General features: G+C 60.2%; 52 protein-coding genes (1 of these 52 running past the window's edge). 21 read left to right on the top strand and 31 right to left on the bottom strand.

Annotated features, from left to right (window positions below; genetic code table 11):
- The 13 genes from urtD to cbiE all read right to left on the bottom strand — a co-directional run.
- Nucleotides 1–201 carry the start of an urea ABC transporter ATP-binding protein UrtD gene (gene urtD, locus CKW19_RS01820; RefSeq protein WP_095056306.1) on the bottom strand. The gene continues 672 nt to the left of window position 1, outside the view, so only the first 201 of its 873 coding nucleotides appear in the window; it begins with the start codon at nt 199–201; its stop codon lies off the left edge, out of view.
- The gene (urtC, locus tag CKW19_RS01815) at nt 198–1277 is read right to left on the bottom strand and encodes an urea ABC transporter permease subunit UrtC (protein WP_095056305.1); all 1080 of its coding nucleotides are present in this window, start codon (nt 1275–1277) and stop codon (nt 198–200) included. The genes urtD and urtC overlap by 4 nt, the downstream gene beginning before the upstream one ends.
- On the bottom strand, nt 1277–2779 hold the full coding sequence (gene urtB, locus CKW19_RS01810) for an urea ABC transporter permease subunit UrtB (RefSeq protein WP_095056304.1): 1503 nt from the start codon (nt 2777–2779) through the stop codon (nt 1277–1279). Before urtB ends, urtC begins: the two co-directional genes overlap by 1 nt.
- A gap of 166 nt (nt 2780–2945) precedes the next feature.
- The gene (urtA, locus tag CKW19_RS01805; protein WP_095056303.1) at nt 2946–4211 is read right to left on the bottom strand and encodes an urea ABC transporter substrate-binding protein; all 1266 of its coding nucleotides are present in this window, start codon (nt 4209–4211) and stop codon (nt 2946–2948) included.
- Between the two features lie 339 nt (nt 4212–4550).
- Nucleotides 4551–5930 carry a PepSY domain-containing protein gene (locus CKW19_RS01800; RefSeq protein ID WP_095056302.1) on the bottom strand — a complete coding sequence of 460 codons (1380 nt, stop codon included), beginning with the start codon at nt 5928–5930 and terminating at the stop codon, nt 4551–4553.
- 109 nt (nt 5931–6039) lie between these two features.
- Complete coding sequence (locus tag CKW19_RS01795) at nt 6040–8157, bottom strand: TonB-dependent copper receptor (RefSeq protein ID WP_095056301.1); 2118 nt, start codon at nt 8155–8157, stop codon at nt 6040–6042.
- Between the two features lie 98 nt (nt 8158–8255).
- Entirely contained in the window at nt 8256–8702 is a 447-nt protein-coding gene (locus tag CKW19_RS01790; protein WP_095056300.1) for a DUF2946 domain-containing protein, read from the bottom strand.
- A 20-nt stretch (nt 8703–8722) separates the two neighbouring features.
- Entirely contained in the window at nt 8723–9202 is a 480-nt protein-coding gene (locus tag CKW19_RS01785) for a copper chaperone PCu(A)C (protein WP_095056299.1), read from the bottom strand.
- A gap of 48 nt (nt 9203–9250) precedes the next feature.
- Entirely contained in the window at nt 9251–9649 is a 399-nt protein-coding gene (locus CKW19_RS01780; RefSeq protein WP_095056298.1) for a DUF2946 domain-containing protein, read from the bottom strand.
- Between the two features lie 97 nt (nt 9650–9746).
- Nucleotides 9747–10037, bottom strand: coding sequence for an addiction module antidote protein (locus CKW19_RS01775; RefSeq protein WP_095056297.1), 291 nt, complete (start codon nt 10035–10037; stop codon nt 9747–9749).
- Nucleotides 10038–10323: 286 nt separating this feature from the next.
- Nucleotides 10324–11052 carry a cobalt-precorrin-6A reductase gene (locus CKW19_RS01770; protein ID WP_095056296.1) on the bottom strand — a complete coding sequence of 243 codons (729 nt, stop codon included), beginning with the start codon at nt 11050–11052 and terminating at the stop codon, nt 10324–10326.
- Nucleotides 11049–12146 carry a cobalt-precorrin-5B (C(1))-methyltransferase gene (locus CKW19_RS01765; RefSeq protein WP_095056295.1) on the bottom strand — a complete coding sequence of 366 codons (1098 nt, stop codon included), beginning with the start codon at nt 12144–12146 and terminating at the stop codon, nt 11049–11051. The genes CKW19_RS01770 and CKW19_RS01765 overlap by 4 nt, the downstream gene beginning before the upstream one ends.
- Nucleotides 12139–13350, bottom strand: coding sequence for a precorrin-6y C5,15-methyltransferase (decarboxylating) subunit CbiE (gene cbiE / locus CKW19_RS01760; protein WP_095056294.1), 1212 nt, complete (start codon nt 13348–13350; stop codon nt 12139–12141). Before cbiE ends, CKW19_RS01765 begins: the two co-directional genes overlap by 8 nt.
- Nucleotides 13351–13610: 260 nt before the next feature.
- Here cbiE and CKW19_RS01755 point away from each other — a divergent pair, with 260 nt between their 5' ends.
- The 7 genes from CKW19_RS01755 (at nt 13611) to CKW19_RS01725 (ending at nt 20479) form a co-directional block, all read left to right on the top strand.
- Nucleotides 13611–14276: a hypothetical protein gene (locus tag CKW19_RS01755; protein ID WP_095056293.1), complete on the top strand. Its 666-nt coding sequence runs from the start codon at nt 13611–13613 to the stop codon at nt 14274–14276.
- A 133-nt stretch (nt 14277–14409) separates the two neighbouring features.
- Complete coding sequence (cobG, locus tag CKW19_RS01750; protein WP_305883113.1) at nt 14410–15708, top strand: precorrin-3B synthase; 1299 nt, start codon at nt 14410–14412, stop codon at nt 15706–15708.
- Nucleotides 15701–16327 carry a precorrin-8X methylmutase gene (locus CKW19_RS01745; RefSeq protein ID WP_095056291.1) on the top strand — a complete coding sequence of 209 codons (627 nt, stop codon included), beginning with the start codon at nt 15701–15703 and terminating at the stop codon, nt 16325–16327. The genes cobG and CKW19_RS01745 overlap by 8 nt, the downstream gene beginning before the upstream one ends.
- Nucleotides 16327–17058 carry a precorrin-2 C(20)-methyltransferase gene (locus tag CKW19_RS01740; protein WP_095056511.1) on the top strand — a complete coding sequence of 244 codons (732 nt, stop codon included), beginning with the start codon at nt 16327–16329 and terminating at the stop codon, nt 17056–17058. Before CKW19_RS01745 ends, CKW19_RS01740 begins: the two co-directional genes overlap by 1 nt.
- On the top strand, nt 17058–18761 hold the full coding sequence (gene cobJ, locus CKW19_RS01735) for a precorrin-3B C(17)-methyltransferase (protein WP_095056290.1): 1704 nt from the start codon (nt 17058–17060) through the stop codon (nt 18759–18761). The genes CKW19_RS01740 and cobJ overlap by 1 nt, the downstream gene beginning before the upstream one ends.
- A 186-nt stretch (nt 18762–18947) precedes the next feature.
- Nucleotides 18948–19763, top strand: coding sequence for a hypothetical protein (locus CKW19_RS01730; RefSeq protein WP_095056289.1), 816 nt, complete (start codon nt 18948–18950; stop codon nt 19761–19763).
- A 53-nt stretch (nt 19764–19816) separates the two neighbouring features.
- Nucleotides 19817–20479: a hypothetical protein gene (locus CKW19_RS01725; RefSeq protein ID WP_095056288.1), complete on the top strand. Its 663-nt coding sequence runs from the start codon at nt 19817–19819 to the stop codon at nt 20477–20479.
- A gap of 25 nt (nt 20480–20504) precedes the next feature.
- On the opposite strand, the gene CKW19_RS01720 is transcribed toward CKW19_RS01725, so the two are convergent.
- From CKW19_RS01720 to prmA, 8 genes are all read right to left on the bottom strand, one after another.
- On the bottom strand, nt 20505–21101 hold the full coding sequence (locus tag CKW19_RS01720; protein WP_095056287.1) for a MarC family protein: 597 nt from the start codon (nt 21099–21101) through the stop codon (nt 20505–20507).
- 64 nt (nt 21102–21165) lie between these two features.
- On the bottom strand, nt 21166–23943 hold the full coding sequence (locus CKW19_RS01715) for a hybrid sensor histidine kinase/response regulator (RefSeq protein ID WP_095056286.1): 2778 nt from the start codon (nt 23941–23943) through the stop codon (nt 21166–21168).
- A 99-nt stretch (nt 23944–24042) separates the two neighbouring features.
- Nucleotides 24043–25338, bottom strand: a complete 1296-nt coding sequence (purD, locus tag CKW19_RS01710) for a phosphoribosylamine--glycine ligase (protein WP_095056285.1) — start codon at nt 25336–25338, stop codon at nt 24043–24045.
- A 144-nt stretch (nt 25339–25482) separates the two neighbouring features.
- Nucleotides 25483–27090, bottom strand: coding sequence for a bifunctional phosphoribosylaminoimidazolecarboxamide formyltransferase/IMP cyclohydrolase (purH, locus tag CKW19_RS01705; RefSeq protein ID WP_095056284.1), 1608 nt, complete (start codon nt 27088–27090; stop codon nt 25483–25485).
- Nucleotides 27091–27171: 81 nt separating this feature from the next.
- Nucleotides 27172–27492 carry a DNA-binding transcriptional regulator Fis gene (fis, locus tag CKW19_RS01700; RefSeq protein WP_015093301.1) on the bottom strand — a complete coding sequence of 107 codons (321 nt, stop codon included), beginning with the start codon at nt 27490–27492 and terminating at the stop codon, nt 27172–27174.
- Nucleotides 27489–28499 carry a tRNA dihydrouridine synthase DusB gene (dusB, locus tag CKW19_RS01695; RefSeq protein ID WP_095056283.1) on the bottom strand — a complete coding sequence of 337 codons (1011 nt, stop codon included), beginning with the start codon at nt 28497–28499 and terminating at the stop codon, nt 27489–27491. Before dusB ends, fis begins: the two co-directional genes overlap by 4 nt.
- A 185-nt stretch (nt 28500–28684) precedes the next feature.
- A complete protein-coding gene (locus tag CKW19_RS01690) occupies nt 28685–29911 on the bottom strand; it encodes a DUF3426 domain-containing protein (RefSeq protein ID WP_095056282.1) in 1227 nt (408 codons plus the stop codon).
- Between the two features lie 30 nt (nt 29912–29941).
- Nucleotides 29942–30820 carry a 50S ribosomal protein L11 methyltransferase gene (prmA, locus tag CKW19_RS01685; protein ID WP_095056281.1) on the bottom strand — a complete coding sequence of 293 codons (879 nt, stop codon included), beginning with the start codon at nt 30818–30820 and terminating at the stop codon, nt 29942–29944.
- An 11-nt stretch (nt 30821–30831) separates the two neighbouring features.
- On the opposite strand from prmA, the gene CKW19_RS28225 reads away from it, so the two are divergent.
- Nucleotides 30832–31029 (top strand): hypothetical protein, encoded by a 198-nt coding sequence (locus CKW19_RS28225; RefSeq protein WP_143498439.1) that lies wholly within the window; start codon nt 30832–30834, stop codon nt 31027–31029.
- On the opposite strand, the gene accC is transcribed toward CKW19_RS28225, so the two are convergent.
- The 6 genes from accC to gcbA all read right to left on the bottom strand — a co-directional run bounded on the left by accC (nt 31026) and on the right by gcbA (nt 39097).
- Nucleotides 31026–32384 carry an acetyl-CoA carboxylase biotin carboxylase subunit gene (gene accC / locus CKW19_RS01680; RefSeq protein WP_095056280.1) on the bottom strand — a complete coding sequence of 453 codons (1359 nt, stop codon included), beginning with the start codon at nt 32382–32384 and terminating at the stop codon, nt 31026–31028. The two genes, CKW19_RS28225 and accC, sit on opposite strands and share 4 nt — an antisense overlap.
- A gap of 17 nt (nt 32385–32401) precedes the next feature.
- The gene (accB, locus tag CKW19_RS01675; RefSeq protein WP_095056279.1) at nt 32402–32863 is read right to left on the bottom strand and encodes an acetyl-CoA carboxylase biotin carboxyl carrier protein; all 462 of its coding nucleotides are present in this window, start codon (nt 32861–32863) and stop codon (nt 32402–32404) included.
- Nucleotides 32864–32887: 24 nt separating this feature from the next.
- Nucleotides 32888–33343: a type II 3-dehydroquinate dehydratase gene (aroQ, locus tag CKW19_RS01670; protein ID WP_007971361.1), complete on the bottom strand. Its 456-nt coding sequence runs from the start codon at nt 33341–33343 to the stop codon at nt 32888–32890.
- 131 nt (nt 33344–33474) lie between these two features.
- Nucleotides 33475–35220, bottom strand: a complete 1746-nt coding sequence (locus CKW19_RS01665) for a protein-disulfide reductase DsbD (RefSeq protein ID WP_095056278.1) — start codon at nt 35218–35220, stop codon at nt 33475–33477.
- 206 nt (nt 35221–35426) lie between these two features.
- Nucleotides 35427–36470 (bottom strand): methyl-accepting chemotaxis protein, encoded by a 1044-nt coding sequence (locus CKW19_RS29395; RefSeq protein ID WP_371856336.1) that lies wholly within the window; start codon nt 36468–36470, stop codon nt 35427–35429.
- Nucleotides 36471–37426: 956 nt separating this feature from the next.
- Nucleotides 37427–39097, bottom strand: a complete 1671-nt coding sequence (gene gcbA / locus CKW19_RS01655; RefSeq protein ID WP_095056276.1) for a diguanylate cyclase GcbA — start codon at nt 39095–39097, stop codon at nt 37427–37429.
- Between the two features lie 472 nt (nt 39098–39569).
- Here gcbA and CKW19_RS01650 point away from each other — a divergent pair, with 472 nt between their 5' ends.
- From CKW19_RS01650 to CKW19_RS01625, 6 genes are all read left to right on the top strand, one after another.
- On the top strand, nt 39570–40637 hold the full coding sequence (locus tag CKW19_RS01650) for a DUF2333 family protein (RefSeq protein ID WP_095056275.1): 1068 nt from the start codon (nt 39570–39572) through the stop codon (nt 40635–40637).
- Between the two features lie 3 nt (nt 40638–40640).
- Nucleotides 40641–41210, top strand: a complete 570-nt coding sequence (locus CKW19_RS01645) for an NUDIX hydrolase (RefSeq protein WP_095056274.1) — start codon at nt 40641–40643, stop codon at nt 41208–41210.
- Between the two features lie 303 nt (nt 41211–41513).
- Nucleotides 41514–41885, top strand: coding sequence for a translation initiation factor Sui1 (locus CKW19_RS01640; RefSeq protein WP_095056273.1), 372 nt, complete (start codon nt 41514–41516; stop codon nt 41883–41885).
- 219 nt (nt 41886–42104) lie between these two features.
- Entirely contained in the window at nt 42105–44018 is a 1914-nt protein-coding gene (gene speA, locus CKW19_RS01635) for an arginine decarboxylase (protein ID WP_095056272.1), read from the top strand.
- 231 nt (nt 44019–44249) lie between these two features.
- On the top strand, nt 44250–45569 hold the full coding sequence (locus tag CKW19_RS01630) for a type VI secretion system Vgr family protein (RefSeq protein WP_095056271.1): 1320 nt from the start codon (nt 44250–44252) through the stop codon (nt 45567–45569).
- Nucleotides 45569–46360, top strand: coding sequence for a DUF4123 domain-containing protein (locus CKW19_RS01625; protein WP_371856335.1), 792 nt, complete (start codon nt 45569–45571; stop codon nt 46358–46360). Before CKW19_RS01630 ends, CKW19_RS01625 begins: the two co-directional genes overlap by 1 nt.
- Here CKW19_RS01625 and CKW19_RS01620 read toward each other — a convergent pair.
- On the bottom strand, nt 46354–47703 hold the full coding sequence (locus CKW19_RS01620; RefSeq protein WP_095056269.1) for an MATE family efflux transporter: 1350 nt from the start codon (nt 47701–47703) through the stop codon (nt 46354–46356). The genes CKW19_RS01625 and CKW19_RS01620 overlap by 7 nt on opposite strands.
- Before the next feature lie 179 nt (nt 47704–47882).
- Nucleotides 47883–48176 carry a hypothetical protein gene (locus tag CKW19_RS01615; RefSeq protein ID WP_095056268.1) on the bottom strand — a complete coding sequence of 98 codons (294 nt, stop codon included), beginning with the start codon at nt 48174–48176 and terminating at the stop codon, nt 47883–47885.
- 195 nt (nt 48177–48371) lie between these two features.
- On the opposite strand from CKW19_RS01615, the gene CKW19_RS01610 reads away from it, so the two are divergent.
- The 5 genes from CKW19_RS01610 (at nt 48372) to CKW19_RS01590 (ending at nt 52814) form a co-directional block, all read left to right on the top strand.
- Complete coding sequence (locus tag CKW19_RS01610) at nt 48372–48674, top strand: MazG-like family protein (protein WP_095056267.1); 303 nt, start codon at nt 48372–48374, stop codon at nt 48672–48674.
- On the top strand, nt 48674–49423 hold the full coding sequence (locus CKW19_RS01605) for a methyltransferase domain-containing protein (protein WP_095056266.1): 750 nt from the start codon (nt 48674–48676) through the stop codon (nt 49421–49423). Before CKW19_RS01610 ends, CKW19_RS01605 begins: the two co-directional genes overlap by 1 nt.
- Before the next feature lie 12 nt (nt 49424–49435).
- Nucleotides 49436–50056 (top strand): DUF4136 domain-containing protein, encoded by a 621-nt coding sequence (locus CKW19_RS01600; RefSeq protein WP_095056265.1) that lies wholly within the window; start codon nt 49436–49438, stop codon nt 50054–50056.
- Between the two features lie 54 nt (nt 50057–50110).
- Nucleotides 50111–50674: a DUF4136 domain-containing protein gene (locus CKW19_RS01595; protein WP_095056264.1), complete on the top strand. Its 564-nt coding sequence runs from the start codon at nt 50111–50113 to the stop codon at nt 50672–50674.
- Nucleotides 50675–50822: 148 nt separating this feature from the next.
- The gene (locus tag CKW19_RS01590) at nt 50823–52814 is read left to right on the top strand and encodes a pilus assembly protein TadG-related protein (protein WP_095056263.1); all 1992 of its coding nucleotides are present in this window, start codon (nt 50823–50825) and stop codon (nt 52812–52814) included.
- On the opposite strand, the gene CKW19_RS01585 is transcribed toward CKW19_RS01590, so the two are convergent.
- Entirely contained in the window at nt 52811–55552 is a 2742-nt protein-coding gene (locus CKW19_RS01585; RefSeq protein ID WP_095056262.1) for an ATP-binding protein, read from the bottom strand. The genes CKW19_RS01590 and CKW19_RS01585 overlap by 4 nt on opposite strands.
- On the bottom strand, nt 55549–55989 hold the full coding sequence (locus CKW19_RS01580) for a TadE/TadG family type IV pilus assembly protein (RefSeq protein WP_095056261.1): 441 nt from the start codon (nt 55987–55989) through the stop codon (nt 55549–55551). Before CKW19_RS01580 ends, CKW19_RS01585 begins: the two co-directional genes overlap by 4 nt.
- Nucleotides 55990–56064: 75 nt before the next feature.
- Between CKW19_RS01580 and CKW19_RS01575 the strand changes: the two genes are divergently transcribed.
- Both CKW19_RS01575 and CKW19_RS01570 read left to right on the top strand, forming a co-directional pair.
- Nucleotides 56065–56535: a prepilin peptidase gene (locus CKW19_RS01575; RefSeq protein ID WP_095056260.1), complete on the top strand. Its 471-nt coding sequence runs from the start codon at nt 56065–56067 to the stop codon at nt 56533–56535.
- 113 nt (nt 56536–56648) lie between these two features.
- Complete coding sequence (locus CKW19_RS01570; RefSeq protein ID WP_095056259.1) at nt 56649–57431, top strand: response regulator transcription factor; 783 nt, start codon at nt 56649–56651, stop codon at nt 57429–57431.
- Nucleotides 57432–57671: the final 240 nt, after the last annotated feature.

Below are 57671 nucleotides of genomic sequence, written 5' to 3'. Positions count from 1 at the left end.
ATTGTTCAGCGCACGAAAACCGTCGAAGCTGACGCTGATGTCTTCCAGGGTCAGGATCGTGCCGTGACGGGTGTTCAGTCCGGGGCCGACACGTTGACCGAGCCCGAGGGCGTCGCGGCTGGTGCCGGCATCGCGGTTGGGTTCCAGTGGTGGAAAGAACGCCGGTTCGAGCATGAATTCAGCCGTTGCCGTGACTCTCATTGTTCACCTCTTTTCTTCAGCAAACCGATCACGCCTTTGGGCAGGTACAGGGTCACGACGATGAACAGCGCACCGAGAAAGAACAGCCAGTACTCGGGAAATGCCACGGTGAACCAGCTCTTCATGCCGTTGACCACACCGGCGCCGAGCAAAGGGCCGATCAAGGTGCCGCGTCCGCCGAGTGCGACCCACACCGCCGCTTCAATCGAGTTGGTCGGCGACATTTCGCTCGGGTTGATGATGCCGACCTGAGGCACGTACAACGCCCCCGCCAGACCGCACAACACCGCGCTCAACACCCAGACAAACAGCTTGAAACCGCGCGGGTCATAGCCGCAGAACATCAGGCGGTTTTCCGCATCGCGCAGCGCGGTCAGGACCCGGCCGAACTTGCTTTGCGCCAGACGCCAACCGATGTACAGGCTCGCCACCAACAGCAGTACCGTGCAAAAAAACAGCACGGCACGAGTGCCCGGTTCAGTGATGCCGAAGCCGAGAATCGTGCGGAAATTGGTGAAGCCGTTGTTGCCGCCGAAACCGGTCTCGTTGCGGAAAAACAACAGCATGCCGGCGAAGGTCAGGGCCTGGGTCATGATCGAGAAGTACACGCCCTTGATTCGCGAACGGAAGGCGAAGAAACCGAACACCAGCGCCAGCAATCCCGGCGCCAATACCACCAGACACAGGGTCCAGAGAAAACTGCTGGTGCCGGTCCAGAACCACGGCAATTCGGTCCACGACAGGAACGTCATGAACGCCGGCAAGCCGTCGCCCGAGGCCTGGCGCATCAGGTACATGCCCATCGCATAACCGCCGAGGGCGAAGAACAGACCGTGACCGAGGGACAGCAATCCGGCGTAACCCCAGACCAGATCCAGTGCCAGGGCGACGATGGCGTAGCAAAGGATTTTGCCCACCAGGGTCAGGGTGTAAGCCGAGACGTGCAGCGGGTTGTCGGGTGACAGCAACGACAGCAGCGGCAATGCCAACAGCAGAACGAGGATCACCACACCGACGGCAATCGAGACTTTGGGGCCGGCTTTTTGTGTCGCGGTAACGAGCAGGGGCTGGTTCATCAGTCGATCACCCGTCCTTTCAATGCGAAGAGGCCTTGCGGACGTTTCTGGATGAACAGAATGATCAGCGCGAGGATGAGGATCTTGCCGAGCACGGCACCGATCTGCGGTTCGAGAATCTTGTTGGCAATCCCGAGACCGAACGCGGCGAACACGCTACCGGCCAACTGCCCGACACCGCCGAGCACCACCACCAGGAACGAGTCGATGATGTAGCTCTGGCCGAGGTCCGGGCCGACGTTGCCGATCTGGCTCAGCGCCACACCGCCGAGGCCGGCGATGCCCGAGCCGAGGCCGAAGGCGAGCATGTCCACGCGCCCGGTGGGCACGCCGCAGCAGGCGGCCATGTTGCGATTCTGGGTGACGGCACGCACGTTCAGGCCCAGGCGCGTCCTGTTCAGCAGCAGCCAGGTCAGCACCACCACGGACAAGGCGAAGGCGATGATGACGATGCGGTTGTACGGCAGCACCAGGTTCGGCAGCACCTGAATCCCGCCCGACAACCATGCCGGGTTGGCCACTTCGACGTTCTGCGCGCCGAACACCAGCCGCACCAGCTGAATCAGCATCAGGCTGATGCCCCAGGTGGCAAGCAGGGTTTCCAGCGGACGGCCGTAGAGGTGGCGAATCACCGTGCGTTCCAGCGCCATGCCGATGGCGGCGGTGACGAAAAACGCCACCGGCAACGCAATCAATGGATAGAACTCGATGGCCTGCGGTGCATAGCGCTGGAACATCAACTGCACGACATAGGTCGAGTAGGCGCCGAGCATCAGCATCTCGCCGTGGGCCATGTTGATCACGCCGAGCAGGCCGAAGGTGATCGCCAGTCCCAATGCGGCGAGCAGCAAAATCGAGCCCAGCGACATACCACTGAAGGCCTGACCCAAGAGTTCGCCGATCAGCAGTTTGCGTTTGACTTGAGCGAGGCTGGTTTCGGCGGCGGTATGCACGGTGGCGTCGGTTTCGACGCCGGGTTCCAGCAGGTTTTCAAGACGAGTGCGGGCCAGTGGATCACCGGTTTCACCGAGCAAACGCACAGCGGCGAGGCGCACGGCGGGATCGCTGTCGACCAATTGCAGATTGGCCAGGGCAAGGCTCAGGGCGCTGTGAACGCCTTCGTCCTGTTCGCCCGCCAGTTGCCGGTCGAGGAATTTCAGTTGCGTCGGTTTGGCGCTTTTCTGCAATTGTTGCGCGGCGCCCAGGCGGATTTTGGCGTCGGCGGCGAGCAACTGGTGACTGGCCAGGGCGGTGTCGATCAGACCGCGCAGGCGGTTGTTCAGGCGCAAGGTTTTTGGCTGGCCGTCGACGGTCAATTCGCCTTGTTGCAGGGCGTTGATCAGTTCGATGCGGGCTGGATCTGGCTGCGCGGCCCAGGCTTCCAGCAGCTTGGCTTGCTGTACGGGATTGGCGGCGATGAAGTCTTCGGCGTCGCCGGCGTGAGTGGCCATTGGCAACAAGAGCGCAATGGCGAGGATCAAGCGATAAAGGGCGGTGGGCATGTCGAACGTCCTGGTCATGCACGGACCCTGTAGGAGCTGGCTTGCCAGCGATGGCATCACCTCGGAGCATCAAATACGACCGAGTCGTCTGCATCGCTGGCAAGCCCGCTCCTACAGGTGTTGTGTCAGACCCGAGCTCAAAGCTCGGGCCCGGCATCCAGTGGCTTTAGTTGCTCTTCATCGCATAGTCCGGCTTCTTGTCGTTGCCCTGAATGAACGGGCTCCACGGCTGGGCGCGGATTGGCCCATCGGTCTGCCACACCACGTTGAACTGACCGTCGGCCTGGATCTCGCCGATCATCACCGGCTTGTGCAGGTGGTGGTTGGTCTTGTCCATGGTCAGGGTGTAGCCGGACGGTGCGGCAAAGGTCTGGCCGGCGAGGGCTTCGCGGACTTTGTCGACGTCGGTGGACTTGGCTTTTTCAGCAGCCTGCGCCCACATATGGATGCCGACATAAGTGGCCTCCATCGGGTCGTTGGTCACCGCTTTGTCAGCGCCCGGCAGATTGTGTTTCTTGGCGTAGGCTTTCCAGTCGGCGACGAATTTCTTGTTCGCCGGGTTCTCCACCGACTCGAAGTAGTTCCACGCTGCGAGGTTGCCCACCAACGGTTTGGTGTCGATGCCGCGCAGTTCTTCTTCACCGACCGAGAACGCCACGACCGGAACGTCGGTGGCTTTCAGGCCCTGGTTGGCCAGCTCTTTGTAGAACGGCACGTTGGAGTCGCCGTTGACGGTGGAGATGACCGCCGTCTTGCCGCCGGCCGAGAATTTCTTGATGTTGGCGACGATGGTTTGATAGTCGCTGTGGCCGAACGGGGTGTAGACCTCTTCGATGTCCTTGTCGGCCACGCCTTTGGAATGCAGGAACGAACGCAAAATCTTATTGGTGGTGCGCGGGTAGACGTAGTCGGTGCCGAGCAGGAAGTAGCGCTTGGCGCTGCCGCCTTCTTCGCTCATCAGGTATTCAACGGCGGGAATCGCTTGCTGGTTCGGCGCGGCACCGGTGTAGAACACGTTTGGCGACATCTCTTCGCCTTCGTATTGCACCGGGTAGAACAGCAGGCCATTGAGCTCTTCGAACACCGGCAATACCGATTTGCGCGACACGGAGGTCCAGCAGCCGAACACCACGGCGACCTTGTCCTGGGTCAGCAGCTGACGACCCTTCTCGGCGAACAGTGGCCAGTTCGATGCAGGGTCCACCACCACCGGTTCCAGCATCTTGCCGTTCACGCCGCCCTTGGCGTTGATCTCGTCGATGGTCATCAGCGCCATGTCCTTGAGCGATGTCTCGGAGATCGCCATGGTCCCGGACAGGGAGTGCAGAATGCCGACCTTGATGGTCTCTGCGGCCTGGACGGTCCAGGTCATACCCATCGCGGCAATGGATGCCGTGAGTGTGAAAGCCTTGATCAAGCTGCGACGCTTCATTGTGCGATCTCCATGAACTTATGAATTTTCTGGGTGGCAGATGCGGACTACTGAAGGGTCTATAGCAAGGGTTGTGCCCGGTCGGAGAAAGGCATGAAAATGTCGTGCTAGAGGGGTTGCGCGATTTTGCATCGCACCATGAAGGATCGGGTCTGGCGCATTGGTGCGTTGTGCTGCGCCAGATTGGCGCACGGACAAGTTCGCAATGGGTAGGAGCTGTCGAGCGAAGCGAGGCTGTGATCTTTTGACCTTGATCTGCAAAAAGATCGCAGCCTCGCTTCGCTCGACAGCTCCTACAGGGAATGTGGCGGTCGGGTGCCTACAGGCAGCGCACCAGACTTATGAGGATGATGAGGCACTCTCTGACTGCCGGGTGAAGCGTGACAGCAGCACACGATCAAGCACCCAGACGACCACCAGCGAAGCACCCACCAACGGGAAGGCCACCGCCAACGCGAACATGATGACCATCGCGGTTTTCCATTTCGGCAGGTCGTGGCGCAGCGGCGGTACGCCCAATTTGCCTTGCGGGCGACGCTTCCACCAGATCACCACGCCGCTGACGGCGCTGAGCAGGATCATCAGGCAGATGATCAGCACGATGATCTGGTTGACCACCCCGAACATCTTGCCTTCGTGCAGCATCACGCCGATTTCCGTGGCGCGGGCGACAGTGCCGTATTGCTCGAAACGCACATCGGCGAGGACGTCGCCGGTGTACTGGTCGACGTGCAGCGTGGCGTCGTTGCGAGGGTCGTCGGCGAACACGGCGATGGTGAAGACACCCGTGGCGGTGGTCGGGAAGGTGATGCTGTAACCGGGTTCGACCTTGCGCTGCACGGCGATGTTCTGCACATCTTGCAAACTGATGGTCGGCGCGGCCGGACTGGCCTGTGCACCACCGTGGGCCATGTGTTCGGCATGGTCACCGGACATTGGCATCGGCGTGTTTTCCATGGCCCACGGCACGGTCTGGCGGGTGGCGCTGTTGAGGCTGCGCGCTTCGACGTCGGACTTCGGCACGTCATCCCACATCGCTGCGGGGAACACGTTCCACACCGCCGCGTATTGCTTTCCCCAGAACCCGGTCCAGGTCATGCCGCTGAGCAGCATCACCAGCAGCAAGGACGCGCCCCAGAACCCGGTGACTGCGTGCAGATCGCGCCACAAAACGCGGCCTCGACTGTTCAAGCGTGGCCACAGAATGCCCGCCGCCTGACCGCGTGGCCACCACAGAAACACCCCGGAAACCACCAGCACCACGCCCCAGCCAGCGGCCAGTTCGATCAGACGGTCGCCGACGGTGCCGATCATCAGCTCACCGTGTATCGCCCGGGCGATGGCTTGCAGGTTCTGCTTGGCATCCTGTTCACCGAGGATGTCGCCGTGGTACGGATCGACGAACACATTCAGCTCGTTGCCGCCATTGAGCACCACAAACTGCGCGCTGCGCTCGGCGCTGACCGGTGGCAGGTATTGCTTGATGGTCGCCTGTGGATAGGCGTCTTTCACGCGCTTGAGCAAGTCGTCGGCCGAGACCGTGTGATGGCCGGCCGGGACGTTGAGCAGGCTGCTGTACATCAACGAATCGAGTTGCGGTTTGAACAGGTAGATCGTGCCGGTCAGGGCCAGCATCACCATGAAGGGCGCAACGAATAATCCGGCATAGAAATGCCAACGCCAGGCCAGGTTGTAGAAATTCACTTTGGGCTGTTTCATCGCGTGTGCTCCGCGTGGCTGGATCTTTTAGTTGTTTGTTTTGCGGTTGCTGCGCAACCGATCGCGAGCAAGCTCGCTCCTACAAAAGAGCGGCTTGCCTGCGCTGTTGTCAGAAGCTCATGTCCACCTTGGTCCAGAGCGTTCGCCCCGGTTCCTTGATGGCTTGCGGGTCGTTGGCGGGGTAGCCGAACCCGGCGTTGCCGGCCAGGTTCAGGTGTTCGGCGTAAGCCTTGCCGAACAGGTTGTCGACGCCGCTGCTGACCTTCCAGTGCTTGTTGATCCGATAGGCGCCGTTGAGGGAGAACACGCCGAAGCCCGGTGTCTTGTCGTAGTCCTTGCCGACCACGTTGCCCTTGTTCTGGTCGATACGGTTTTGCGCGGCGACCACTCGCCACAGTGCGCCGGCGCTCCAGTTGTCTTCGCTGTAGGTCAGACCGAAACGCGCATCCAGCGGCGGCATTTGCGGCAACGCATTGCCATCGCTGCTGTTCTTGCCCCAGGCGTAAGCCAGGGTCGCGTCGGCTTTCCAGTTTTCGGTCAGCTTGTAGGCCGCGCCCAATTCGCCGCCCATGATCCGTGCGTCGATGTTCTCGGCTTGCGAGGTTGTGCCCATCATTGTCGGGGTGTAGTTGAACAAAATGTAATCGCGCACCTGGCCGACGTAACCCGAAGCCCAGGCTTCGAGGTCTTCGGTTTTGTATTGCAGGCCGAAGTCGAGCTGAGTGGTTTTTTCAGGCTTGATCGAATCGAACGCGTTCACCGATCCGGCGGGCCCGGATTTTGGCGAAAACAACTCCCAGTAATCCGGGAAACGCTGGGTGTGACCGAGACCGGCATACAAGGTGGTCGGGCTGTCGGCCAAGTCATGCTCGTAGCGAACGAAGCCGCTGGGCAGCGTATCGGCGCGGGTGTCGTCGGCGGTCGGATTCGGGCGGGTCATCATTCCCGAGCCGGTGGTCTGCCGGTAATCCTTGGCCGAAGCACGGTCCAGGCGCGCGCCACTGATCAAGCGATCACGGTCGGCGGCGTACCAGGTCAGTTCGCCGAACACACCGTAGTTATGGAAGTCGGCGTCCTTGGTGTAGGGCACGTCCTTGTAGGTGTCGATGCCCATGGCGCTGCGTTGGCGATGTTCGTTGGTCTGCGCGTCGATGCCGCTGATCAACTGCACATCGGCCCAGCGCCATGTCGCCTTGACCCGTGCGCCGAGGGTCCGACGGTCGACGTTGGACGCCATGGGGCCGGCCATCATCCCGGTGCCGGACGGCGTGCGCAGGGTGTAGTTGTCCATCACGTGGTCGGCGTAGTTGTAGTAGACCTGCGCTTCGATCTTGTCGAGCACGTCGCCGATGTTGGACTGTTCGAAACGCAGGCCAAGGCTCTCGCGCAAGAACTGCGTACCGTCCATGCCGCGTCCGGCGTATCGGGCCTCGCCATCGCCCTTGCCGGCAGTCAGTTCCAGCAGCGTGTCGGCGTTCGGCGTCCAGCCGACGGCAACGTCGCCGTTCCATTTGTCATAGCGCGACGGCACGGTGTCGTTATTGCCGTCCTGGTAGTCGTCCGCCTGGGCGGTGTTGCCTATGACGCGCACATAACCCAATGGCCCGCCGGCAGCGGCGTCCACGACTTTGTCGAAACGTCCGTTGGAGCCGGCCAGCACACTGGCGTTTACCCGTGTGCCGAGTTCACCAAAGCTTTCCGGCTCACGGTCGAACAGGATCGTGCCGGCCGAAGCCCCCGGGCCCCAGAGCACGGTTTGCGGGCCTTTGATCACGGTCAGTTTGTCGTAGGTTTCCGGTGAGATGTACGAGGTTGGCGCGTCCATGCGACCCGGGCAGGCGCCCAGCAGCATGCTGCCGTTGGTGAGGATGTTCAGCCGCGAACCGAACATGCCACGCAATACCGGATCGCCGTTGGTGCCGCCGTTGCGTACTTGAGCGAAGCCCGGAATGGTTTTCAGATAATCAGAACCGTCGCTGGCCGGCACCGGCTGGCGTGGGTCTTTGGGGTTGGTGATGATGGTCAGCGGTGAACTTGGAGCAATGGCGGTGATGACCGTCGGGCTCAGTTCCTCACTGTGACCGGCGTGTTCATCGGCCAGCGCGCAAGGCGCCAGCAAGGCACCGCACAGAATCGCGGTGGCGTGCCTGAAGCGAATGCTGGATTCGCTCAGGGAGAAGGCGGCTTGAGCAGTGCTCAAGCACGGGACAGCAGAAAACCTGGACATGACAATTTCCATCGAACAGTCGTAAACCACACGGCCGACAACCTGCACAATCCCTGTAGGAGCGAGCTTGCGGACCGTGTGAAATCAGAGTTGAGTGTTTACGCGACGACAGGCGGGGCGCGGGTGCGGGCGCCGGGGAAGAAGGTTTGCCGGGCATGACCCAGGCGTGGGGAAGGGGTGGTGAAGGTGTTGACGGGTGGGATGTCGAATGTGGCGAATGAACCGCCACCGGTCAGCGCCGGGCAATTGAACAGCAGGCTGCAATAGCCGCACTTTTCCCACAGCGCATGGTGGCCCGCTTCTGGCGGGCAATGTTCGGCAGCAGGTTGCGCGCCGTGCCCGGCGTGCTCCATTGCCGACATGTCCATGCTCATGTCCATCGACATTTCCATGGACATCGGGGTGCGCTGATCCATCGGCATCGACTGAGAAATCAGTGGACCGATAAAGATCATCAGCATGGCGAACAGGCTGATCCAGCTGCCGCGTGTCAGGTTCAATGACCGGCCGTGTGACCTGGATGCCCTGGCGCTAAGCGGGCGCATGGCGAATGCAGCTCAGGTGCTCACTGGGCGTGCACGTGCTGCGGCATGCTGTCTGGCGCTTTTTTCTGCACGGCCACTTCGACGGTTACATCACCGGCTTTCTCGAAGTGCAGGGTCATGGGAAAACGCTTGCCGTCAGTGAGCAGGCTGCGGTCTTTCAGGTTTACCAGCATGACGTGGTAGGCCATGGGGGCGAAGGTGACATTGCCGCCAGCGGGAATGTCCACGCTCGGTACAGGCTGCATCTTCATCAGGTCGTTTTTCATCACGTGCTCGTGCAATTGCGCCTCGCCCGAAATCGGCGAATCGACGCTGAGCAGTCGATCAGCGGAGTTGCCGCTGTTGTGGATGATGAAATACGCAGCGACGGTCGGCGCATTGGGCGGCAGCTCTTGCGACCAGGGATGTGCGACTTCCAGTGCGCCGACCTTGTATTCGTGGGCATTGGCAAAGCAGGCAGGCAGCAGCAATGCGGCCAGAACGATGAATTTTTTCAGCATGGCAGTTCTCCAGAACGATTCAAAACGCAGGTTGATTGCGAGAAGGAATCACACCAGAGGGGATGCGCGGGGATTGAGGCTTGGCCATTGCTGGCGCGGTGTCGGGGTGTTCAGGGATGGAGGCGGCAGGCTCCGATTGGACTCGAAGTGCGCGAAATACAGTTGCGGCTGATGGCCTGGCAACGCCACCAACGGCGCGGAGCCGGAGCAACACCAGCAATGCTGCATGTTGGAGTGGTCGTCGTTCTGCGGGGATTTCTGTTCGATATCCCCCAGGGAGATCGCCATCATTTTGGTGCCGCCGGAAGAGCAGAAACTACCCCACAACAATTGTTCGGCAGGCGTTTTCGCCGACTGCGCCATCGCACCGGTCATCGGCATGGCGAGCATGTTGAACAGCACTGCGAAGCAGGCGATCCAGGCAATTGCGAGCCGTTGTCGGGACATGGGACAAATCCGGTGGGTGGGCGATCAGACGCGGCTATTTAGCCTGATCAGGGCCGATAAGTAAAAAAGCGCTGTGCGGTTTGGTGTCGCAGTGCAATCAGACAGCGATTGCATGTAATCGCAGGCCTAAAGCCTTCATCACCTTCATGATAGTCGCGAACTCCGGATTGCCACTACTGCTCAGTGCTTTGTATAGGCTTTCGCGACCAAGTCCTGCATCACGAGCAATTTGCGTCATGCCTTTCGCTCGGGCGATATCGTTGAGTGCTGCGCGTATCAATACGCCGTCACCAGCATCTTCTTCAAAGCACGCATCCAGATAAGCCGCCATTTCTTGCGGTGTTTTAAGAAACTCCGCAGCATCAAAACGGGTAAATTGTTCGGCCATGATTTACTCCTCACTACCGATTTTGTGTGCCATTTGAATTGCTTTGCCGATGGAGTCCTTAAGTGAATTGAGCCATTGAGCAAATACTCGGGATCGTTCGAATTCGACCATATTTATCGTATTCCATGGGATACGAAGGGGCAAGCGACAGGTTTTCTGGGGATTGCCATTTTTTCGAGAATGGCGGCAGCGCTTGATCCATCCTAGGAGGCGGGAACGATAGAGGGTCGGTTGTAGAGTGGACAGCCAGCTTTCTCCGAGTGTGCTGTCAGAAAATTCGCAATCTCTAGCGGATGCCAGGCATTGATAACGCTTCCAGCACATCTGCCACCGACCCAAACTCCCTATCAACCCCCGGCAACACCGGCCGCTTCAAAACAATCACCGGAACCCCACGCTCGCGCGCGACCTCAAGCTTCGGTTCAGTAGCGCTGCTGCCGCTATTTTTGCTGATCAACACATCGATGTTCCTGCTTTCGAACAGCGCACGTTCATCGTCGATCAGGAACGGACCACGTGCACCGATCACTTCGCAGCGTTCGTTGCCCGGGTAAACGTCCAGTGCGCGCAGGGTCCAGAATTGCTCCGCAGGGATTTCGTCAAGATGTTGCAACGGCTCGCGGCCGAGGGTGAACAGCGGTCGGCGGAAGGGTTTCAGGGTTTCGATCAGTTCGGCCCAGCCGCTGACTTCTCGCCAGTCGTCGCCAGGTTGTGGTTGCCACGCCGGACGTCGCAGCGCCCAACAGGCAATGCCGCTCAAGCGGGCGGCGGTCGCGGCGTTCTGGCTGATCTGGGCGGCGTAGGGATGGGTGGCGTCGAGGAGGAGATCGACGCCTTGCTCGCGGATGTACTGCGCCAGGCCTTCCGCGCCGCCAAAACCGCCGACACGAACCTGGCACCGCAGATCTGTCGGCACCCGACCGATACCGGCCAGGCTATAGATGTGTTGTGGCCCCAGTGTGCGGGCGATGGCCAAGGCTTCGGTCACACCGCCGAGCAGCAGGATTCGTTTCATTCAAACGCTCCAGCATGACCGACGATCCCACCCTGACGGTCGATGGCAAACACCTCGACCTGAACCTGTGCCGGCACGACGCTGCGGGCGAAGTTCAGGGCGTGTCGGCACACCTCATCACCGAGGGCGACCCCGGCGGCGCTGGCCATGGCCAAGGCTTGTTGACTGGTATTGGCCTCGCGAATGCTGTGCTGCAAAGCCGTATCGGCACCGATTGCAGCCGCCCATTCGGCCAGTTGCGGCAGATCGATGCTCGAGTGGCGGCTGTGCAAATCCATGTGTCCGGCGGCCAGTTTGCTGATCTTGCCGAAGCCGCCGCAAAGGCTGAGTTTATCCACAGGCACTTTGCGCAGGTGCTTGAGCACGGCGCCGACGAAGTCGCCCATTTCGATCAGGGCGATCTCCGGCAAGTTGTAGACCCGGCGCATGGTGTCTTCGCTGGCGTTGCCGGTGCAGGCGGCGATGTGCAGGTAACCGTTGGTCTTGGCGACATCGATGCCTTGATGGATCGAGGCGATGTAGGCCGCACAGGAGAACGGCCGAACGATGCCACTGGTGCCCAGGATCGACAGACCGCCCAGAATCCCCAGACGGGGGTTCATGGTTTTCAACGCCAGGGCCTCGCCGTCCTCGACGTTGATCGTGACGTCAAAACCACCGGCATATCCTAATTCTTCAGCCAGGCGCGCCAGATGATCGCCAATCATTTTGCGTGGCACCGGGTTGATCGCCGGTTCGCCGACACCCAGCACCAGACCCGGCCGGGTAACCGTGCCGACACCGCGCCCGGCGATGAAGCGAACGCCCGGTTCGGTGTTCAAGCGAACTTCGCAGAAGAGCAGTGCGCCATGAGTCACGTCCGGATCGTCGCCGGCGTCCTTGATGGTTCCCGCTTCCGCGCCGAGTTCGGTCAGGCGGCAGAATTCCAGGCGCATCTGCACCTGTTTGCCCTTGGGCAGAATGATCTCGACCGCATCGGCAGACAGACCACCGAGCAACAGTCGTGCAGCGGCGAGGCTGGTGGCGGTGGCGCAACTGCCGGTGGTCAGGCCACTGCGCAGGGGCGCGGGTTGTTCGGCGGTTTCATCACGCATCGAAAGGCTTCGTCACGTCCAGCAGGGTAATCGGCAAGGCCTGACGCCAGGTGTCGAAGTCTCCCAGCGGTTGTGCCTGGGCGATATGGATCCGCGTCAGCTCGCCGCCGTACCGTTCGCGCCAGTTCATCAGGGTCATTTCACTTTGCAGGGTGACGGCGTTGGCGATCAATCGGCCGCCAGGTTTGAGTGCGCTCCAGCACTGTTCGAGCATGCCCTCGCGAGTGACCCCGCCACCGATGAAAATGGCGTCGGGCCGCTCCAGCCCGGTCAGCGCTTGCGGAGCGCTGCCGCGAACCAGCTGCAAACCTGGAACGCCGAGCGCATCGCGGTTGTGCTCGATCAGTGTTTGCCGGCCGTCATCGGCTTCGATCGCAATCGCACGACAACTGGGGTGGGCGCGCATCCATTCGATGCCGATCGAGCCGCAGCCTGCACCGACATCCCACAGCAGTTCACCGGGGACCGGGGCCAGGCGCGCTAGCGTGATCGCACGTACATCGCGCTTGGTCAGTTGGCCGTCGTGCTGGAAGGCCGAGTCCGGCAGCCCAGCCAGTCGCGACAGGCGCGGCGTGTTCGGTTCGGCGATGCAGTCGATGGCGATCACATTAAGATCGGCAATCGTCGGGTCGCTCCAGTCATGGGCGATGCCATCAATGCGGCGTTCGGTTTCGCCGCCCAGATGCTCCAGAACGCTCATGCGACTCGGACCGAAACCGCATTTACGCAGCAAAGCAGCGAGGGTGGCAGGGCTACGACCGTCGTTGCTCAATACCAGCAAGCGCACGCCGCTGAACAATTGCGCGCTGAGCGCGGCGATGGGGCGGGCAACCACCGAAAGCGTGACCACGTCCTGCAATGGCCAGCCCATTCGTGCAGCGGCAAGCGAACAGGAAGACGGTGCAGGCAGCGTCAGCATTTCGGTGGCGGGCAATTGCCGGGCAAGGGTGGCGCCGACGCCGAAGAACATCGGATCGCCACTGGCCAGGACGCAAACGGGTTCGCCACGGTGCGACAGCAGCACATCAAGGCTGAAAGGGCTCGGCCATGGCTGGCGCTCGCCGCGTATGCACGACGGGAGCAAATCAAGGTGCCGCTGGCCGCCGAAGATTTTAGCGGCGCGCAACAGCGCATGCCGGGCGTTCTTGCCCAGGCCCTTGAAACCGTCTTCACCGATGCCAATTACTGTCAGCCAGGGGGCCATGCCGTTCCTCTGTTCAAAAACGCGGTCTACAGGGGCGGGATGATAACGCAGCCGGGATGAAGTGATACCGGGACCTTTGCGTTGAACACCCAGTGATGCCCGTCTGAAGGTGGACAATGTTTAACAACGGGTGGACATGTGCGGTCAATGTTCTGAGGTTGTGTTTGGCAGGAAGCATTAATAGCTTTGAACGTTCGAGTCCGGCGTTCTTCGCAACGGGAGAATCAAGCGACCGGTGATTAACTCAAGGATGAATTTGAATGAATGATCAGGATGATAAAACAGCTGGCGCGGCGGTTGTTGGCAATGGGCTCGTGACCTTCATGGCCGGGTTCTCCAAGGCGGAAAAACGCGATGTCAAATACAGCATACGATTGGCCCGCTGGGCCGCTGACAGCAAATATGACTTCGGTACTCAACTCAATGACTGGTTTTTACACTTCGCGGCCACGCTGAAATTTCTGGGATGGGAACCTTCGGGTGACGCCATAACGGAAATTCATCACCCGAATTTTTATGGCTCGGTTGCTCAAGCATATTTGACCCATGTCATCTCGCAGGGAAGTCCAACTCAGGTGACGGTTACTCAGTCGGCATTTGATGCATTGCAAGCCGACAAAGTGGCGCTGTCGGGTTTTTTTTCGGAAAGCGAAGGGGGTAATTTTCAAATATTGCCGTTGGAGCGAGGGCCGCAACAGCGGTTGAAGTTGACGGTTAACAACTTCAGGCTGTTTTCGGGACCGGTCAAGGAGAACTTCCTTTTCTTTGAATGGGAAGAACAGGTCACAAAGCTGATTCAACATTACGGTCGGTTTTTGTTGGATCGTACCGTCTTCGAACAGCGCAGGGAGTTTCTCGAACGGCGGATCAGCGAAATTACGTTTTCGGAGTTCGAGCTGCATTTTTTGGTACGCGTCTCGGCATAGACGTCAGTGGGATACATTCGTCGATTTCAGGGGCGCAGCATTTTCATGCCTTCGAACAAAGCAGGCATAATACGGCGCCTTCGCCCGCGAAGGACCTCTGCCCTTACTGGTCGCCCCTTTGAACGAACGCCCGCTGTCCACCGCCTTACGCCCCTCGGCCTGCCCGGGGTTGCTGCGTATTGTCCCGGCTCTGGATGGCGGTATCTGTCGGATCAAACTCAACGGAGGTTCGATCAGCAGCGTCCAGGCCGAAGCGGTGGCTGATGCTGCTGAGCGTTTCGCCAGTGGTGTGATAGAAGCGACCAATCGGGCCAACCTGCAAGTCCGCGGGATTGGCGGTGAGCAAGCGGCATTGATCGACAACTTGCTGGCCGCCGGTTTAGGCCCGCAAACGGCAGCGGGCGATGATGTACGCAACCTGATGCTCAGCCCAAGTGCCGGGATCGATCAGCAGATGCTGTTCGACACACGCCCGCTGGCCGGGCAGATTCTCGCCACGCTGCAAAGCCACGAAGCCTTCCACGACCTCAGTGCCAAGTTCGCCGTGCAACTCGATGCGGGCGAGGCGTTGGCGATGCTAGAACACCCCCATGACCTGTGGCTGTCGGCGTTTGAACGAAACGGCGAGTGTCGGTTGGCGTTTGGCCTGGCGGGCTGCCCCACGGATTTGCCCGCCGGTTCGGTGGCGCTCGTCGATGGCCATGCGCTGATCGTTGCGGTGCTTGAGTTGTTTCTCGAACTCGCGCGCCCCGAGCAGACGCGCATGCGCCATTTACTGACTGAATACCCGGTCGAGGATTTTCTGGCGCGGCTGGCCGAGCGTGTACCCATGCAGGCGGTAGCCGATTGGCGGCGTGAGTCGGGTTCCGACGCTCTGCATATCGGCGCTCACTTCCAGGCCGACGCTGATCTTGTGTATGTCGGTGCCTTACCGCCATTAGGTCGGCTCGACCCCGTGATGCTCCGTGGGGCGGCCCGACTGGCCCATGAACTTGGCGATGCCAGCCTGCGATTCACTCCCTGGCAAAGCCTGCTGTTGCCCAATGTGCGCAACGAAAACACCGCAGAAGTCATTGAGCGAATGGAGCAGCTGGGTTTTTTGTGTCAGCCCGGTCAACCCTTGTCCCGGTTGATTGCCTGCACCGGTTCGAACGGATGCGCCAAGGGCTTGGCCGACACCAAGGGTGATGCACGGCAACTGGCGACGCTGTTGCCACAATCGCTGAATGTGCATGTGTCCGGTTGCCTGCGTTCCTGCGCGGCAGCGCATACCGCCCCAGTCACATTGCTGGCCGTCGCCCCCGGTCACTACGATCTCTATTTTCGCGATGCAGCGCTGCCGGGCTTCGGCGTGCTGCACGCACACAACCTTACTATTGAAGCGGTCGCGACCCTGCTCGACGCCCGCTCACGGAGCCCCCTTGATGCTTGATTACATCCGCGACGGTCAGGAGATCTATCGCAACTCCTTCGCGATCATTCGCGCCGAGGCCAACCTCGACCGAATCCCGGCCGATCTGGAGAAACTCGCGGTCCGTGTGATTCACGCGTGCGGCATGGTCGATGCCATCGACGGTCTGCAGTTTTCCGAAGGCGCGGGTAAGGCCGGGCGTGATGCGCTGGCTGCTGGTGCGCCGATCCTCTGTGATGCGCGGATGGTTTCCGAAGGTGTGACCCGTGCGCGCTTGTCGGCGAACAATCCAGTGATCTGCACGCTGCGCGACGAAAGCGTTCCCGAACTGGCCCGCGAGCTGGGCAACACTCGCTCCGCCGCCGCGCTGGAACTGTGGCGGCCACATCTGGCAGGCAGTGTGGTGGTGATCGGCAATGCGCCGACCGCGCTGTTCTACCTGCTGGAAATGCTCGATGCCGGCGCACCGAAACCGGCGCTGATCCTTGGCTTCCCGGTAGGTTTCGTCGGTGCCGCCGAATCCAAGGCAGCGCTGGCGGCGGACAGCCGTGGCGTGCCGTTTGTCATCATGCAAGGTCGCCTGGGCGGAAGCGCCATGGCCGCCGCCGCTGTCAATGCCCTCGCCACGGAGATCGAATGATGCAGCAACCTGGACGTTTGATCGGCCTCGGCGTGGGCCCTGGTGATCCGGAACTGATTACCGTCAAGGCCTTGCGCCTGCTGCGCGAATCGCCGGTGGTGGCGTACTTCGTGGCCAAGGGCAAGAAGGGCAACGCTTTCGGCATCATCGAAGCGCATCTGCAAGACGCGCAGAATCTGCTGCCGCTGGTTTACCCGGTGACCACCGAAGTGCTGCCGGCGCCGCTGTCCTATGAGCAAGTCATCAGTGATTTCTACGATGAGGCCGCCCAGGCGGTGGCCGCGCATCTGGATGCCGGTCGCGATGTCGCGGTGATTTGTGAGGGCGATCCGTTCTTCTACGGTTCCTACATGTACCTGCACGACCGCCTCGCCGAGCGTTATCAAGCAGAAGTGGTGCCGGGTGTGTGCTCGATGCTGGGGGGCGCATCGGTGCTCGGCGCGCCGCTGGTGTATCGCAATCAGAGTTTGTCGGTGCTTTCCGGTGTGCTGCCGCACGACGAACTCAAACGTCGCCTGGCCGATGCCGATGCGGCGGTGATCATGAAGCTGGGGCGCAACTTTCCCAAGGTTCGCCAGGTGCTGGAAGAACTCGGCCTTGCCGAACGTGCGTTGTACGTCGAGCGCGCGACCATGGCCAATCAGAAGATCGTGCCGCTGGATCAGGTCGAGCCGATGTCTTCGCCGTACTTCTCGTTGATCATCGTTCCCGGCGAAAGGTGGCAAGGCTGATGACCCGTCCAGTTCCGGCGATTGTCATTCTCGGCAATGGCAGCCTCGCCACCGCGCGCAGGATTCAACAGGTCTACCCCGACGCCCTGATCCACGGATTGGCCGAACGGGTGGACGGTGCTGATCATGTCTATCGTGAATTCGGTTCGACCTTGCGCGAGTTGTATCAACAAGGTACGCCGATCATTGCTCTGTGCGCTGCCGGGATTGTGATCCGCACGCTGGCGCCGCTGTTGCTGGAAAAAGGTGCCGAGCCTCCAGTACTGGCGGTGGCCGAAGATGGCAGCGCCGTAGTTCCGCTGTTGGGCGGTCTCGGCGGGGTGAATGTGATGGCGCGTGAGATTGCCGCCGCACTGGACGTTTCGGCGGCGATCACCACCAGCGGTGAGTTGCGTTTCGGAACGTGTCTGCTCAACCCGCCCAGCGGCTATGTCCTTGGCGATCTGGAATTGGGTAAGCGTTTTGTTTCCGACCTGCTGGCCGGTGAAACGGTGCGCATCGAAGGTTCTGCACCGTGGCTGGCCCAAGCGCAATTGCCTGAGGATGCTCAGGCGCGACTGGCGGTGCATGTCGGTCATGCCGAACGGACGCCGCAGGCTAACGAACTGCTGATCTATCCACGTAGCGTCGTGGTGGCGGTCAGTGGTGCGGTTTCAGATCTGTCGAACGCCATTCGCCAGGCTTTGCATCAGGCCGCAATTGCCGTGCAATCGCTGGCTTGCCTGTTGGCCCCTGATACCGAAATGACTCACCCGGCGCTGCGAGAAACTGCGCGTGAACTGGGTGTGCCCTTGCGGTTTGCCAAGGCTGAAACCGATATGGGTGAACTGGCGCGCAACGCTGTCGGCCAGCCTGTTTCCATTCTTGGCGATGACGCGATTGCCATCGCTGTTGCCGATAACCCACTGGATCCGTTGCTGATCGGTCGCCCTCGCGGACGCTTGGCGGTGATTGGTCTGGGGCCGGGCGCCGCCGAACTGATGGTGCCAGCGGTCAAGTCGGAGCTGGCTCGCGCCAATGATGTGCTGGGTTACGAGACTTACGTACGCATGGCCGGGCCGTTTCGCGCGGATCAGGTGCTGCACTGCACTGACAACCGCGAAGAGATGCAGCGCGCCCGTCACGCCTTCGAACTCGCCGCTCAGGGGCGCTCTGTCGTGGTGGTGTCCTCGGGTGACCCGGGCGTTTTCGCCATGGCCGCGGCGGTGCTGGAGGCGTTGCACGAATCCACTGATGTCCATTGGCACAATGTCGATCTCGAGATTCTGCCCGGGGTTTCCGCCTCGCTGGCGACGGCTGCCCAGGCCGGTGCGCCGCTGGGGCATGATTTCTGTGTGCTGTCGCTGTCGGATAACCTCAAACCCTGGGCCATTATCGAGAAGCGCCTGGACCTGGCGGCTCAAGCCGATCTGGCGCTGGCCTTTTACAACCCGATCTCCCGCTCACGTCCGTGGCAATTAGGCCAGGCACTGGAGATCGTCGCACGGCACCGCGGGCCTGAAACGCCAGTGGTATTGGGCCGGGATATCGGTCGTCCGGGGCAGACACTACGGGTTACAACCTTGGGTCTGCTGACCCCGGATCAGGTCGACATGCGCACCATGGTATTGATCGGCTCATCCCTGACCTGTGTTTTTCCACGGGCTGATGGTGGGGAATGGGTTTACACCCCACGCTGGTATGGAGAGAAACCGGCGTCATGACCTCACGCGGCCCGTTCGGGCCGCGCTCAATAATATGAAGTGGGTTGTTTGTGTGAAGTTAACGGTAGTTTGATGTGCTGTTTCTGAAATCAATTGAATTTCTTGCTGTTTGATTAATTGCTGTCGTGGCGCTAGTTTGAACTTGCGCCACGATGGCGTTTAATTAAATTGAAAGGATTCAATAAAGTGACTGAAACCAATAATCTGAAAATGGCTGCCGCCGAACGTATTGCGTTAATTGAAGAGTCAAATGTTTTTATTGCTCAGCTACCGCAGCCCCGTTCGTTTTCTGGGGCTTTTGATGTGCAACTGCCCGTCGACAAGGATGAGCTGAATGCTGCCATCATGGGTGCGGGTATTGCCGGCTTTGATAAAAACATGTCCAAGCGCAGCAAGCGTATTGTAAAAAATACTTATATGTATGCCGATCTGGTGGCGTTGCTTAAGTACCCTGCTGCCAGCCAGAAGGAACAACGCTACAACGAGTTCATGAGGTTGATGAAGCTGTCGGGCTGGTTTGCTTTTAGTGAGCCTTACAATCGTTATCAAGCGTCCTCTCAAAAACTGTCGCTGGATAATGTTGCGCTGGGCATTCTTCATGCCGCGGTTGGCGTTGCCGTCAGCAAGGGCGCGACGGCGCTCAAAGTACTCTCCAATGTGGCCGATACGACCATGGAGGCATTGAAGAGTGAGCCCGAGGCACTGAAGCTTTTCGAAAACAACACCAAAAAAGCCGAAGGCGGGAATTTCTGCATGTCGACTGCACTTGAGGGGGCTGACGGCGATATCACCATGGCTATTGCCGCTGTCCAGTACTTCGCCCAAGTACAGCCGACCAAGGTGCTGTTCGTGGAGTGGAGCACATCCAGTGTCGAGATCTACAACGGCGCGGCCACCATGCATATGGATGAAGAGGACTACTTGATGGTCGAACCACTGATCTTGAAAGCATTGGCCGAGCAACGTCAAAAAGCACTCACCTATGAGTTCGGCGTAGCCTGAGTTTCTTGAAAATCAAAGGCGCAAGCCTTTGGTTTTTTGACGGGAAAAGATCAATGAGCACGGGTTTTAACTACACCACTTATGTTTGTGCAGGCAGCATGATTCTGGTGGCGGACGAGGTGTCTGGAGCCGACAGGCAGGATGGCCTGGATGCACTGCTTTACGCGCAGACAGTGGCCTCGCTCAAATGCCCGGACGTTAGCGCGTTTGACGACTGGGTGCATGCGAACAAGATGGCCATCAGGACGCTGGGTGGGGCACTGTACAGCGATACCCATATCATCAGCCCGGCAGGGTTGCTCGGCAGTTTTACGTTAAGTGAGTTGATGCCGCGAATCGTCGGGCAGCAGGTGCCTGCTGCGGCATTACGGTCGCTGATAGCAAGCCTGGAGCGACTGTCGCGTCAGGATCCGGCTTCACCGTCCAATGAGTTGTTGCGAAGGCATAGTGTGCAACAGGATCGATGGATACGCTTGCAGGTGGGCGTAATGTCTGCGGGCACACGCATGACCGTCTTCACGATAGCCTTCGAGAGCGGCGAGCCGGTTACGGACAGTCTTGCAACTCAGCGCTTCATCCATGAAAAAACGAACACAAACCTGAGCGTGAGTGGCTATCAAGCGCTTGTCGAGCGGGAGGATTACGACCTGTCCCGCGCGACCATCATTTCATTGCTGGAGAGTCGACGCCTGGAACAGATCGTTGAATTATTTTGAAGACGGAAGGCTAGTGGCATCGCCACTAGGGCACCAGGTAGCCTTTGACGCCCGTAAAAATAATCTGCGCCGCCAACGCACACACAAACAACCCCATCAACCGGCTGACAATCTGCAAGCCTTGGTCGCCGAGAATGCGTTCGATGCGGCCGGACAGATACAGCACCACTCCGACAGTGAAGCTGGCTAACGCAATACCCACGATGGCCGTGAGCTTGTCGTCCCAGTGCGGCTGGCCCACGCCCATCACCAGCAAGGCGCCGATGGTGCCGGGGCCAACCGTCAGGGGAATGGTCAGCGGGACGATGGTCACGTCCTGCTGCACGTTGTCGGTCTGTACCGCTGACTTGCCTTGCGCCATGGCCAGTGCCGAGATGAACAGCACGCTACCGGCACCAATGCGGAATGCGTCCACAGTAATGCCGAAGACGCTGAAAATCACCCGTCCGAACAAGTACAGCAACACGCTGGAGATCAGTGTGGCGAGGGCCACTTTCCAGGCCAGGCGGCGCTGTTCCTTGCGTGAATAACCGCGAGTCAGGCTGATGAAGCAGGACAACACGAAGAAGGGGCTGTAGAGCACCAGCATCTTCAGGTAAACACTGAACAACACATGGAGCATGGTGCAAGCTCACTGGCGAGGGAAGTCGAGGGGGAGTCTATCAGGCGCTGCGGGGTCTGTCGGCTCAGGACGTGGGTGTCGCCGCCCGATTCAGCTCATCACGTTGGGTGACCCAGTGTTCGATCAATTCGCGCAATTGCGAAAGCTCGACCGGTTTGGCCATGTGCCCATCCATGCCGGCCTGGCGTGCACGCTCTTTATGCTCAGCGAGAATGTGGGCGGTCAATGCCACCACCGGAGTACGAGTCCGTTGGTTGCCAACTTCCCATGCGCGCAATTGCTGGGTGGCGGAGAAGCCATCGAGGATCGGCATTTCGCAGTCCATCAGGACGAGGTCGTAACGTTGGGCTTTCATCGCCTGCAAGGCTTCTTCGCCATTGCTGGCAGTGTCCGGTTGCAGGTTGAGCTTGCCCAGCATGCCGCGGATGACCTTGGTCGAAATGCTGTTGTCTTCCGCGACCAGAATACGGAAATCACTCGGAACCTTGACCGGCAGGGTAGGGACGTTTTGCGGTAGCTGAGTGAAGGCGAGACCCTTGTTGCGCTGCGTCAACTCGTCGGCGAGGGTCGTTTTAAGCGTGTACCCGGCGACCGGTTTGGCGAGGATGCGTTTGATCCCCGAGTTGCGGGCGATGATCTTGCTGGGCGCATTGCTGATGCCGGTCAGCATGATCAACAGGATGTCGTGGTTCAGGCTTGGGTCTTCCTTGATCTTGGCCGCCAGTTGCATGCCAGTCATGCCGGGCATGTTCTGGTCGAGCAGGACCACATCGAAGTAATCGCGCAGGTGTGCCTTGGTGCGCAACAGCGCCAGCGCTTCCTTGCCGGAAGGCGCGGCGCTGACGTTCAGCCCCCAGGCCGTGCACTGTTGCACCAGCACCTTGCGACAGGTGTCGTTGTCATCCACCACCAGCACGCGTGCGCCTTGCAGCGGGCCATCGAGGTCGGAGGTCGGGTGTTCGAGGCGGTCGGGGTCCAGCGGCAAGGTCAGCCATAGCGTGCTGCCTTGATTGGTGCCGCTCTTGATGCCGAATTCCCCTTGCATCAGGCGAATCAGTTGGCGAGCGATCACCAGCCCCAGGTTGCCGCCCAGATGCGTGGCCGAGAGGAAGTGCCTGCTGTGCAGTTCGGCGTGCATCAGTGCATCGCGCTCTTCGGCGTTCATGGGTTCGCCGCTGTCCTGTACGGCGATGCGCAGGCGCGGTTTGGCGGTGCGCTCATCGAGAGCGACCACGATCAGGATTTCGCCTTCGTCGGTTTTCTTCAGGGCGTTTTCAAGCAGGCTCAGGAGGGTCTGGCGCAGACGCGTCGGGTCTCCGCTGATGACCCGTGGGACCTGCGGCTGAATAAAGCTGATCAGCTCGACGTTCTGCTGTTCGGCCTTGGCACGGAAGATACTCAGGCAATCTTCGATCAGCGCGTTGAGATCGAACTGCACATCATCGAGTTCGATCTGCCCGGATTCGAGCTTGGAAATGTCGAGAATTTCGTTGATCAATGTCAGCAGTTCGTTGCCGGCACTGTGGATGGTCTGCACATAGTCGCGCTGCTTGACCGAGAGCGGCGTGCCCAGCAGCAGCTCGGTCATGCCCAGTACGCCGTTCATCGGCGTGCGGATTTCATGGCTGATTTTCGCCAGGAACTCCGCCTTGGCATTGATCTCGGCATTGCTGGCGGCCAGATCGCGACTGATGCTGAAACGGCTTTCGGTGATGCTGCGCTGTCGCTCACTCAGGGCAATGCTCATCAGCAAACCACTGAGGCAGATGAGTGCCAGCAAGATAGTGATCAACCCGTGGGGTTCGATCAGGGTCAACCCCAACAGGGCTGGGAGAATAATCAGCGTCCCAAGGTTGAACACAACCATCGCTGCCACGAAAAAGCGTGCCGGGCGATAGTTTTTTTGCCAGTGATAGGCGCTGATGAACAACATGGTCAGCCCCGCCAGGGCCACCAAGCCGTAGGTGATGAAGTTCAGTGGCAAGGTGTTGACGAACAACAGCATCAGGCCACAGGAGGAGATGAGCAGCACTTCTCCCATGATCAGCTTGTTCAGGGGGTGCGGACCCAGAGGAGCGAAGAACCGGTTAGTCAGCATCAGGCCGCAAGGCGCTGTCAGCAGCAACGCCAGGTACGCTCCTGGCGTTTGCAGTGCACGCCAGTCCGGCAGCCAGGCCCCGGCGATGTTCAGAAACAACAGCAGGCTGAGCATCAGCAAGCCCTCGCATGCCGCTACCCAGAGGCTGCTGCGAGAACGGGTGTAGGTATAGCGCAGGAGGTTGTGCAGGATCAGCATCGTGATGCAGCCGAACAGCAGTCCGTAGATCAGCGTCTGGCCCTGATTGGCGGCGGTCATGACGGCCGCTTGCAGGGTGACGTAGGGCCTCAACTGATGGTCGGAGTTAAGCCGCAGGTAGACGTCGAGTGGCTTGTCGCTTTGGGGTAGCGGCAACATGAAATCACTGCTGGGCAGTGGCCGCGCCGCCTGGGGCTGTTCGTTGCCCGTGTTGGCTTGATCGACCAGCTTGTCGCCGTCCAGCACATACAGGTCGAGTTGGCGCAGATCGGGAGCGAACACCCGCAGCAATTGTTCATGCTTGCCGGGCGAGAGTCTGAATCGCAGCCATAAGGCGCCATCGGGCTCGGCTGCCGTGAGGCGGTCGAGTTCGATGGGGCTGAATTGATTGGTGTAGCGGGCAGAGCGGATGTCGCTGAGTTGCAGGTCGCCCTGTTCGTCGAGCAATACTGCCCAGCCACTGCCTTGCTCGGCCTGGGCCGGTAGCATGCAGAGCAAGGTCAGCAGCGTGACGGTTAAACTTATGGCAATCCTGAGCCAGCGCACGGCGAAATCCCTTCTTAGGTTAATGCCAGAATATAACGATGCGCGGCGCCGGAATAGCCAGGCAAGGAATCGAGTCCGTTGCCTGGCGCGGTGTTGACCTTATTCCTGATTTTCGCCACGCTCGCGGGCAATGGCGCGGTAGCCAATGTCCTTGCGATAGAAACAACCTTCCCAATCAATGCTGGCCGCCAGCTTGTAAGCCTGCTGTTGGGCAGCGTCGACGCTGACGCCCATGGCAGTGGCGCACAGCACCCGACCACCGGCCGTTACAACCTGGCCGTCCTTGAGCACCGTACCAGCGTGGAAAACTTTGCCTTCCAATGCTGCCGCAGCGTCCAGGCCGTTGATAGCCACGCCTTTGGCGTAGTCACCAGGATAGCCGCCTGCGGCCAATACGATACCGACGCTCGGGCGTGGATCCCATTGCGCTTCGACCTTGTCCAGCGCCTGCGCCAGGGCCGCTTCGACCAGCAGCACCAGGCTCGACTGCAAACGCAGCATGACCGGTTGGGTCTCAGGGTCGCCGAAACGGCAGTTAAATTCGATAACTTTTGGGTTACCAGCCTTGTCAATCATCAGGCCTGCATACAGGAAGCCAGTGTAGACGTTACCTTCCTCGGCCATGCCGCGCACGGTCGGCCAGATCACCAGGTCCATGACGCGCTTGTGCACGTCGGCGGTGACGACCGGGGCAGGGGAGTAAGCACCCATGCCGCCAGTGTTCGGGCCAGTATCGCCGTCGCCAACGCGTTTGTGGTCCTGGCTGGTGGCCATCGGCAAGACGTTCTTGCCATCGACCATGACGATGAAGCTGGCTTCTTCGCCGTCCAGGAACTCTTCGATGACGACGCGCGAACCGGCTTCGCCAAAGGCATTGCCTGCCAACATGTCGCGTACCGCGTCTTCGGCTTCAGTCAGGGTCATGGCGACGATCACGCCTTTACCGGCGGCCAGGCCGTCGGCCTTGATTACGATCGGCGCACCTTTTTCACGCAGATAAGCCAGGGCAGGCTCGATCTCGGTGAAGTTCTGGTAATCGGCAGTCGGGATCTTGTGGCGCGCCAGGAAGTCCTTGGTGAACGCTTTCGAGCCTTCCAGCTGCGCAGCGCCAGCGGTCGGACCGAAGCAGTCCAGGCCACGGCTGCGGAACAGGTCTACAACGCCGGCAACCAATGGCACTTCAGGGCCAACGATGGTCAGGGAAACGTTTTTCTCGGCGAAGTCTGCCAGTTGCTCCAGGGCCAGCACGTCGATGGCGACGTTCTCGCACTTGGATTCGATGGCGGTGCCGGCGTTACCCGGTGCCACGAACACTTTCTGCACGCGAGGATCCTGAGCCACTTTCCAGGCCAGTGCGTGTTCACGGCCACCGCTGCCAATGATCAAAACATTCATTTCAAAAACCTCGGATGACGCTAATTCGGGGATGCATCCTGCTGGATGCTGACTGTAGGAGCCGGCTTGCTGGCGATCGAGTCATCGCTGTTTACCTGCCAGACCGCTATCGCCAGCAAGCCGGCTCCTACAGTGGGCGTGTTATCAGTGACGGAAGTGACGCATGCCGGTGAACACCATGGCGATGCCGGCTTCGTCGGCAGCAGCAATCACTTCGTTGTCACGCATCGAGCCGCCTGGCTGGATCACCGCAGTGATACCGACCTTGGCCGCGTTGTCGATGCCGTCGCGGAACGGGAAGAATGCGTCGGATGCCATGACCGCACCTTGAACCTGCAGGCCAGCATGCTCTGCCTTGATGGCAGCAATGCGTGCGGAGTTCACGCGGCTCATCTGGCCAGCGCCGACACCGATGGTCTGGCGGTTCTTGGCGTAGACGATGGCGTTGGACTTCACGTACTTGGCGACTTTCCAGGCGAAGATCAGGTCATTGATTTCCTGTTCGCTCGGGGCGCGCTTGGTCACGACTTTCAGGTCGTCGGCGCCGATCATGCCGATGTCGCGGCTCTGCACCAGCAGGCCACCGTTGACGCGTTTGTAATCCCAGGCAGCGGCGCGATCAGCCGCCCACTCGCCGCAGGCCAGCAGGCGCACGTTGGCTTTGGCGGCAACGATGGCGCGGGCCTCTTCGCTGACGCTCGGGGCGATGATCACTTCGACGAACTGACGCTCGACGATGGCCTTGGCGGTCTCGGCATCGAGTTCGCGGTTGAAGGCGATGATGCCGCCGAAAGCTGATTCGGTATCGGTGGCGTAGGCCAGCTCGTAAGCCTGACGGATGCCACCTTCGGCGTCCGGGCTCACCGCCACGCCGCACGGGTTGGCGTGCTTGACGATCACGCAGGCTGGCTTGACGAAGCTCTTCACGCATTCCAGCGCGGCATCGGTGTCAGCCACGTTGTTGTACGACAGCTCTTTGCCTTGCAGTTGGGTCGCGGTGGCGATGCCGACTTCGGCAGGCTTGGCTTCCACGTAGAACGCCGCGCTCTGGTGCGGGTTCTCGCCGTAGCGCATTTCCTGGGCCTTGATGAACTGGCTGTTGAAGGTGCGCGGGAATTCGCTGCGACCGGAAGTCGAGAGTGTCTCGGCAGCCTGATTCACGGTGCCCATGTAGTTGGCGATCATGCCGTCGTAGGCCGCGGTGTGTTCGAATGCCTTGAGCATCAGGTCGAAACGCTGAGCGTAGGTCAGGCCGCCGGCCTTGAGGCCTTCCAGGACGCTGGCGTAGTCGCCGGCATTGACCACGATGGCCACGTCTTTATGGTTTTTTGCTGCCGAACGGACCATGGTCGGGCCGCCGATGTCGATGTTCTCGATAGCGGTCGGCAGGTCGCAGCCAGGCTTGTTGATGGTGGCTTCGAACGGGTACAGGTTGACCGCGACCAGATCGATCGGCTTGATGCCGTGCTCGTTCATGATGGCGTCGTCGATGCCGCGACGACCGAGGATGCCGCCGTGGATTTTCGGGTGCAGGGTTTTCACCCGGCCGTCCATCATTTCCGCGAAACCGGTGTAATCCGCGACTTCCACTGCGGCAACGCCGTTGTCCTGCAGCAGCTTGAACGTTCCGCCGGTGGAGAGAATCTCGACGCCCAAAGCTTCAAGCTCTTTGGCGAATTCGAGGATCCCGGTCTTGTCGGAAACACTGATCAAGGCGCGGCGGATCGGCAGGCGGGTAGTCTGGTCGGTCATTTCAATTTCCATCAAAAGCAAAGGAGTCAGCAAAAAAGGCGACCGGTTTTACGCGGGCGCCTTTCTGGTTTGATTGAATGCTTACAGCAAATCGTACTGCTTGAGTTTCTTGCGCAGCGTGCCCCGGTTCAGTCCGAGCATTTCGCTGGCCTTGGTCTGGTTGCCCTTGACGTAGTTCATCACGCACTCGAGCAGGGGAGCCTCGACTTCGGAGAGCACCAGGTTGTACACATCCGTGACGGCAGCGCCCTCAAGGTGGGCGAAATAATTGTGCAGCGCCTTCTCGACACTCCCGCGAAGGGTCTGACCTTCTTCGCTCGGCGTATTGAGGTGCTGTTTCAAATTCACGTTGTCGCTCACGGGTGTTGTTCCACTCACTAAAGTCTCGGTCATCATCGTCATGCGGCCACCCCTTCTCCGTCCCCTGTCAGGCTCTTGTAACGCTCGGCAAAAAACTCCCGAACGTTGGCGCATTGTGTTTCCGTACCATCCAAACGATTGAAGTGGGCGCGAAATTCCCTGGCGCCCGGCAAGGTTGCGAGATACCAGCCCACATGCTTTCGAGCGATACGGACGCCCATGACATCGCCATAGAAGACGTGCAGGGCAGCCAGATGCTCTAGCAGAATGCGTTCCACCTCGATCAGCTCCAGCGCCGGGAGTTTCTCGCCGGTACGCAGGAAATGATCGATCTCACGAAAAATCCACGGCCGCCCCTGGGCCGCCCGGCCAATCAACAGGCCGTCTACACCGGTCGCGTCGAGCACGTACCGGGCTTTCTCCGGCGAATCGATATCGCCGTTGGCGAAAACCGGTATCGACACGGCCTGCTTGATCGCGGCAATCGTGTCGTACTCGGCTTCACCGGTGTACAGGTCGGCTCGGGTGCGGCCATGCACCGCCAGCGCCGTAATGCCTGCCTGTTCAGCGATCTTCGCCACTGTCAGGCCGTTCTTGTTGTCTCGGTCCCATCCGGTCCGGATCTTCAGGGTCACCGGCACATCAACCGCAGCCACGACGGCCTGCAGGATCTCGGTAACCAAGGCTTCATCCTTCAACAGCGCGGAACCGGCAGCCTTGTTGCAGACCTTCTTCGCCGGACAGCCCATGTTGATGTCAATAATCTGTGCGCCCAGTTCGACGTTGGCCCGGGCCGCGTCCGCCAGCATCTGTGCGTCACCACCGGCGATCTGTACCGAGCGTGGCTCGGGATCACCTTCGTGGATCATGCGCATGCGCGATTTGCGGGTATTCCACAAACTCATGTCGCTGGTGACCATTTCCGAGACGACTAGCCCTGCACCCAAGCGCTTGCAGAGCTGACGAAAGGGTTGGTCAGTGACGCCCGCCATCGGGGCGAGAATCAAGCTGTTTTGTAATGTGTATGGACCGATGCGTACCGCCGACATAGGACTTCCCTGTTGTGGGGCCGGATCATGAGAGTTCGAAAAAGGGTTGGCATGATACCCGCTCTCGATGACTGGATAAAGGCTGAATTGAACAAAATCTGAACAGTTATTCTGTTATTACCAGCGGTTTGGTTCGGTGGGAGGCAGTCAGAAAGTCGACGTCAATCCCGGCGCGGGGAAGCTTTTCACTCCGGCGAGTGAAAGCTCAGGCTGTAGTTCACCGCTTTGGCGCCTGGATCGAGAATGTCCAGTGCGATGTGGATAGGCGTTTGTGGTGGCATTTCCACCATGCCTTCGAGATCGCCATTGAGGTACTCGCCGGGTTTGAAGCGTCGACTGGCGATCAGGTGGCCGTTGAGGTCTGCAAAGCGCAGTTCCAGTAACGGAAAGGGTTGGGAGAAAGGGGCGCGATTATAGATGATGGCATCGACCACCAGCGCGCCGTTGAACTCCGGATGGCTGCGCACAACCAGGTTGCTGCTTTTGATTTTCGCGATGTCGACCCTGGACGGAACGTCGCAACCGATTTGCGGGCACAGTTGCTGGAACCATGGACGGTATTGGTCTTGTCGCGCCAGGTTGTCGAAGTCGTAGGCGATGTATTGGCCGACGAGGGCGCCAGCGGCGAGCAGGGTCAACAACAACCAGAACAGGCGGCGGCCCCAGGGGGAGCGGCGTTTTTGCCAGTCCAGTTGCAGCGGGTCGTCGGTCAGGTCCTGCAGTACTTCAGCGCGCACGCCGGGTTCGCTGCGTTCGCGTCGCTGGCGCTGCGGTTCGACCGGCGGCAGTTCGTCGTCGATCTCGTGCTCGTCGGCTGCCGACAGGCGTTCATGGTTGAGCGGTGTGTCGAGCGGATCGTGCAGGCGCAGTTGTGGCGGCTGCGATTCGTCGTCCAGTTCAACCGGCTCCAGAGACAGGGAAGGTTCGGTGCGCGAGCCTTTGTCCGATTCAATCGTCGGCTCGGGTGTCTCGAAACTGTCGAACGGGGGCTCGGTTTTTGCGCGATCGGCGGCCGATTCGCTGAACAGACTGTCGGACCACGGCTCATCGTCCTGTTCGACGGAATCGCGACGGGCACTCAGCGAGTCGTCGCGATGGCGACCAAGTTCGGTGGCGGGCTGGATTTCCCGCTGTTCAAGCCGGGCAAGCTCTTCGTCGAGATCCAGGCTGTCCAGATCCAGCGCGGTCGCGCTCCATTGCTTTTGGCTGATGGCGCGGGGCTCTTGCGGCGTTTCGGCTGCCGGTGGGATTGGCGCCTCCTTGCCGGCCTGCTCAAGCAGTTGCTTGGCGGCATTGAACACCTGCAGGCACGAGCCGCAACGAACCACGCCCCGCGCCACGCTCAACTGAGCATGGCTGACGCGGAAGCTGGTTTGGCAATGCGGGCACTGGGTGACGAAACTGTCGGTCATGCGGCGATCCGGTATAGGCAGGCGGTCATTCTAGCGCCGACGGCCAGTGATGCGCACCCAGCCGTCGCGATTGGCGATCGGGTCCAGATCGAAGTCCTTCGCGTAGGCGGCAGCGACGTCATCGCCTTGCTCGGCGAGGATGCCCGACAGCGCCAGGCGGCCGCCCGATTTCACCAGGCGGGTCAACTGTGGCGCCAGGGACACCAGCGGGCCGGCGAGAATGTTGGCCACCAGCACGTCGGCCTGAACCTGCGGCAGATCTTCCGGCAGGTACAGCGGGAACAGGTGTTCGGCGATGTTGTTGCGCCCGGCATTGTCGCGGGAAGCTTCCAGCGCCTGCACGTCGATGTCGGTGCCCACGGCTTCCTTGGCGCCCAGCAGCAGGGCGGCAATCGCCAGAATCCCCGAGCCGCAGCCAAAGTCCAGCACGTTGCAGTCTTTCAGGTCCTGGCCGTCGAGCCATTCCAGGCACAGTGCGGTGGTCGGGTGGGTGCCGGTGCCGAATGCGAGGCCCGGGTCCAGCAGCAGGTTCACTGCATCGGGTTCCGGTGCGGCGTGCCAGCTCGGCACGATCCACAGGCGCTGGCCGAATTGCATCGGCTGGAAACCGTCCATCCAGCTGCGTTCCCAGTCCTGGTCTTCGATGACTTCGCTGTGGTGCTCGGGCAGCGGGCTGCCGGTCAGCAGCTCAAGATGGGCCAATACCGGGCCTGGCTCGGTGCCGCCTTCGAACAGCGCCAGCAGGTGCGTGTGGGACCACAGCGGGGTGGTGTTGAGTTCCGGTTCGAAGATCGGTTGATCCTCGGCATCCATGAAGGTCACCGACACGGCGCCCACTTCAAGGAAAGCGTCTTCGTAGGTTTCGGCTTGTTCTGGGCTGATGGCGAGACGGACTTGCAGCCAAGGCATGGCGGGCACCTTTGAAAAATATTGATTGCAGCCTAGCGGGCTGCGAGAAGCGCGCAAGTTTACGCGAGCGCGACGTCGATGACGACCATGGAGAAAAATCAAAAGATCGCAGGGTAGGAGCTGCCGCAGGCTGCGATCTTTTGATCTTTCTTTTTCCGCAAACAACAAAGCCGCCCGAAGGCGGCTTTGTCGATAGGGTCGAAGCTTAGTGCTTCTCGCCAGCCAGCTTGTGCTCGAGGTAGTGAATGTTCACGCCCCCTTTGCAGAAGCCTTCGTCGCGGGTCAGGTCGCGGTGCAGCGGGATGTTGGTCTTGATCCCGTCTACCACGATCTCGTCCAGCGCATTGCGCATGCGCGCCATGGCTTCGTCACGGGTTGCGCCGTAGGTGATCAGCTTGCCGATCAACGAATCGTAGTTCGGCGGAACGGCATAGCCACTGTACAGGTGGGAATCGACGCGAACGCCGTTGCCGCCTGGAGCGTGGAAATGCTTGACCGTGCCAGGGCTTGGCATGAAGGTTTTCGGGTCTTCGGCGTTGATCCGGCATTCCAGCGAGTGACCGCGGATGACCACGTCATCCTGGGTGAACGACAGCTTGTTGCCGGCGGCGATGCTGAGCATCTCCTTGACAATGTCGATACCGGTAACCATTTCCGAAACCGGGTGCTCTACCTGGACACGAGTGTTCATCTCGATGAAGTAGAAGCGACCGTTCTCGTACAGGAACTCGAAAGTACCGGCGCCACGGTAACCGATGTCGATGCACGCCTTGACGCAGCGGGCGAAGACTTCCTGGCGAGCCTGCTCGTCGATGCCCGGTGCCGGCGCTTCTTCGAGGACTTTCTGGTGGCGACGTTGCAGCGAGCAATCGCGGTCACCCAGGTGGATGGCGTGGCCCTGGCCGTCGGAGAGAACCTGAACTTCCACGTGACGTGGGTTGGTCAGGAATTTTTCCAGGTAGACCATCGGGTTGCCGAACGCCGCGCCTGCTTCAGAGCGGGTCAGTTGTGCCGAGGAAATCAGGTCTTCTTCCTTGTGCACAACGCGCATGCCGCGACCACCGCCGCCGCCAGCGGCCTTGATGATCACCGGATAACCCACTTCGCGACCAATGCGCAGAGCGGTTTCTTCGTCTTCCGGCAGCGGGCCGTCGGAACCCGGAACGGTTGGAACGCCGGCGGCGATCATGGCGTGCTTGGCCGATACCTTGTCGCCCATCAGGCGAATGGTGTCGGCTTTCGGGCCAATGAACGCGAAGCCTGAGTTCTCGACCTGCTCGGCGAAGTCGGCGTTTTCCGCAAGGAAGCCGTAGCCCGGGTGAATGGCGGTGGCGCCAGTCACTTCAGCCGCGGCGATGATTGCCGGAATGTGCAGGTAGGAGTGGGCGGCCGATGCCGGACCGATGCAGACGGATTCGTCTGCCAGGCCCAGGTGCATCAGTTCCTTGTCAGCCTTGGAGTAAACGGCGACGGTCTTGATGCCCATCTCTTTGCAGGCGCGCAGGATCCGCAGGGCGATCTCACCGCGGTTGGCGATCAGAACTTTTTCCAACTTCGCAGTCATCAAAGGCTCTCCGCGGTTCAAACGATGGTGAACAGCGGTTGGTCGTACTCAACCGGCTGGCCGTCTTCAACGAGGATGGATTCGATCACACCGCTGGTTTCAGCTTCGATGTGGTTCATCATCTTCATGGCTTCAACGATGCACAGGGTGTCGCCTTTCTTCACGGTCTGGCCGACTTCAACGAAGGACGGCGAGCTTGGCGAAGATTTGCGATAGAACGTACCGACCATCGGCGAACGGGCAACGGTGCCGTTCAGCACTGGAGCGGCGGGAGCTGCGGGTGCGGCAGCGACAGCCGGAGCGGCAGCGACAGGCGCAGGGGCCGGAGCATGCATTGGAGCTGGCGCGTAGTACTGCTGAGCCGGGGTCTTGCTATGACGGCTGATGCGTACGGACTCTTCGCCTTCCTTGATCTCGAGCTCGTCGATGCCGGACTCTTCCAGCAATTCGATCAGTTTCTTAACTTTACGGATATCCATGAATCATCAACTCCCAAGGGTCGGTCAGGGGCGGTTAACTTGTTGTTCAAGCTGTTCCAGGGCGGCCTCCAGGGCCAGTCGGTAACCGCTGGCGCCAAGGCCGCAGATCACTCCCACCGCTACGTCGGAGAAGTAAGAGTGATGGCGAAAAGGTTCGCGTTTGTGCACGTTAGACAAATGCACTTCGATGAATGGGATGCTCACTGCCAGCAGCGCGTCACGTAAAGCGACACTTGTATGCGTAAAAGCTGCCGGATTGATCAAAATGAAGTCCACGCCTTCGCTGCGCGCGGCGTGGATGCGGTCGATCAATTCGTACTCGGCATTGCTTTGCAGGTGCAGCAAATGGTGACCGGCTTCGCGGGCACGGCGTTCCAGGTCCTGGTTGATCTGCGCCAGTGTCGTGGCGCCATAGGTGCCCGGTTCGCGGGTACCGAGCAAATTCAGGTTGGGTCCGTGCAGTACGAGTAGCGTCGCCATCGGCTGTTCCTTGTTATCAGCGTGCAATTGTCAGAACCCGGCGACTATGCCGCAAAGGGTTTGTGACTGTCCAGTTCTCTGCAATAGCCAGCACGTTGCCCGATGTTTGCGCAAAATATATGACTGCTTGATTAAATCTGGTCATTCGCCTTCACAACACGTTCAGCGAAGTCTTTGGCGCTGATCTCGCCGATCACCCGAACATCGGCGCGTTCGACGCCATCCTTGCCGAAAAACATCAGTGCCGGTGGCCCGAACAGTTGATAGCGGTCGAGCAGGGCGCGTTGTTCGGCGTTGCTGGCGGTGATGTCGAAGCGGATCAGACGATAGCCCTTGAGACGTTCGACGACGATCGGGTCTTTGAGCACTTCATGTTCGATGACTTTGCAGCTGATGCACCAGTCGGCGTACCAGTCGAGCAGCAGCGGGGTGCCGGAGGATCGTGCCTCGGCGAGCACACGGTCCAGGTCGGCCGGGGTGCTGACGGTTTGCCAGGCGCTGATGCTTGGCGCTTGACCGGCTGCCTCGACGAGACGCGGCTGGCCAATCGGGTTGAACGGGTCGGTCTGGCCACTGAACGCGCCGTACCAGCAAGCCAGGGCATAAAACAGCAAAAACATCCCGAGCAACTGGCCCAGGCGTTTTCTCGGCGGTTTGTAGACGAACTCCAGCGCTCCCAAGAACAATCCGACACCACCGGCCAGCAAGCCGATCAGCAGCAAGGTAATTTGGCCGGGCAGGACACGGCTGAGGAGGCCGATCGCCAGCCCCAGCAACAACACGCCAATCGCATTCTTCACATAGATCAGCCATGGCCCGCTTTTCGGTAGCCACGCCGCGCCGCCTGTAGCCACCAGCAGCAGCGGGGTGCCCATGCCGAGGCCGAGCATGAACAGTTTCAATCCGCCACCCAAAGCATCGCCGCTGGCGCTGATGTACAGCAAGGCCCCGGCCAATGGCGCCGAAACGCAGGGCGAAACCAGCAGGCTGGAAACCACGCCCAGCACCGCTGCGCCCCACAGGGAGCCGCCCTCGGTACGACCGGCGATACGGTCCAGGCGACTGCTGATGGCCTGCGGCAGCTTGAGTTCAAATACGCCGAACATCGCCAGGGCAAACACGGCAAAAAACATCGCGAAGGGCACCAGCACCCAGACGGATTGAAGGCGTGCCTGAAGATTCAGCTGCGCGCCGAACATCCCCATCAACGCACCGAGCAGGGCGAAACAGGCAGCCATTGGCAGCACGTACGCCAGCGAAAGATTGAACCCGCGCAAGCCGCCCACCTGACCGCGCAAGACAACGCCCGACAGGATCGGCAGCATCGGCAGCACGCAGGGCGTGAAGGTCAGGCCCAGACCGGCGAGGAAGAACAGCGCCAGTTCTCGCCAGCTCCAGTTGTAGGGCGTCGCTGCGGCGCTACTGTCACTGATGCTCAGGCGCTCGGTTTCGGGCGGGTAGCACAGGCCTTTGTCGGCGCAGCCTTGATACGTCACGGCCAGGGTGAAAGCGCGTGAGTCCGTGCGCGGTAGCTCGACGTCGAGAATGCCGTGATAGACCTCGACATCGCCGAAGTACTCATCGTGTTTTTTTTGCCCGTCGGGCAGGCGTGCCGTGCCGAGGAGGGCGTCGGCGGGATCGGCACGAAACTGAAATCGATGGCGATAGAGGTAGTAGCCCTCGGTGGCGACAAAACGCAGCTTGATCGATTGCGGCGTGCTGTCGACCAGACTCAACTGAAAGGCTTCGCGTACCGGCAAAAAGTCTGCGCTGTTGTTGATCGAACCCAGAGTGGAACTGGGTCGGCTCTCCAGCAACCCGGTGGCGGCGACCGGCAAGGCGAAGACAAAAAGCAGCAGGCAGAGCAAACGGCGCATGACAATCTCGCGTATCGGAATTGGGGGGATGATAGCGGACAGTCGCAGTGTATGCAGACCCGCTTTTGTGGCGAGGGGGCTTGCCCCCGTTGGACCGCGAAGCGGACCCAAAGCCTGCCCCTCATTTCAATTGGCGGACCGCGAAGCATCGGATTACGGTTGCTGCGCAACCGGACGGGGGCAAGCCCCCTCGTCACAAAGGTACGTCAGACGCGAAAGGCCTGAACGGCAGTATGCAGTCGCCCACCCAGTACCAGCAGGTTCTCTCCCTGCTCACGCCCCTCGCCGATACGCAGCAAGTTATCCCCACCCAGTTGGTGAATCCGCTCGCTGTGATCGCGGATTTCGCTGACGGCGCCGCTCTGTTGTGCGGTGACATCGGCGATGCGTACAGCGGTGTCGGAAATGGTCTGGATCGCCCCGACGATTTTATCCAGCGCGCCGTCAGCCGCCTGAGCCTGGCTGGCGGTGGCTTGGGCGTGTTCGACCTGGGCGCGCATGCCTTCCACCGATTGCCGGGCGGCGGTTTGCAGGCCGGCGATCAAGGTCTGGATCTCGGCCGTGGCCCCGGCGGTGCGTTGTGCCAGTGAGCGCACTTCTTCCGCCACCACGGCAAACCCCCGGCCCATTTCCCCGGCACGAGCGGCTTCGATAGCGGCGTTGAGGGCCAGCAGGTTGGTCTGGTCGGCAATCGAGCGAATGACAGTCAACACGCCGCCGATCGTGGCGGACTCCTCGGCCAGGTGCTCGATCATCTGCGCATTGCCTTGCACTTCGTCCACCAACGCATGCAGGCCTGTGAGGCTCAGGCCGATGACTTTCTGCCCGTGCTCGACCGCCAGCCCCGCGTGACGACTGGCGTCGGCGGCCTGGCTGGCGTCGCCGGCCACTTGCTGAATGGTGGCCTCCAGTTCGCTGAGCGAGTCACGAATCAGCGCGGTATCTCCGGCCTGATGTTCCGCTCCGTCGTGCAGGTCGTTACTGAGGTCGGCCAGCGTTCGGCTGCTGCCGGCGACCTGTTCGGCGTTGCGGCGAATGGTCCCCACCAGGTCCACCAGATAGGCGCGCAGGCGATTGAGCGACGCTTCGATGTCATGCAGTTCACGGTTGGTGTTGCCCAGTTGAATGTCGCGGCTGAAGTCGCCTTCGGCCCAGGTCGACAGGGCCGGGGCGAGGTTGGTCAGGGTCCGGGCGAGTTTGCGTTGCAGCGTGTCGATCAGCAGGGCAATCAGCAAGATCAGGCCGATCATGATGCCTTGAATCAATCGCACTTCGCTCTGGATCTGCCCGTGCTGGGCCCGCACCACGGGCTCCAGCCCGGCGATAGCCTGTTGCACATCGGCGATTTTCAGGTGTGTTGCCGCGCTGAGGTCGGCGCGCTTCTGGATTTGATCACGAGTGCGTGCGAGTTCGGCCGGGTAGCGGGTGAGCAGGCTGTTGAGTTCGCGTTTGAGTCCGACGCCGGCATCTTCGGCAGCGGCTTTTTCGGTGTTCTCCAAACCCATCATCGAGGCGAAATCATCGGTGTTCGATTCGCTGCTGGCTGTTACGCCGAGCAACGGCAGGGCGCCCAGCTTTTCCGCTTGAGCGCGAATGTTGGCGACTTCGCGTTCGACATCGGCGGCCAGCTCACTGCGACCGCTGCTGACCAGCTTGTCCCGGGCCAGCGACAACTTGCCCAGATGTTGCGAGGCGGCCAGCAATGGCGCCAGGTAGGCCGCGTTGCCGCTGGCGTATTGGTTGAGCTGATCAAGGTTGGCGCCGAGTTCCCGTTCAGCTTGCAGCAACAGCGCTTGTGGGTCGCCGGCGAGCTTGCCGGCCGCCAGCAGGTCGGTTTTGCTGAATTCGCTCAGGTTCGACAGGCTGGGACGCAGGGTCTGGGCCAGTGTCGGCGGCAATTCATCGAGTTCTTTTTGCACGCCCTCAATGGCCTGGCTGGCGCTGCTCAGGCGCAAGGCATCGCCGCTGCCGAGATAATCCTCAACGCTACGCGCGACTTCATTCTGGAAAGTCTGCGACAGGCCCAGGTAGCGCTCCATTAACAGGTATGGACGCTCAAGGGCTTTTTGTGACCACCACAGCGTGGCGCCGAGGGCGACACAAACGGCCACCAACAGAAGGGTATTGAGATTGGTCAGCAGCTTCAGGCGCATTACGGGACTACCAACGGCAGAAATGGTAAGGGCCTGAAGTTATTGCGTTTCTATTACAAAGTTATGACCGTATCGGTTGATTCCGATAAAAAAGTGGCACTTTGCTTTGACACCCGTGCAGCTTGCACGCGGTTGCGTCCGCCATGTTTGGCGCGGTACAGGGCTTCGTCTGCCTGACTGGCCATCGTCAGGCTGTCCGAGCTTTCGCACAGCTCGACCACCCCGGCGCTGAACGTGCACCAGAGGTCATGGGGCTGCGCCGGGTAGTGAATTTCGGCAAAGCGCTGTCGGATTTCGTCGAGCACGCTGTAGGCCGCTTCGATATCGGTGTCCGGCATCACAATCGCGAATTCCTCGCCGCCGTAACGGCCGATGAAGTCGGTTTTGCGCAACCGTTGCTTGAGGAACAGTGCCAGGCTCTTGATCACTCGGTCGCCCATGGGGTGGCCGTGGCTGTCGTTGACCCGTTTGAAGTGGTCGATGTCGAGCATGGCAAAGCTCAGCGGCTTGTTCTCGCGACGGGCGCGGAACGAGCAATCTTCGAGCAATTGCAAAATGTGGGTGTGGTTGTACAGGCCGGTGAGGCTGTCGCGGACCATTCGCGCCTTGAGGTTGCGTGCACGCGCCGCACGGTTGCGCACGGTGGTGATCAAGTGCCGCGGCTTGATCGGTTTGGTCAGGAAGTCGTCGCCGCCTTCGCTCATGGCGTCGAGTTGTTTGTCCAGGTCGTCTTCGGCGGACAAGTAGATGATCGGCACGCTGACATAACGGTCGTTGTGGCGGATCACCTTGGCCAGTTCCGTCCCGGTGCAGGCCGGCATGTACATGTCGAGGATGATCAGGTCGGGTTGAAAATCCGCCAGTTCGGCCATGGCCTGGATCGGCTCGATCAACGTCCGGGTGACGATCCCGGCGCTGTTGAGCAGGCGCTCGGTGTGCAAGGCCTGGGCGCGGGAGTCGTCGATGATCAGCACTTTATAAGGTTCGTACTGGGCAACGCAGGTCAGGACTTCGATTTTTTCCAGCAGACTCGACGCTTCGAGGGTGCCGGTCAGAAACTCCTGGCCACCGGCACGCACGGCGGCGAGACGGGTGGGTGTGTCGGTTTCGTGCAGGCTGAAGAACAACAGCGGCAACTGATGATCCAGGCCTTCCTGGGCTTCGGCGGCCAGTTTCAGGCCGATGCCGGGACCACTGAAGTCGACGTCCATGACAATGGCCGCCGGCAGGCGCTCGATCATCGAGGCGCGAAACGCAGCGACACTGTCCAGGCATTGGGCACTGAGCCCGAAGAATTCCAGTTGTTTGGCCAGGCGCTCGGCGCGGTCGTGATCCTGAAGCATGACGTAGATCGGTTTGCGCAGAGGCGGCAGGAACGTCTGATCGAGCTGATCGCCTTGGCGCAGGCCGGTGCGCGACAGGCGTTGCATCAAGCGATTGAGGTCGGTGATCAGGCCACTGCTCAGGCGTCCGCGATTGGCGTCGACAGCCTCCAGCGACTGGCCGATATGCAGCGCCAGTTGCGAGTGTTCCGGTTGTTCGAAGCGCTCGGCAAAGCGCAACAGGCGCAGGTTGGCTTCGCTCAATTCCGCAAGGTCGGCGGTGGACCACTCACTGCGCTGCAGGCGCTGCCATATCTCAAGAATCTGACGTGCCTGATGAATTACCCGCTGGGCAAAGTGGTGCTTGAGGCGCTCGCGGCTGGGATCTTCTGGCTCGGTCATATCCTGACTACTGATTAGGGGGCGCGCTGAGGTCGAGTGGTGGCTCTATGCTAGCACCACTTTTCGGTTACATGAGCGCTATACGTCAATAATCTGCAATGTAATCTCATTCAGTTTCTGACCGATCAGTCTGCTTTTGGCCCGTAAAGTCTGGGTGGAAGGTGGCGGGGAGCTTTGTTCATGGACGTTTGGTGCTGACCGTTGCGTTTCGCGGGGATGAGCGACGGTGCAGGCATCCGGTTTTCTCCCCAGAGTCGTTTCGGGCTAAAAGGGCATCAGGGATTCCCTTAGTGGGTGCGATCCCATCCATTAGCCGTATTTGCGTTGCACAGCGCTGCCGTTCAGGGCGGAGTTTTTTGTCCGCAGGTGCGGCAATTTCTGCCATCAGCACAATGGGCGCGTGCCGGGCGAAGGCACGTTGTTGTATGGTTGTGGTCGAACCGTGAACTCAAGTGATTGAAAGGATATCGCCATGCTGGACTGGAAAAACCGCGCAGGCAGTGCGCCCGAACGTGCCGCTGAGCCGAAATCGGACACCCGCAGTTATCTGGGCGGCCTGTTGTTCAGCCGGGCGCTGGCCACTCTGATTGCTCTTTACCTGCTGGTGGCGAGTGTTTTGGGATGGTACTGGAGCCAGGAACCCGCGCTGTTCCCGGTCCAGCAAACGGCCCAGCAAGCGGCCGAAAAAGAAGGTAAGCAGATGGTCGTCGGCTACACCACGGTCGAAACCCTCAAGACCGTCGCCGGCACTTTGCTGACCAAGCCGGGCGGCTACATTTCCAATGACCGGTTCCCGCCGGGCTTGTGGATGGACAACATGCCGAGCTGGGAATACGGCGTGCTGGTGCAGGTCCGCGACCTGAGCCGTGCGTTGCGCAAAGACTTCGCCCGTTCGCAGTCGCAGTCCGCCGAAGACGCCGATCTGGCCAAGGCCGAGCCGCGTTTCAACTTCGACAATAAAAGCTGGGTGCTGCCATCCAGTGAGTCCGAGTACCAGGAAGGCATCAATTCCCTGAGCCGCTATCAGGCGCGCCTGTCCGATCCGAACCAGAAGAGCGCGCTGTTTTATGCCCGCGCCGACAACCTCAACAATTGGCTGGGTGATGTCGGGACTCGTCTGGGGTCGCTGTCGCAACGGCTGTCGGCCAGCGTTGGCCGAGTCAAGCTCAATACCGCGTTGAAAACCGAAGTCGTGGTACCGGGTGTGGCGCCGCAGGTCGACGAAGAAGTCGTCGAGACGCCGTGGATGCAGATCGACAACGTGTTCTATGAAGCCCGTGGTCAGGCGTGGGCCTTGTCTCACCTGCTGCGCGCCATCGAAGTCGACTTCGCCGATGTATTGGCCAAGAAGAACGCCACGGTCAGCGTGCGTCAGATTATTCGCGAACTGGAAGCCTCGCAGGAGCCAGTCTGGAGCCCGATGATTCTCAATGGCAGCGGCTTCGGTGTGCTGGCCAACCACTCGCTGGTCATGGCCAACTACATTTCCCGGGCCAACGCGGCGGTGATCGATTTGCGTCAACTGCTCAATCAGGGCTGAGTCATGGTCGATAGCTCCATCGATAACCTGCGAGAGGCCGCGCACCGTGCGGCCTCGGATGCCGAGCAAATCGCCTGGGTCGACGAGCAGGACAACCTGCTCGGCGCCCTGGTCCGTTCCGATTTGCGCGAGCGCGGGTTGATCGGGCGCGGCACCTACATCATGTTGTTCAATTCTGCCGGTGAGCTGTGTGTGCATCGGCGCACGCTCAGCAAGGCGATTTATCCCGGCTACTGGGACGTGGCGGCAGGTGGCATGGTGCTCGCCAGTGAAACTTACGCCGAATCGGCGGCCCGGGAGCTTGAAGAAGAGTTGGGCGTGAGTGGCGTAGAGCTGACTGCCCATGACCACTTTTTCTTTGAAGACACCGGCAATCGTCTCTGGTGTTCGGCCTTTTCGGCGGTGTGGGACGGCCCGTTGATCCTGCAACCTGAAGAGGTGCTGGAAGCGCGCTTTATCCCCATCGATCAGGTCATGCTGGAAATCGAGCAAAAGCCTTATTGCCCGGACTCTTTGGCCGCGTTGAAGCGCTATCTGCGTTTACGACAAACCGACGTCGCAAAACCGCTATAAATTGGCGCCGATTGGCTCTTAGCAATCGGCGTTTTTGCCGTTACACTGCGCGACCTTTTAAAGCTGAACCGGTATTGCTTGTTGTTGCTGTAGGAGCGAGCTTGCTCGCGATGGACGTCAACGATAACGCGGGCATCCAGAATGAACGCGTCGCCTTTGAGTTCATCGCGAGCAAGCTCGCTCCTACAGTGACGTGAATGTTGTGCCGTTTCAGTAGCGCTGCCCCTGCCTGAGTGGGGCTTCGCGGTCGATAGCCCTGCCCAGGTGCTGCGACCAGTCTTTGTCCTCCAAAGAGGATTGCCGGTGGCCAAAAAAGCCGCATCCTTCGCCGCCCTCGGTGGCTTGGTATTTTCCACCGACGCAGGTCGTCATTGCCCGGAATGCAGCAAGCCGGTGGACGCCTGTATCTGCAAACAAAGCGTTATCCCGGCCGGCGACGGCATCGCTCGCGTGCGTCGCGAAAGCAAGGGCCGTGGCGGCAAGACGGTGACTACCATCACCGGCGTGCCGTTGGCAGAAGACGCGCTCAGGGAGCTGGCCACGACGTTGAAGAAACGCTGTGGGACCGGTGGGGCGTTGAAAGACGGGATCATTGAAATCCAGGGCGATCATGTCGAGCTACTCTTGGCTGAACTGATCAAGCACGGTTTCAAGGCAAAGACGTCCGGCGGCTAGCAGCCTCTGTGAAAACCACCCCCGGCTTGATCCGGTCCTGATGACATTCAGGTCCGGCATCGTCTACATGGTTTTCACAGAGCCTGTTCATGACCGGTATCTAAACTCACTGCGGTCGGCGGGGTCTATTGCCCCGTTGACGAACCGTCATTTTCATTCTTTAGACTGCGCCGGCCTGAACCCAGGCGACGCACTATGACTTCTTTATAGGGGACTTCGATGTCCGTACGACGCACACGCAAAGACGATGGCAGCCAATGGACAGTTGCGGACAGCCGCAGTGTTTACGGGATTCGCCATTGGGGGGCCGGGTATTTCGCGATCAATGACGCCGGTCGCGTCGAAGTTCGTCCGAACGGGCCGAGCAGTTCGCCTATCGACCTGTTCGAGCAAGTCGACCAGCTGCGCAAAAGCGGCCTGTCCTTGCCGTTGCTGGTGCGCTTCCCCGACATTCTGCAAGACCGCGTGCGTCAGCTGACCGGCGCATTCGACGCCAACATCGAGCGTCTGGAATACCAGAGCAAGTACACCGCGCTGTACCCGATCAAGGTGAACCAGCAGGAGGCGGTGATCGAGAACATCATCGCCACCCAGAACGTGTCCATCGGTCTGGAAGCCGGCTCCAAGCCTGAGCTGCTGGCGGTGCTGGCACTGGCGCCGAAGGGCGGCACCATCGTCTGCAACGGCTACAAGGACCGCGAGTTCATTCGTCTGGCGCTGATGGGCCAGAAGCTCGGCCACAACGTGTTCATCGTGATCGAGAAAGAATCCGAAGTCGGCCTGGTGATCGAAGAAGCGGCCTCGCTGAAGGTCAAGCCACAGGTCGGTCTGCGCGTGCGTCTGTCGTCCCTGGCCTCGAGCAAGTGGGCGGACACCGGCGGCGAGAAATCCAAGTTCGGTCTGTCGGCGGCGCAACTGCTGTCGGTGGTCGAGCGTTTCCGCGCAGCCGGTCTGGACCAAGGCATTCGCCTGCTGCACTTCCACATGGGTTCGCAAATTGCCAACCTGGCGGACTACCAGCACGGCTTCAAGGAAGCGATCCGTTACTACGGCGAACTGCGCAACCTCGGTCTGCCGGTGGATCACATCGACGTCGGCGGTGGCCTGGGCGTGGACTACGACGGCACGCATTCGCGTAACGCCAGTTCGATCAACTACGACATGGATGATTACGCCGGTGTCGTGGTCGGGATGCTCAAGGAATTCTGTGATGCACAGAGCCTGCCGCACCCGAACATCTTCTCAGAAAGCGGCCGTTCCCTGACCGCGCACCACGCGATGCTGGTGATCCAGGTGACCGACGTTGAGAAACACAACGACGACGTGCCGCAGATCGAGAACAAGGAGTCGCTGCCGGAAACCGTACAATGGCTGGTAGACCTGCTGGGTCCGACCGACATCGAGATGGTCACCGAAACCTACTGGCGCGCCACGCACTACATGAGTGACATTGCTTCCCAGTACGCCGACGGCAAGCTGACCCTGGCCGAGAAAGCCCTGGCCGAGCAGTGCTACTTCGCCGTGTGCCGTCGCCTGCACAACTCGTTGAAGGCGCGTCAGCGTTCCCACCGTCAGGTGCTGGACGAACTCAACGACAAGCTGGCCGACAAGTACATCTGCAACTTCTCGGTGTTCCAGAGCCTGCCGGACACCTGGGCCATCGACCAGGTCCTGCCGATCATCCCGCTGCACCGTCTCGACGAAGAGCCGCTGCGTCGCGCGGTACTGCAAGACCTGACCTGCGACTCCGACGGCAAGATCAACCAGTACGTCGACGAGCAGAGCATCGAGACCAGTTTGCCGGTGCATGCCCTGAAGGAAGGCGAGGACTACCTGTTGGGTGTGTTCCTGGTCGGCGCGTATCAGGAAATTCTCGGTGACATGCACAACCTGTTCGGTGACACCGACTCGGTGAACATCTACCAGAACGCCGACGGCAGCGTGTACCACGCCGGTATCGAAACCCACGACACCATCGAAGACATGCTGCGTTACGTGCACTTGTCGCCGGAAGAGCTGATGACCCACTACCGTGACAAGTGCGCCAGCGCCCGCATCAGTGCCTCCGAGCGCACCCAGTTCCTCGATGCCTTGCGTTTGGGCCTGACCCGTTCGTCTTACCTGTCTTCTTGAGGTAAGTCTCACGCTCATCAGGTCGTCTGAAAATTTACCGTCTGCTGCGGAAATTTCAGATGACCTGGTGCGGCGACTCTCTTATCCACCGCGAAATTTCCCACGTCCTCGGCGATCCAGGCCATTTGGTCTTCTTTTCGCGTAGGTCATTTCCTAAGTTGTGTTTCAGCTCTCTACTCGGCCATGCCTCTCGGCGAGAATCCCCGGCCGCCCCTCCTGTAGAGAAACGCGATGTTCGATCCAGTCAGCGAGCCTTCATTTCGTCTGGATGTAGCAGGACTGCCCGACGCCTTCGAAGTCTTGGCCTTTACCGGTAGCGAAGCCATCAGCGAACCGTTTGTGTTCGACATGGAACTGCTGATCGATGACCCGACGCTTGACCTCGCCAGCCTGTTGTACCGTTCGGCCACTTTGCATGTCGGGCCTGCGGATAGTTGTATCCATGGTCAATTGCACGAAATCGTCCAGCGCGATCACGGCGCAGGGAGCAGGCTTTGTCAGGTGCGTGTGGGCCCCAGGTTGACCTGTCTGGCCCAGCGCTTCAGTCAGCGAATTTTCAGCGGTCGGCCAGTGCCGGAGATTCTCGATCAGGTCCTCAGGGAGCACGGTATCGTCGGCGCCTCACGGCGTTTCGAATTGAGCGGTGATTACCCGCCCCGGGATTTCTGCACGCAGTTTCGGGAGTCGGATCTGCAGTTTCTCCAACGGCTGTGCGCCGAAGAACGGCTGCATTACCGTTTCGAACATCAGGCTTGTCGGCATTGCATGGTGTTCAGCGATGATCAACGGCATTTTCCGTTGGGCGAGCCTGTGATGTTCCGGGTCGAAGGTGGACCACCGGCCGTGCGTCAGTTCGAGCATCAGCGATGCGCTCAGTCGGCAGTGCAATCGGCAGAGTGTCTTACGGACCTGACAACCTTGCGCAGCGGCCAGTTGATGCCGCTGTCGGGTCACCCGGACTCGGAGTGTAATCACCTTTGGTTGCTGACTCATATCAGCCATCAGGGCAGTCAGGATCTGGCAATGCCTTATCACAATCAGGTCCGGGCCCTTCACTGGACGGCGTCCTTCGAGCCGCCGTGTCCGGCCGTCAAGCCACGGATGCACAGCCTGCAACGCGCGTGGGTGGTCGATGTCGATGAGCCGCTCCCCGACCGGGGCAGGCCGGTGCCGGTGCAGTTCGACTGGCTCTATCAGGGAGAGGGCGCGGTGCCCAGCCATTGCTGGCTGGCGCTGGACGCACAACTTCAGGCCAGCGCTGTCGCGCCGTTGCGAGAGGGTACTGAACTGGTCGTGAGTTTTATCGAAGGTGATCCGGATCAACCCCTGATCACCGGACTGCTGCATATACCAAACGCTACGGAAGAAATAGTCGATTGCGTGTCATCCCCGGACGCTGCAGATGAGGTAGGACTGCCGCAATGGTTACGCTCCGGTGAGCCATTGATGTTGCTGTGTCTGCTGCCCGGTGGCGGCAGCTTCAATCATTGTGCGCAGGTGCTCTGTACCTGCCGGGCGGCGACACGGTTCGGCCAGAGCGGTGGCGTATGATCGCGGCCCCGTCCACGCCTGACTCGCCTGCGCAATGGTTGTTGCTTGAGGCAATGGCCGCGTCACCGGCGGTAGACGTGCTGCAACAGGCGTTCGGGCAGGCGCGCTGGTTCTGGTTGTTCGAGGGCACGGAATGGCAGGCGCAAAAGGCGCAGGGACCGCTACTCGTCGATCTGCGGACATGCCCGGCCCTGGCTGATTTGTACCGCGTGGACGGGCGGCGCTGGCGCGGGTTGCTGATTGCCAGTGACACATCGACCCCGTTATTGCTGGCCCATCTGCGGCGCATGCTGACCGTCACGTTCGGCCTGCACCGGGCCATGCTGAGCTACTTCAACCCGAATACCGCGAGCTACTTTTTCGACGCTTGTGATGCCGCAGAGCTGAGTCGCTGGCTGGGGCCGATCAGCCAGTTGCGCTGGTTCGGCGGAACCTGGGCTGACCGGGCAATTGGCTGTGAAGGTTGGCAACGTTTGCAAAACCCCGGATTGACGGTGAGGTCGTTGGCCGTTGAAGAAGACCTCAGCGCCGGGCAACAGGAAAAACTTCAACTGTGCCTGCTCGAACAACATGCCTGGTGCTGGAGCCGATCCACCGCCACTGAGTATCCCGATCTGTGGGCCAAACTGCAGGAGGGGTTGGTGTTGGGTTTCAGCGAGCGTGCGGTGCTCGATGACTGGTTATGGCTACGATTGCAGCATCCCGACGCCGTGCCTGAGCCGCCGCTGTCGGGGCTGACTCAGCAGGAACGACTCGATAATCTGCGCCGCCTGTGGCAGCGCGATCAGTGAGTGGCGCGGGTGAACCAGCCATCGTTGCGACGCAGGCGCCAGGCGATCACGCCGAGCGTCAGGCTGCGCAGTAACATGAACAACAGGAAGGTTATCCACAGGCCGTGGTTGCCCCGGTCTTGCAGCAACCAGCCGAACGGCACCACCAGCGCCACCGTCAGCAGCATGCCGTTGCGCATTTCCCGGGCGCGGGTGGCGCCGATGAACAGGCCGTCGAGCAGGTAACTCCAGACCGCAATCATCGGCAGTGCCGCCAGGTAAGGCAGGTAGATGAACGCGGTGTCGCGCACGCTTTGAATGTCGGTCTGCATCTCGATGAACAGATGCCCGGCGAACAGAAACAGCACTGCAAACCCCAGGCTCGCCAATAACGACCAACCGCACGCCACCACCAATGAACGGCGCAGGGCATCGCGATCACGGGCGCCGATGGCGTGCCCGCACAGCGCTTCCACCGCATGGGCCAGACCATCGAGGGCGTGGGCGGTCAGCAGCAGGCCATTGAGCAAAAGGGCGTTGGCGGCGACCGTGGCATCGCCCAGTCGCGCGCCTTGCACGGTGATCAGGAAAAACACCGATTGCAGCGCCAGGCTACGAATGAAGATGTCGCGGTTGACCGCCAGCAGTGGACGCCAACTCTGCCATACCGCCAATGCCGCCCAGACGATATGCCCGGGGTAGGCGCGCAAGGCCTTGCGGGTCATCAACAGGCCGATCAGTGCACCGGTCCATTCGGCAATCACCGAGGCCCGGGCGGCGCCGACCACACCCCATTCCAGGCCAAGGACGAACCACAGGTTCAGGGCAATGTTGACCAGGTTGGTGCTCAGCAAAATCGCCAGCGGTGCCCGGGCATTCTGGGTGCCGAGGAACCAGCCGACCAGCGCGTAACTGGCCAGTGCCGCCGGCAGTCCGAACAAGCGGGTGTGAAAGAATTCGCGGGTCAGCTGATCGAGTTCTGCCGAAGGTTGCATGAAGTGCAACGCGACCCCGCTCAACGGCACGCCCACCGCGCCCAATACAATTGCCAGTCCCATGGCCAGCAGCAAACCTTGCAATAGAATTTGCCTTAACGCCGTGCCATCCCCGCGCCCGGCGGCTTGCGCCGCGAATCCGGTGGAACCCATGCGCAGAAAGCCCATGGCCCAGGCGAGGAAGGTGTACAGGCTGGCGCCAACCGCCACGGCGCCAAGTTGATGGGCGTGGGGCAGGTGACCGATGACGGTACTGTCGACCAGCGCCACCAGCGGTACGGAAATGTTCGAGAGAATCATCGGCGCGGCCAGCGCCCAGACCCGGCGATGGGTAGGGCGGTCGCGCCAGTCGGCGGTCAGGTTGGACATGCAGGCTCCTTGGGGGAGCGGGCATTGTAGCGACACATCGAGAGCATACTGCGATCTATTGTGGTGAGGGAGCTTGCTCCCGTTGGGGCGCGAAGCGGCCCTTTTTGTCATCAGACCGCAGGCGACTGCTTCGCAGCCGAGCGGGAGCAAGCTCCCTCGCCACAGGTAATTGTGCAGGGCTAGTGGATGATCCAGCTGAGCAACCAAAGCCCCAGCATCAACCAGATGATGCCCATGATGAACGACGCATTGAGAAATGCGCGGATGGCCGACCACAGCAGGATCAGCCCGAGGATCAAGGTAATGATGCTGACAATCGAGGTATCCATGCCCAACGCGCTGGACAAGCCTTCGACAAAGTTGCTGCTGGCATTGCTCAGCAAGTTGAACAACCCACTGAGGCCATCAACGATGAAACGGATGATCGAGCCAAGTGCCTGGCCGAGCCATTCGGAAAAACCTTCTACCTGCATGGAGTGAGCGTCCTGATTAAAGAGAGTGAGTATTGGGCTGTCGATCATGCTGCCGAGTTCCCACAAGCATAGAGGGTTGCACCGTACCTGTGGGAGCGGGCTTGCTCGCGAAAGCGACGGATCATCCGGCATTAAACGTTGTCACTTGCCATCCTCGGTCATCCCCCCGAAGCTATACGCCTTCAGGAGAGCCCGATGAACCTTGTTGAACTGACCGAACGCCTGCACGCCATCCGTGATCGCAATGACTGGCGGCAATTTCACAGCCCGAAAAACCTGGCCATGGCCGCGAGCGTGGAGATGGCCGAGCTGGTAGAAATTTTCCAGTGGCTGAGCGAAGAGCAGTCACGCCAGTTGCCGACAGACAAGCTCGCGCACGCCGGGCAGGAAGTCGGCGATATCGTCCTGTATCTGTTGTTGCTGTGCAGCGAGTTGGGTCTGGACATGGAGCAAGTGGTGCGCAGCAAACTGGCGGACAGCGAGCGGAGGTTTACCTGATGAGCGACCGTCACTTCGACCAGTTGGCGACCCGTTTCGCCGAAAAAATCTACGGTGGCGCCAAAGGTGCAATCCGTCTCGCGGTGTTGCAGGCCGACCTGTCCGAAACCCTGCCGGATCGACCGCTGCGCGTGCTGGACATCGGCGCCGGCCTGGGTCACATGTCGTTGTGGCTGGCCGAGCGCGGGCATCAGGTGACCCTCGCCGAGCCCGCCGAGCCGATGCTTGAAGGCGCTCGCCAACGCTTCGCCGACGCAGGGCAGACGGCGACGTTTATCCAGGCGCCATGGCAAGACCTGCTGGGCCAGCTCACCGAACCTTACGATCTGGTGCTGTGCCACGCGGTGCTGGAATGGCTGGCTGAACCCCATGCGATTTTGCCGGTGCTGCATCAATTGACCAAGTCGGACGGCTGGCTGTCCCTCGCGTTCTACAACCGCGACGCATTGATTTACCGCAACTTGCTCAAGGGCCATTTCCGCAAGATGCGCAAGAACGACATGGCCGGTGAAAAGCAGAGCCTGACCCCGCAACAGCCCCTTGATCCACGCGAGCTGGCGGCGCAACTTGAGGGTTTGTGGCAGGTCGAAACCCAGAGTGGCGTGCGGGTTTTTCACGATTACATGCCGGTGGAATTCCAGGCCCGCGCCGAGTTGGTGGACTTGCTGGAAATGGAACTGGCCCACCGTCGTCACCCGAGCTTTGCCGGGCTCGGGCGTTACTTGCACTGGATTTGCCGGCCGGTCTGATCGGAGCACGAAATGAAAAGTCGTTCAGGGTTGTTGGTGATCTGTCTGGGGTTGACCGCTTGCCAGGGCAGCAACCCTTACGTGGCCACGTCCAACCCCTTGCCTCCGGCGCCGGCCCAGGCCGCCAAAACCTTCGACCGCAGTGCCTACCCGGCGGCGCCCCGTGACTACGGACGCTACCGCAGCTGGGCCTGGCTCGACGGGCAACTGCCAGCGGGCACGGCCTGGGCGGACTCGGCGCAGGTGGCCGAAGCGGTCAGCAGTGCGCTGGATCAACGTGGCTTGCGCCCGTTGCACGATAATCGCCCGGCCGACCTGTTCGTCAGTGCCGACCTGCGCATGGAAACCCGCTTGCGCCAGGCTCAGGACGATTATTACGGCGGTGCCTATTACGGCGGTTATGGCGGTTACAACCGCTACGGCAATGGTTACGGTGCGTACACCGCCGTGCCGGTCATTCGTACGTATTCGGAAGAGGTCGTCGTGGTGCAAGTGGATATGTATGACGCCCAGAGCGGTCAGCCGGTCTGGAGTTCCAGTGCCGAAACCAGCAACCGGGGCAGCGAAAGCCAGCGCACCGATGCCATTCGGGAGGCTGTGGAAAAGGCCATGTCGGCGTATCCTCCCAGTTAGCTTCTGTAGATAAGAAGCATTTCGCAGGTTTCTGCTTTCCACCGGAGAATCATCATGCTTCGCCGTTTCGTTTTACTGGCAGTGGCTGCGCTGCTCAGTGCCTGCGCCGCCAACCAGGTCAATCACGACTATGACGCCAGCCGTGACTTCGCGGCTTATCACAGCTGGAGCTGGAAAGAGCCCGCGCTGCAATACCGTCCCGATGATCCGCGGATCAAGAGTGACCTGACCGAGCAACGCGTGCGCGAGGCGGTGACCGATCAACTGGATCAGCGTGGTCTGCGTCCAGCCGCCGCGGACGCCAAGGCTGACTTGAATGTGCAGACCTACCTGATTGTCGAAGAGCGCCAGCAACAGGTGACCACCAATTATGGCGGCGGCTGGGGTAACCCATGGTATGGCTACTATGGCGCGCCGATGTACAACGAAACCCGCCTGGTTTCCTACAAGGTCGCGACCATCCAGATCGACCTGCTCGACGGCAAGGACGGCAAACTGGTGTGGCGCGGCAGCGATGAGCAAATGCTCAGTGGCAGTCCGAATCCGTCAGATCGCAGCACGGCCATCCATGAAACGGTCACGCGGATTCTGGCCAACTATCCTCCGCGCAGATCCTAGCCTTAACGCCTCTCGACCCCCTGTTTCGCCGCCGGGGGTTTTTTATTGCCGGAAGTGGCGAGTTGCCAGCGACCTCGATCACCCTTGACTACACTCCTTGTCACCCACGGAGGTTGCGCCCGGCTGTGCGCCGGCAAAGGAGTGCGCCATGTCTTCCCGTATGCAGTTTCGCGGTCCGGCCCGGCAACAGGGCGCGATTGGCCTGATGGCCGCGTTGACCCTGACCACGGCCCTGGGCTTCATGTTGTTGGTGGTCGATAGCGGCAGGCTTTATCTGGAGCAGCGCAGTTTGCAACGGCTGGCGGATGTCGCGGCACTTGAGGCAGTCAGCCGCAATGGCGATTGCCAGTCAGCGGGATTAAGTGCTGCGGCTTACGCTCTAGAAAGCGCTACCCGGAACGGTTACAGCGCCAATGATGACATGACCCTGAATACGGCCTGCGGCTCGCTGCAAACAGGGACCAAGAACCTTCGCGCTTTTGTAGTCGATGCGAGTAAAAAAGAAGCGATTCGCGTAGTCGTGACCCATACGGTAACGACCAGTGTCGCAGCGGGCATTTATGCGTTGATGGGGTCAGGGCCTTTGAATCTGACCACTCAACTCTCCGCAACGGCCGTCAGCGCGCCGGCAGTATTGCCGCCCCTGGCCATGTTGACCATCGGCAGTACGGCGTTGACTGTCGACTCCAGCAAGTCGGCAGCGTTGAACCTGTTGTGGGGGCAGATGCTCGACGGTAGCCTTAACTTGAGTGTCGCTGGGTGGCAGGGGTTGGTCGACAGCCAAATCAACCTCCTGGATTACCTGAACCAATTGGCGCTCGACGTGAATGTCAGCGCGGGCAACTACACCCAGTTGTTGAACACAAGTATCGGCATGACCCAATTGCTCGACACAGCTATTACTGTACTTCAGGCCAGTGGTCCAACCACCAGTGTGGCGGTCAGCGGGCTGACAGGGCTGAAGGCGGCGGCGGGCGGAACTTCAATTGTTCTGGGGCAAATGTTGCAAGTGCAAACCGGTACGGTTTCATCGGCACTCAACACCAATTTGCAGCTGTTTCAATTGGTCGAGGCCTTTATACAATTGGCCAACAGCAAAAATGCGGCCGTGGCCAGCATTCCGTTGAACGTCCCGGGACTGGGCAATGTCGACGTCAAAGTCAAAGTCATCGAACCGCCGCAGTTGTCGGCCATTGGTAATCCGGCGCTGGTCACAGGACAGCTCAATGATCCCAATCGGATCTTTGTGCGCACAGCTCAGGTGCGTACTTTGCTGTCGCTTGATTTGCCTGTGCTGGGTTTGATCTCCGGGCTGCCCAATGCAATCAAAAGCTCCTCCTTGGTGGGCGGACTGACCGATGTGTTGAATGATGTACTGGGCCTGGATCTGGCGAAGGCACTGAATTCGGTTTTTTGTGCCTTGGGCGGTACCTGTGAGCGTACAGACCTGGAAATCCTTGCTACTTCATCCATCGATATCGCGTTGGATGTGGCAAGCGCCAATAGTTTTGTCACGGGGTACAACTGTGCCAGCGATGCCACCAAAACCCTTACCACCCAAATCAACACTTCGTTGGTCAAGTTGAAAGTCGGAGATATCGATATGGCCAACGCTTTTTCATCGTCAGCCGATGTCAGCGTGCAGCCATTGGCCCTGATTGATGTCGGCGCGATCACCTGCACCATTCCGTTGTTGGGCCTCGGTCAGGAGCATTGCGATCCTGCGAGTCGTAAACCTTTTTACGGCGGAGGCCTGGGGGTGAAAATCGAAACATCTGTCGCCGGTAATCAGAGCACCCATGTCTACCATCAACCACCGGAAATCAAGCAACCGCCGCAGTTATACAGCCTGAGTACAACCGGTATTGTCAGTAGCCTGAACGCGACTTTGAGCGGTGTGCAAGTAAAGGCCTATGAACCCACCGGTTCAAGTTTGCTGGGCAACTTGCTGAGCGTCGCGGCCAGTACTCTCAGCGGCGTGCAAAGTACGTTGGGAAGTGTGATCAAATCCTTGCTCAGCCCCATACTCGACCCCATTCTTGATGGCCTGCTGTCCAACCTTGGCATCAACCTCAACCAAGTCGATGTGGGTGCCAATCTCAGTTGCAAGCCGCCCGGACGCCCTTCGCTGGTGATCTAGTCCAGCACCACAATCGGCAACTCAATACAAAACCGTGCACCCTCGGTGGCGTTTATCACGCTCAGTTTGCCGCCCATGTTTTCGACGATGCCGTAACTGACCGACAGCCCCAAACCGGTACCAACCCCCACCGGTTTGGTCGTGAAGAATGGCTCGAAAATCCTTTCCAGCAGGCGTGGATCGATACCGCCACCGTTGTCCTCGACCCATAACCGCACAACCTGGGCATCGCGTTCGGCATTGACCGAGATCCAGGGTTTGAACGCCGGGTTGCCTTCGCGTTTGCCGAGCAAGGCATCCCGAGCGTTGACCATCAGGTTGATCAGCACCTGTTCCAGTTGATCGACGTGGCCACGCACCTGCACGTCAAAACCGGCCTCGCTGATCCGCAGGTCGACGCCTTTGCCACGCATGCCCTCGGCCAGCAGTGCCAGCGTGCCTTCGATGGCCAGGGCCGGATTGAACGGATGCTGCTCGATTTCCGAACGGCGGCCGAACACCCGCATGTGATCCACCACCCGCGCGGCACGCTGCACTTGTGAGTCGATGCGATTGAGTTTGTCGGTCAGGTAATCGACCTGCACCTCACCAGTGCTCAGGCGCTTGAGCACGTTGACGACGGCCATGCGCATCACGTTCAACGGCTGATTGATCTCATGGGCCAGGCCGGTGGCCATTTCGCCCAGCGTGGCCATTTTCGCGCTTTGAGTAAGTTGCTGCTGCGAGCGCCGTACTTCCGTGTTGTCACGACCCACGGCCTGGATTTCCAGCAATTGACCTTGCTCGTCGAACACCCCGCGGTCGGACCAGACCCACCACGCGTGTTCACGTCCGGGCAGTTGCAGGTTGATTTCGGCGGTGCTGATCGGGAACTCGGGGCTCAGCTGATTCAGCCGTTGGGTGAAGGCATCGCGCTGCGCCTGAGACATCCAGTTGCCCAGATTCATCCCCGGCAATTGCTCGGGCGTCAGTTCCAGGTACATGGCCAGCGGCCGGTTGCCGAACGTCAGGGTCAAGTCCGGGCGGTAGCGGCAGATCATCGCCGGTGAGTCTTCCACCAGAATCCGGTAGCGCTCTTCACTTTGCTTGACCTGTTCCGCGGCCAGGGTCGCTTCGGTGACATCCAGCCACAGACCCACGGCTTCGACCGGCAAGCCGAGGTCATCACGCAGTAATTTGGCTTCGTCGAGCAGCCAGTGATAATCGCCACGGCTGTCGCGCAGGCGATAGCGGGCACGCACGGAACCTTCGCGCAGCAACAGTCGGGTGCGTTCGAAGTACTGCGAGCGGTCGTCGGGGTGAACCCGGTCCACCAGCGTATCGGGTGCGCAATCGGCGAGGCTCCAGCCCAATAGTGGCAGCAGGCTGTCGCTGAAGAACGTCGGTTGCAACGCGCCTTCGACGTAACGCTGCACGTAGATCACCGCCGGAGAGCTGGCGATCAGGTTGTCCAGCCGCGCATGGGCGGCGGCGGCGCGTTGCTCCTGATTCTTGATGTCGCTGATGTCGAGCATGAAACCCACCAGCCGACGGCTTTTACCCAACCCCAGCGCCTGGCCTTGCAGGCGATACCAGATCGGTTCGGGTCCATCGTCGGGGCGATACAGGCGCACGCACAGCAGCATGGACAGGCCGTCATCCCGTAAGTCTTGCAGGCGACGGCGCAACGCTTCGCGGTCGGCGGGATACACCTGTTCAAGCCAGTCCTGCACCGATAAACGCGATGTTCCCAGGTTCAGCGTATTGGCCAGCGAAGGGGCCAGCTGCACCTCGTCGCTGTCGCTGAACATTTCCCACCAGCCGGTGCCCAGCAGGGCTTGCAGCGACTCAAGACGCTCGAGCTGCAACTGATGTCGATGTTCGCGCAGACGTTCAAGCAAAGGCGCGGCGAGCGCAGCTGTCAGCTGCTGCCAGTCGCGCTCGGTAGTATCCGGCGCGCGTTGTTGTACTGCATAGAAACCGCAGAGCAACCAGGCGACCACCCCGTTCGCATCGTGATAGGGCACCGCGAAGCCGTCAGCATTGCCGAAGGTGCCTTGCAGGCGCGGGTGTTCGCGCAGGGTCAGATACTGCGGCGCAGAACCGCTCAAACTGTCGAGGCCAGTGCCCAGGCGCTGACCGTTTTGCCAGAGCTGTGGGGCGTCGAACGCAGCGTACTGCTGTTGAATCTGCCAGCCGTGTTCCTGCTCATCCGGCAAGGCCAGGGCAAGGCATGGAATCTGAAAACGCTGCGCCAGGATTTGCAGTTGCTCGGCCAGCACGTCCGGCAGGCGCGTCAGGCTGCACAGGCGCAACTGCTCAGCGATTTGCATGGCCAGCCGTTGGCACTGCTCGCGGTTGTGCGATTGCCGGCGCTCCAGCAACAGGTCACCGATGTCCAGCAGTTGCAACAACCAGGCATCGCCGAAGGGTTGTACCCAGCCGCGCAGATGCAGCGGGGCACCGTTCAGGGTGTAGAAGTCCAGGTCCAGGTTCTGGCCCTGCCAATCAGCGGGCGAGCCTTCGATGGCCAGGCTGCTGTGGGGTAAAAGCAAGTCGAGCAGATGAGGCGCGCGGGCGTTCGGGACCCGCTGTGCCAGCAGATGCCGCAATGGACCGGTCAACTGCATGACCCGGCCTTCGGCATTGAGTTGGACCTGCAAACCGAAACACTGCACCCGCTGCGTCTCGGGCGGCTCCTGCCGGGGCTGCGGATAGCGGTTGAGCAAACGGCCGAACAACTTGTCCCCAGCGCTCAAAATTGCAGGCTCGAACTGGCTGTCAGGGTGGCCGGCAGGTTGGGCACTTGACCGATAACCGGCAGGTTCAGAAACGGGATAACGGCGTTAATTTTACTGGTCGGGTAGTTGACGCTGACTTTCAATACGCCGCCCACGAATGTGGTGCTGGTGTCGGTGGCCGCATTGAATGCCAGTGCGGGGGGAATCCAGGACAATTGATTTTTCAGCTCCGCCGTGGCCAGCGCCGTCAGCGCGCTGGCGTAATCGGGCGTGGTCGGGTCCAGCGCAACGCTGCGCCTGACGGCTTCGGCGGTCGACTGGTTGAATGATTGCATCAGCAACATCGGCAGGCTGTAACTGACAATGCCGTAGAACACGGAAAAAAAAACGATGAACACCAGAGCGAACTCAATCGCGGCGGCACCTTTTTGTTTGTGCGGGAGGCTGTTTCTCATGAGTGCGTCTACCCTGACCATCACTAGGTAATATCATCATAGAATCATTCAGCCAAAACGGACGTTTATTAGCAGATGCAGAGTGTTGTCTTACTGATCTGGCTGGCGCTCTGCGCAGCACAGGATGCTCGGGAACGCCACATCGCCAACAGCTTGACCCTGGGGGCCGGGATGTTGGCGTTGACTTATTTGTTGTGGAGCGGCACAACCTGGCTGGGGGCCGGTGCAGAGCAGGGTGGCTGGGCATTGTTGTTGGCGCTGGCGTTCACCTTGCCGGGCTATGCCCTGGGGCGTTTGGGCGCCGGCGACGTAAAACTGATGGCTGCACTGGGTCTTGCGACGGACGGTACACATGTATTGGGCACGTTTATCGGCGCCGGATTGGCCAGTGTTTTTTGGCTGCTGCTGGCGCCAAGAGTCTGGCTTCATATGAGTCAAGGGCTTAGAAGCCATCTTCTTTACCTGGCACCGGGAATGTCAAAGAAGCAGCCATTTGCGCCCTTTGTGTTAGTGGGCCTGATGCTGACGTTCGCGTGGTTCCATTAGAGATGACTCGTATGTACATCGCCGGAAACTAAGTCTATTTTTCAGTCAGTAGTTGTACAGCCTGTGGCTGTCAGTGAAGACGGGTCAATGTTTGGCCTCACAGGGAGTTGCACGTGAACAAGTTTACTTCGGCAGTAAAAGTCCTTGTGGTCGACGATGCGCTAATGATCGTTGAAGAACTGTGTGAATTTCTGGAGAGCAAAGGTTACCGCTGTGTTCCTTGCGAGTCCGGCCATCAGGCCATCGAGCGTTTCAAGGAGGACCTCGATATCGGTCTGGTGCTGTGCGATCTGCACATGCCTGGCATGGACGGGATCCAGCTGGTGGAGGAGTTGCAACGACTGTCGGGCAAGCATCGTGCATTCGAAGCGATCATGCTCACCGGCTGCGCCGACAAGCAGGACGTGATCAAGGCGTTGCGCGCCGGGATTGCCGACTATTACCAGAAGCCGATTGATCTGGATGAGCTGCTCGAAGGGTTGCAGCGTCAGGAAATGGTCTTGCAGGAAAAGCACAAGAACCAGCAATTGGGTCACTTGAATCAGAAGCTTCAGTACTTGTCCGAGTCGATCGATGATCTGTATCAGGACCTGGACAAGGTGCGACGCGGCCCGCAATCGGTAGACCGACATGACCCGGGTGTTATGGAGACTGACTCGGTCGAGATGCCGGCGATTTTCAATCAGCTGTCGCCGCGGCAACTGGATGTGGCCCGGTTGGTGGGCAAGGGGAATACCAATTATCAGGTGGCCTGTGAGTTGGGGATTACCGAGAACACGGTGAAGTTGTATGTGTCGCAGGTTTTGCGGTTGACGCATATGCATAACCGGACGCAGTTGGCGTTGGCGTTGTCGCCCAGTAATTCCGGGTTGCGGCAGCGGGTTACGGCGCATTGATCCTTGGCGGCCTCTGGGCCGACCAGGCTGTTGGTTGATTGAGTACATATCCGTTTTTGCGGTAACGGCGGCTGGCGGTTTCGCCCTTACGGCGACTCACTTTTTTACAAGCGCGGTACGTGTCAAGGTACCTGTCACCTTGTCTTACAGTTGCTAGCCCGTTGCGCTCTTAATTTCAGGGCGCTCTGGGTTTAAATACACAGCATCTGCCAACTTCCAGTTGCGTGTTCGAGTGCTCCA

The sequence above is a fragment of the Pseudomonas sp. Irchel s3f7 genome (genome assembly GCF_900187615.1).
In the GTDB taxonomy this organism is placed as follows: domain Bacteria; phylum Pseudomonadota; class Gammaproteobacteria; order Pseudomonadales; family Pseudomonadaceae; genus Aquipseudomonas.
The sequence above is the reverse complement of the archived record's forward strand: the minus strand, read 5'-3'. Positions and strand labels throughout refer to the sequence as shown.

Excerpts from the sequence above, each read along its gene's own strand:
- urtC (WP_095056305.1), bottom strand. The coding sequence starts at position 1,277 with ATGAACCAGCCCCTGCTCGTTACCGCGACACAAAAAGCCGGCCCCAAA.
- urtB (WP_095056304.1), bottom strand. The coding sequence starts at position 2,779 with ATGCCCACCGCCCTTTATCGCTTGATCCTCGCCATTGCGCTCTTGTTG.
- urtA (WP_095056303.1), bottom strand. The coding sequence starts at position 4,211 with ATGAAGCGTCGCAGCTTGATCAAGGCTTTCACACTCACGGCATCCATT.
- CKW19_RS01800 (WP_095056302.1), bottom strand. The coding sequence starts at position 5,930 with ATGAAACAGCCCAAAGTGAATTTCTACAACCTGGCCTGGCGTTGGCAT.
- CKW19_RS01795 (WP_095056301.1), bottom strand. The coding sequence starts at position 8,157 with ATGTCCAGGTTTTCTGCTGTCCCGTGCTTGAGCACTGCTCAAGCCGCC.
- CKW19_RS01790 (WP_095056300.1), bottom strand. The coding sequence starts at position 8,702 with ATGCGCCCGCTTAGCGCCAGGGCATCCAGGTCACACGGCCGGTCATTG.
- CKW19_RS01785 (WP_095056299.1), bottom strand. The coding sequence starts at position 9,202 with ATGCTGAAAAAATTCATCGTTCTGGCCGCATTGCTGCTGCCTGCCTGC.
- CKW19_RS01780 (WP_095056298.1), bottom strand. The coding sequence starts at position 9,649 with ATGTCCCGACAACGGCTCGCAATTGCCTGGATCGCCTGCTTCGCAGTG.
- CKW19_RS01775 (WP_095056297.1), bottom strand. The coding sequence starts at position 10,037 with ATGGCCGAACAATTTACCCGTTTTGATGCTGCGGAGTTTCTTAAAACA.
- CKW19_RS01770 (WP_095056296.1), bottom strand. The coding sequence starts at position 11,052 with ATGAAACGAATCCTGCTGCTCGGCGGTGTGACCGAAGCCTTGGCCATC.
- CKW19_RS01765 (WP_095056295.1), bottom strand. The coding sequence starts at position 12,146 with ATGCGTGATGAAACCGCCGAACAACCCGCGCCCCTGCGCAGTGGCCTG.
- cbiE (WP_095056294.1), bottom strand. The coding sequence starts at position 13,350 with ATGGCCCCCTGGCTGACAGTAATTGGCATCGGTGAAGACGGTTTCAAG.
- CKW19_RS01755 (WP_095056293.1), top strand. The coding sequence starts at position 13,611 with ATGAATGATCAGGATGATAAAACAGCTGGCGCGGCGGTTGTTGGCAAT.
- CKW19_RS01745 (WP_095056291.1), top strand. The coding sequence starts at position 15,701 with ATGCTTGATTACATCCGCGACGGTCAGGAGATCTATCGCAACTCCTTC.
- CKW19_RS01740 (WP_095056511.1), top strand. The coding sequence starts at position 16,327 with ATGCAGCAACCTGGACGTTTGATCGGCCTCGGCGTGGGCCCTGGTGAT.
- cobJ (WP_095056290.1), top strand. The coding sequence starts at position 17,058 with ATGACCCGTCCAGTTCCGGCGATTGTCATTCTCGGCAATGGCAGCCTC.
- CKW19_RS01725 (WP_095056288.1), top strand. The coding sequence starts at position 19,817 with ATGAGCACGGGTTTTAACTACACCACTTATGTTTGTGCAGGCAGCATG.
- CKW19_RS01720 (WP_095056287.1), bottom strand. The coding sequence starts at position 21,101 with ATGCTCCATGTGTTGTTCAGTGTTTACCTGAAGATGCTGGTGCTCTAC.
- purD (WP_095056285.1), bottom strand. The coding sequence starts at position 25,338 with ATGAATGTTTTGATCATTGGCAGCGGTGGCCGTGAACACGCACTGGCC.
- purH (WP_095056284.1), bottom strand. The coding sequence starts at position 27,090 with ATGACCGACCAGACTACCCGCCTGCCGATCCGCCGCGCCTTGATCAGT.
- fis (WP_015093301.1), bottom strand. The coding sequence starts at position 27,492 with ATGACGATGATGACCGAGACTTTAGTGAGTGGAACAACACCCGTGAGC.
- dusB (WP_095056283.1), bottom strand. The coding sequence starts at position 28,499 with ATGTCGGCGGTACGCATCGGTCCATACACATTACAAAACAGCTTGATT.
- CKW19_RS01690 (WP_095056282.1), bottom strand. The coding sequence starts at position 29,911 with ATGACCGACAGTTTCGTCACCCAGTGCCCGCATTGCCAAACCAGCTTC.
- prmA (WP_095056281.1), bottom strand. The coding sequence starts at position 30,820 with ATGCCTTGGCTGCAAGTCCGTCTCGCCATCAGCCCAGAACAAGCCGAA.
- accC (WP_095056280.1), bottom strand. The coding sequence starts at position 32,384 with ATGACTGCGAAGTTGGAAAAAGTTCTGATCGCCAACCGCGGTGAGATC.
- accB (WP_095056279.1), bottom strand. The coding sequence starts at position 32,863 with ATGGATATCCGTAAAGTTAAGAAACTGATCGAATTGCTGGAAGAGTCC.
- aroQ (WP_007971361.1), bottom strand. The coding sequence starts at position 33,343 with ATGGCGACGCTACTCGTACTGCACGGACCCAACCTGAATTTGCTCGGT.
- CKW19_RS01665 (WP_095056278.1), bottom strand. The coding sequence starts at position 35,220 with ATGCGCCGTTTGCTCTGCCTGCTGCTTTTTGTCTTCGCCTTGCCGGTC.
- CKW19_RS29395 (WP_371856336.1), bottom strand. The coding sequence starts at position 36,470 with ATGATCGGCCTGATCTTGCTGATTGCCCTGCTGATCGACACGCTGCAA.
- gcbA (WP_095056276.1), bottom strand. The coding sequence starts at position 39,097 with ATGACCGAGCCAGAAGATCCCAGCCGCGAGCGCCTCAAGCACCACTTT.
- CKW19_RS01650 (WP_095056275.1), top strand. The coding sequence starts at position 39,570 with ATGCTGGACTGGAAAAACCGCGCAGGCAGTGCGCCCGAACGTGCCGCT.
- CKW19_RS01645 (WP_095056274.1), top strand. The coding sequence starts at position 40,641 with ATGGTCGATAGCTCCATCGATAACCTGCGAGAGGCCGCGCACCGTGCG.
- speA (WP_095056272.1), top strand. The coding sequence starts at position 42,105 with ATGTCCGTACGACGCACACGCAAAGACGATGGCAGCCAATGGACAGTT.
- CKW19_RS01630 (WP_095056271.1), top strand. The coding sequence starts at position 44,250 with ATGTTCGATCCAGTCAGCGAGCCTTCATTTCGTCTGGATGTAGCAGGA.
- CKW19_RS01620 (WP_095056269.1), bottom strand. The coding sequence starts at position 47,703 with ATGTCCAACCTGACCGCCGACTGGCGCGACCGCCCTACCCATCGCCGG.
- CKW19_RS01615 (WP_095056268.1), bottom strand. The coding sequence starts at position 48,176 with ATGCAGGTAGAAGGTTTTTCCGAATGGCTCGGCCAGGCACTTGGCTCG.
- CKW19_RS01610 (WP_095056267.1), top strand. The coding sequence starts at position 48,372 with ATGAACCTTGTTGAACTGACCGAACGCCTGCACGCCATCCGTGATCGC.
- CKW19_RS01605 (WP_095056266.1), top strand. The coding sequence starts at position 48,674 with ATGAGCGACCGTCACTTCGACCAGTTGGCGACCCGTTTCGCCGAAAAA.
- CKW19_RS01600 (WP_095056265.1), top strand. The coding sequence starts at position 49,436 with ATGAAAAGTCGTTCAGGGTTGTTGGTGATCTGTCTGGGGTTGACCGCT.
- CKW19_RS01595 (WP_095056264.1), top strand. The coding sequence starts at position 50,111 with ATGCTTCGCCGTTTCGTTTTACTGGCAGTGGCTGCGCTGCTCAGTGCC.
- CKW19_RS01590 (WP_095056263.1), top strand. The coding sequence starts at position 50,823 with ATGTCTTCCCGTATGCAGTTTCGCGGTCCGGCCCGGCAACAGGGCGCG.
- CKW19_RS01580 (WP_095056261.1), bottom strand. The coding sequence starts at position 55,989 with ATGAGAAACAGCCTCCCGCACAAACAAAAAGGTGCCGCCGCGATTGAG.
- CKW19_RS01575 (WP_095056260.1), top strand. The coding sequence starts at position 56,065 with ATGCAGAGTGTTGTCTTACTGATCTGGCTGGCGCTCTGCGCAGCACAG.